The organism is Devosia pacifica, assembly GCF_014652635.1.
GTDB lineage: Bacteria > Pseudomonadota > Alphaproteobacteria > Rhizobiales > Devosiaceae > Devosia > Devosia pacifica.
The window spans coordinates 1-55,164 of record NZ_BMZE01000002.1; the positions used below are offsets into that span (position 1 = coordinate 1).

59 protein-coding genes, 1 tRNA gene and 1 pseudogene are annotated in these 55,164 nt (G+C 60.3%); 25 read left to right on the forward strand and 36 right to left on the reverse strand.

What is annotated here, in order from left to right; all coding sequences use genetic code 11:
* A partial coding sequence (locus tag IE127_RS07075; protein WP_189424757.1) for a hypothetical protein occupies positions 1–222 on the reverse strand: 222 nt, incomplete at its 3' end.
* Positions 215–694: a hypothetical protein gene (locus tag IE127_RS07080; protein ID WP_189424759.1), complete on the reverse strand. Its 480-nt coding sequence runs from the start codon at positions 692–694 to the stop codon at positions 215–217. The genes IE127_RS07075 and IE127_RS07080, both read right to left, overlap by 8 nt.
* Positions 695–1,192: 498 nt before the next feature.
* On the opposite strand from IE127_RS07080, the gene IE127_RS07085 reads away from it, so the two are divergent.
* On the forward strand, positions 1,193–2,026 hold the full coding sequence (locus IE127_RS07085; RefSeq protein WP_189424761.1) for a recombinase family protein: 834 nt from the start codon (positions 1,193–1,195) through the stop codon (positions 2,024–2,026).
* Positions 1,987–2,823 carry a recombinase zinc ribbon domain-containing protein gene (locus tag IE127_RS07090; RefSeq protein ID WP_189424763.1) on the forward strand — a complete coding sequence of 279 codons (837 nt, stop codon included), beginning with the start codon at positions 1,987–1,989 and terminating at the stop codon, positions 2,821–2,823. The genes IE127_RS07085 and IE127_RS07090 overlap by 40 nt, the downstream gene beginning before the upstream one ends.
* Before the next feature lie 29 nt (positions 2,824–2,852).
* Here the strand turns inward: IE127_RS07090 and IE127_RS07095 are convergent, their stop codons facing one another.
* From IE127_RS07095 to IE127_RS07125, 7 genes are all read right to left on the reverse strand, one after another.
* Complete coding sequence (locus tag IE127_RS07095) at positions 2,853–3,722, reverse strand: phage exclusion protein Lit family protein (protein WP_189424765.1); 870 nt, start codon at positions 3,720–3,722, stop codon at positions 2,853–2,855.
* A 40-nt stretch (positions 3,723–3,762) separates the two neighbouring features.
* The gene (locus IE127_RS07100; protein ID WP_244640020.1) at positions 3,763–4,899 is read right to left on the reverse strand and encodes a DUF3644 domain-containing protein; all 1,137 of its coding nucleotides are present in this window, start codon (positions 4,897–4,899) and stop codon (positions 3,763–3,765) included.
* Positions 4,900–4,955: 56 nt separating this feature from the next.
* On the reverse strand, positions 4,956–5,273 hold the full coding sequence (locus tag IE127_RS07105) for a type II toxin-antitoxin system HicB family antitoxin (RefSeq protein ID WP_189424769.1): 318 nt from the start codon (positions 5,271–5,273) through the stop codon (positions 4,956–4,958).
* 23 nt (positions 5,274–5,296) lie between these two features.
* Positions 5,297–6,721: a relaxase/mobilization nuclease domain-containing protein gene (locus IE127_RS07110; protein WP_189424771.1), complete on the reverse strand. Its 1,425-nt coding sequence runs from the start codon at positions 6,719–6,721 to the stop codon at positions 5,297–5,299.
* Positions 6,718–7,071 carry a plasmid mobilization protein gene (locus IE127_RS07115; RefSeq protein ID WP_189424772.1) on the reverse strand — a complete coding sequence of 118 codons (354 nt, stop codon included), beginning with the start codon at positions 7,069–7,071 and terminating at the stop codon, positions 6,718–6,720. The genes IE127_RS07110 and IE127_RS07115 overlap by 4 nt, the downstream gene beginning before the upstream one ends.
* Positions 7,072–7,384: 313 nt before the next feature.
* Positions 7,385–7,750: an ankyrin repeat domain-containing protein gene (locus IE127_RS07120; protein ID WP_189424774.1), complete on the reverse strand. Its 366-nt coding sequence runs from the start codon at positions 7,748–7,750 to the stop codon at positions 7,385–7,387.
* Positions 7,747–8,517: a hypothetical protein gene (locus IE127_RS07125; protein WP_189424776.1), complete on the reverse strand. Its 771-nt coding sequence runs from the start codon at positions 8,515–8,517 to the stop codon at positions 7,747–7,749. Before IE127_RS07125 ends, IE127_RS07120 begins: the two co-directional genes overlap by 4 nt.
* Positions 8,518–8,613: 96 nt before the next feature.
* Here IE127_RS07125 and IE127_RS07130 point away from each other — a divergent pair, with 96 nt between their 5' ends.
* Positions 8,614–10,239 (forward strand): type IV secretory system conjugative DNA transfer family protein, encoded by a 1,626-nt coding sequence (locus tag IE127_RS07130; protein WP_189424778.1) that lies wholly within the window; start codon positions 8,614–8,616, stop codon positions 10,237–10,239.
* A gap of 11 nt (positions 10,240–10,250) precedes the next feature.
* On the opposite strand, the gene IE127_RS07135 is transcribed toward IE127_RS07130, so the two are convergent.
* A complete protein-coding gene (locus IE127_RS07135) occupies positions 10,251–10,505 on the reverse strand; it encodes a hypothetical protein (protein ID WP_189424780.1) in 255 nt (84 codons plus the stop codon).
* A gap of 113 nt (positions 10,506–10,618) precedes the next feature.
* On the opposite strand from IE127_RS07135, the gene IE127_RS07140 reads away from it, so the two are divergent.
* Positions 10,619–12,166, forward strand: coding sequence for a LamG domain-containing protein (locus IE127_RS07140; RefSeq protein WP_189424782.1), 1,548 nt, complete (start codon positions 10,619–10,621; stop codon positions 12,164–12,166).
* A gap of 23 nt (positions 12,167–12,189) precedes the next feature.
* Here IE127_RS07140 and IE127_RS07145 read toward each other — a convergent pair whose 3' ends face one another.
* Together IE127_RS07145 and IE127_RS07150 are read right to left on the reverse strand one after the other, a co-directional pair.
* Positions 12,190–12,555: a hypothetical protein gene (locus IE127_RS07145; RefSeq protein WP_189424783.1), complete on the reverse strand. Its 366-nt coding sequence runs from the start codon at positions 12,553–12,555 to the stop codon at positions 12,190–12,192.
* Between the two features lie 49 nt (positions 12,556–12,604).
* Positions 12,605–12,811, reverse strand: a complete 207-nt coding sequence (locus tag IE127_RS07150) for a hypothetical protein (protein ID WP_189424785.1) — start codon at positions 12,809–12,811, stop codon at positions 12,605–12,607.
* A 500-nt stretch (positions 12,812–13,311) separates the two neighbouring features.
* On the opposite strand from IE127_RS07150, the gene IE127_RS07155 reads away from it, so the two are divergent.
* Positions 13,312–13,659: a hypothetical protein gene (locus IE127_RS07155; RefSeq protein ID WP_189424787.1), complete on the forward strand. Its 348-nt coding sequence runs from the start codon at positions 13,312–13,314 to the stop codon at positions 13,657–13,659.
* 68 nt (positions 13,660–13,727) lie between these two features.
* On the opposite strand, the gene IE127_RS07160 is transcribed toward IE127_RS07155, so the two are convergent.
* The 4 genes from IE127_RS07160 to IE127_RS07175 form a co-directional block, all read right to left on the reverse strand.
* A complete protein-coding gene (locus IE127_RS07160) occupies positions 13,728–14,093 on the reverse strand; it encodes a phosphoglycerate kinase (protein ID WP_189424789.1) in 366 nt (121 codons plus the stop codon).
* 226 nt (positions 14,094–14,319) lie between these two features.
* A complete protein-coding gene (locus IE127_RS07165) occupies positions 14,320–15,228 on the reverse strand; it encodes a pPIWI-associating nuclease domain-containing protein (protein WP_189424791.1) in 909 nt (302 codons plus the stop codon).
* Between the two features lie 12 nt (positions 15,229–15,240).
* On the reverse strand, positions 15,241–16,179 hold the full coding sequence (locus IE127_RS07170) for a hypothetical protein (RefSeq protein ID WP_189424793.1): 939 nt from the start codon (positions 16,177–16,179) through the stop codon (positions 15,241–15,243).
* Between the two features lie 17 nt (positions 16,180–16,196).
* A complete protein-coding gene (locus IE127_RS07175; protein ID WP_189424795.1) occupies positions 16,197–16,421 on the reverse strand; it encodes a DUF2188 domain-containing protein in 225 nt (74 codons plus the stop codon).
* A gap of 100 nt (positions 16,422–16,521) precedes the next feature.
* On the opposite strand from IE127_RS07175, the gene IE127_RS07180 reads away from it, so the two are divergent.
* Both IE127_RS07180 and IE127_RS07185 read left to right on the forward strand, forming a co-directional pair.
* On the forward strand, positions 16,522–17,604 hold the full coding sequence (locus IE127_RS07180) for a helix-turn-helix domain-containing protein (RefSeq protein WP_189424796.1): 1,083 nt from the start codon (positions 16,522–16,524) through the stop codon (positions 17,602–17,604).
* Positions 17,601–18,116 (forward strand): PIN domain-containing protein, encoded by a 516-nt coding sequence (locus IE127_RS07185; protein WP_189424798.1) that lies wholly within the window; start codon positions 17,601–17,603, stop codon positions 18,114–18,116. The genes IE127_RS07180 and IE127_RS07185 overlap by 4 nt, the downstream gene beginning before the upstream one ends.
* Before the next feature lie 31 nt (positions 18,117–18,147).
* On the opposite strand, the gene IE127_RS07190 is transcribed toward IE127_RS07185, so the two are convergent.
* The 5 genes from IE127_RS07190 to IE127_RS07210 all read right to left on the reverse strand — a co-directional run bounded on the left by IE127_RS07190 (position 18,148) and on the right by IE127_RS07210 (position 24,703).
* Positions 18,148–20,739, reverse strand: a complete 2,592-nt coding sequence (locus IE127_RS07190; protein ID WP_189424799.1) for a DEAD/DEAH box helicase — start codon at positions 20,737–20,739, stop codon at positions 18,148–18,150.
* A 3-nt stretch (positions 20,740–20,742) separates the two neighbouring features.
* Entirely contained in the window at positions 20,743–22,878 is a 2,136-nt protein-coding gene (locus IE127_RS07195; protein ID WP_189424800.1) for a site-specific DNA-methyltransferase, read from the reverse strand.
* 151 nt (positions 22,879–23,029) lie between these two features.
* The gene (locus tag IE127_RS07200; RefSeq protein ID WP_189424801.1) at positions 23,030–23,347 is read right to left on the reverse strand and encodes a HigA family addiction module antitoxin; all 318 of its coding nucleotides are present in this window, start codon (positions 23,345–23,347) and stop codon (positions 23,030–23,032) included.
* A gap of 17 nt (positions 23,348–23,364) precedes the next feature.
* Entirely contained in the window at positions 23,365–23,649 is a 285-nt protein-coding gene (locus IE127_RS07205) for a type II toxin-antitoxin system RelE/ParE family toxin (RefSeq protein WP_026381710.1), read from the reverse strand.
* A 136-nt stretch (positions 23,650–23,785) separates the two neighbouring features.
* On the reverse strand, positions 23,786–24,703 hold the full coding sequence (locus tag IE127_RS07210) for an ArdC family protein (protein ID WP_189426042.1): 918 nt from the start codon (positions 24,701–24,703) through the stop codon (positions 23,786–23,788).
* A 563-nt stretch (positions 24,704–25,266) separates the two neighbouring features.
* On the opposite strand from IE127_RS07210, the gene IE127_RS07215 reads away from it, so the two are divergent.
* Positions 25,267–25,452, forward strand: coding sequence for a hypothetical protein (locus tag IE127_RS07215; RefSeq protein ID WP_189424802.1), 186 nt, complete (start codon positions 25,267–25,269; stop codon positions 25,450–25,452).
* Here the strand turns inward: IE127_RS07215 and IE127_RS07220 are convergent.
* Positions 25,449–25,811, reverse strand: coding sequence for a stability/partitioning determinant (locus tag IE127_RS07220; RefSeq protein WP_189424803.1), 363 nt, complete (start codon positions 25,809–25,811; stop codon positions 25,449–25,451). The genes IE127_RS07215 and IE127_RS07220 overlap by 4 nt on opposite strands.
* Position 25,812: 1 nt before the next feature.
* Positions 25,813–26,499 (reverse strand): AAA family ATPase, encoded by a 687-nt coding sequence (locus tag IE127_RS07225; RefSeq protein WP_189424804.1) that lies wholly within the window; start codon positions 26,497–26,499, stop codon positions 25,813–25,815.
* A gap of 522 nt (positions 26,500–27,021) precedes the next feature.
* Here IE127_RS07225 and IE127_RS07230 point away from each other — a divergent pair.
* Positions 27,022–27,723 (forward strand): helix-turn-helix domain-containing protein, encoded by a 702-nt coding sequence (locus tag IE127_RS07230; protein WP_189424805.1) that lies wholly within the window; start codon positions 27,022–27,024, stop codon positions 27,721–27,723.
* Between the two features lie 137 nt (positions 27,724–27,860).
* Here IE127_RS07230 and IE127_RS07235 read toward each other — a convergent pair whose 3' ends face one another.
* The gene (locus IE127_RS07235) at positions 27,861–28,505 is read right to left on the reverse strand and encodes a DNA methyltransferase (protein WP_189424807.1); all 645 of its coding nucleotides are present in this window, start codon (positions 28,503–28,505) and stop codon (positions 27,861–27,863) included.
* A gap of 292 nt (positions 28,506–28,797) precedes the next feature.
* On the opposite strand from IE127_RS07235, the gene IE127_RS07240 reads away from it, so the two are divergent.
* A complete protein-coding gene (locus IE127_RS07240; protein WP_189424809.1) occupies positions 28,798–29,055 on the forward strand; it encodes a hypothetical protein in 258 nt (85 codons plus the stop codon).
* Positions 29,056–29,060: 5 nt separating this feature from the next.
* Entirely contained in the window at positions 29,061–30,716 is a 1,656-nt protein-coding gene (locus IE127_RS07245) for a recombinase family protein (RefSeq protein ID WP_189424811.1), read from the forward strand.
* On the opposite strand, the gene IE127_RS07250 is transcribed toward IE127_RS07245, so the two are convergent.
* Positions 30,687–30,763, reverse strand: a tRNA-Arg gene (locus IE127_RS07250). The genes IE127_RS07245 and IE127_RS07250 overlap by 30 nt on opposite strands.
* Before the next feature lie 150 nt (positions 30,764–30,913).
* On the opposite strand from IE127_RS07250, the gene IE127_RS07255 reads away from it, so the two are divergent.
* Together IE127_RS07255 and IE127_RS07260 are read left to right on the forward strand one after the other, a co-directional pair.
* Positions 30,914–31,102, forward strand: coding sequence for a hypothetical protein (locus IE127_RS07255; protein WP_189424813.1), 189 nt, complete (start codon positions 30,914–30,916; stop codon positions 31,100–31,102).
* Between the two features lie 298 nt (positions 31,103–31,400).
* Positions 31,401–31,742: pseudogene (locus IE127_RS07260) on the forward strand (transglycosylase SLT domain-containing protein); the annotation flags it as partial.
* Here the strand turns inward: IE127_RS07260 and IE127_RS07265 are convergent.
* Together IE127_RS07265 and IE127_RS07270 are read right to left on the reverse strand one after the other, a co-directional pair.
* Positions 31,739–33,613: a PAS domain-containing protein gene (locus IE127_RS07265; protein ID WP_308430302.1), complete on the reverse strand. Its 1,875-nt coding sequence runs from the start codon at positions 33,611–33,613 to the stop codon at positions 31,739–31,741. The pseudogene IE127_RS07260 and the gene IE127_RS07265 overlap by 4 nt on opposite strands.
* Positions 33,614–33,709: 96 nt before the next feature.
* Positions 33,710–34,093 (reverse strand): response regulator, encoded by a 384-nt coding sequence (locus IE127_RS07270; protein ID WP_189424819.1) that lies wholly within the window; start codon positions 34,091–34,093, stop codon positions 33,710–33,712.
* 196 nt (positions 34,094–34,289) lie between these two features.
* On the opposite strand from IE127_RS07270, the gene polA reads away from it, so the two are divergent.
* Together polA and IE127_RS07280 are read left to right on the forward strand one after the other, a co-directional pair.
* Positions 34,290–37,208, forward strand: a complete 2,919-nt coding sequence (polA, locus tag IE127_RS07275) for a DNA polymerase I (protein WP_189424821.1) — start codon at positions 34,290–34,292, stop codon at positions 37,206–37,208.
* Between the two features lie 25 nt (positions 37,209–37,233).
* Positions 37,234–37,725 (forward strand): cytochrome b, encoded by a 492-nt coding sequence (locus IE127_RS07280; RefSeq protein ID WP_189424823.1) that lies wholly within the window; start codon positions 37,234–37,236, stop codon positions 37,723–37,725.
* A gap of 25 nt (positions 37,726–37,750) precedes the next feature.
* Here IE127_RS07280 and IE127_RS07285 read toward each other — a convergent pair whose 3' ends face one another.
* Positions 37,751–38,065, reverse strand: a complete 315-nt coding sequence (locus IE127_RS07285; protein WP_189424825.1) for an HU family DNA-binding protein — start codon at positions 38,063–38,065, stop codon at positions 37,751–37,753.
* Positions 38,066–38,300: 235 nt separating this feature from the next.
* Between IE127_RS07285 and rirA the strand changes: the two genes are divergently transcribed.
* From rirA to IE127_RS07300, 3 genes are all read left to right on the forward strand, one after another.
* The gene (rirA, locus tag IE127_RS07290; RefSeq protein ID WP_189424827.1) at positions 38,301–38,759 is read left to right on the forward strand and encodes an iron-responsive transcriptional regulator RirA; all 459 of its coding nucleotides are present in this window, start codon (positions 38,301–38,303) and stop codon (positions 38,757–38,759) included.
* A 262-nt stretch (positions 38,760–39,021) separates the two neighbouring features.
* The gene (locus IE127_RS07295) at positions 39,022–40,842 is read left to right on the forward strand and encodes an ABC-F family ATP-binding cassette domain-containing protein (protein ID WP_189424829.1); all 1,821 of its coding nucleotides are present in this window, start codon (positions 39,022–39,024) and stop codon (positions 40,840–40,842) included.
* A 396-nt stretch (positions 40,843–41,238) separates the two neighbouring features.
* Positions 41,239–41,451, forward strand: coding sequence for a hypothetical protein (locus tag IE127_RS07300; protein ID WP_189424831.1), 213 nt, complete (start codon positions 41,239–41,241; stop codon positions 41,449–41,451).
* A gap of 31 nt (positions 41,452–41,482) precedes the next feature.
* On the opposite strand, the gene IE127_RS07305 is transcribed toward IE127_RS07300, so the two are convergent.
* Genes IE127_RS07305 through IE127_RS07325 form a run of 5 tightly spaced genes read right to left on the reverse strand, consistent with a single transcriptional unit; the run spans position 41,483 to position 44,270 of the window.
* Entirely contained in the window at positions 41,483–41,689 is a 207-nt protein-coding gene (locus IE127_RS07305) for a hypothetical protein (RefSeq protein WP_189424833.1), read from the reverse strand.
* Positions 41,676–41,822: a hypothetical protein gene (locus tag IE127_RS07310; protein ID WP_189424835.1), complete on the reverse strand. Its 147-nt coding sequence runs from the start codon at positions 41,820–41,822 to the stop codon at positions 41,676–41,678. The genes IE127_RS07305 and IE127_RS07310 overlap by 14 nt, the downstream gene beginning before the upstream one ends.
* A 53-nt stretch (positions 41,823–41,875) precedes the next feature.
* Entirely contained in the window at positions 41,876–42,448 is a 573-nt protein-coding gene (phnN, locus tag IE127_RS07315) for a phosphonate metabolism protein/1,5-bisphosphokinase (PRPP-forming) PhnN (protein ID WP_189424837.1), read from the reverse strand.
* Positions 42,448–43,578, reverse strand: coding sequence for an alpha-D-ribose 1-methylphosphonate 5-triphosphate diphosphatase (locus IE127_RS07320; RefSeq protein WP_189424839.1), 1,131 nt, complete (start codon positions 43,576–43,578; stop codon positions 42,448–42,450). Before IE127_RS07320 ends, phnN begins: the two co-directional genes overlap by 1 nt.
* On the reverse strand, positions 43,575–44,270 hold the full coding sequence (locus IE127_RS07325; protein WP_189424840.1) for a DUF1045 domain-containing protein: 696 nt from the start codon (positions 44,268–44,270) through the stop codon (positions 43,575–43,577). The genes IE127_RS07320 and IE127_RS07325 overlap by 4 nt, the downstream gene beginning before the upstream one ends.
* 161 nt (positions 44,271–44,431) lie before the next feature.
* Here IE127_RS07325 and IE127_RS07330 point away from each other — a divergent pair, with 161 nt between their 5' ends.
* Complete coding sequence (locus tag IE127_RS07330; RefSeq protein WP_189424842.1) at positions 44,432–45,685, forward strand: glycerate kinase type-2 family protein; 1,254 nt, start codon at positions 44,432–44,434, stop codon at positions 45,683–45,685.
* Positions 45,686–45,763: 78 nt separating this feature from the next.
* Positions 45,764–46,702, forward strand: a complete 939-nt coding sequence (locus IE127_RS07335; protein ID WP_189424844.1) for a Gfo/Idh/MocA family protein — start codon at positions 45,764–45,766, stop codon at positions 46,700–46,702.
* 4 nt (positions 46,703–46,706) lie between these two features.
* Here IE127_RS07335 and IE127_RS07340 read toward each other — a convergent pair whose 3' ends face one another.
* Entirely contained in the window at positions 46,707–47,633 is a 927-nt protein-coding gene (locus tag IE127_RS07340; protein WP_189424846.1) for an aldo/keto reductase, read from the reverse strand.
* Positions 47,634–47,985: 352 nt separating this feature from the next.
* Between IE127_RS07340 and IE127_RS07345 the strand changes: the two genes are divergently transcribed.
* The 5 genes from IE127_RS07345 to IE127_RS07365 all read left to right on the forward strand — a co-directional run bounded on the left by IE127_RS07345 (position 47,986) and on the right by IE127_RS07365 (position 53,290).
* Positions 47,986–49,581 (forward strand): ABC transporter substrate-binding protein, encoded by a 1,596-nt coding sequence (locus IE127_RS07345; protein ID WP_189424848.1) that lies wholly within the window; start codon positions 47,986–47,988, stop codon positions 49,579–49,581.
* 95 nt (positions 49,582–49,676) lie between these two features.
* A complete protein-coding gene (locus IE127_RS07350) occupies positions 49,677–50,684 on the forward strand; it encodes an ABC transporter permease subunit (RefSeq protein ID WP_189424850.1) in 1,008 nt (335 codons plus the stop codon).
* A gap of 9 nt (positions 50,685–50,693) precedes the next feature.
* Positions 50,694–51,614, forward strand: a complete 921-nt coding sequence (locus tag IE127_RS07355) for an ABC transporter permease subunit (protein WP_189424852.1) — start codon at positions 50,694–50,696, stop codon at positions 51,612–51,614.
* A gap of 3 nt (positions 51,615–51,617) precedes the next feature.
* Positions 51,618–52,457 (forward strand): ABC transporter ATP-binding protein, encoded by an 840-nt coding sequence (locus IE127_RS07360; protein WP_189424853.1) that lies wholly within the window; start codon positions 51,618–51,620, stop codon positions 52,455–52,457.
* A complete protein-coding gene (locus tag IE127_RS07365) occupies positions 52,454–53,290 on the forward strand; it encodes an ABC transporter ATP-binding protein (RefSeq protein WP_189424855.1) in 837 nt (278 codons plus the stop codon). The genes IE127_RS07360 and IE127_RS07365 overlap by 4 nt, the downstream gene beginning before the upstream one ends.
* A 4-nt stretch (positions 53,291–53,294) precedes the next feature.
* Here the strand turns inward: IE127_RS07365 and IE127_RS07370 are convergent, their stop codons facing one another.
* Complete coding sequence (locus IE127_RS07370; RefSeq protein WP_189424857.1) at positions 53,295–53,972, reverse strand: SDR family oxidoreductase; 678 nt, start codon at positions 53,970–53,972, stop codon at positions 53,295–53,297.
* 67 nt (positions 53,973–54,039) lie between these two features.
* Complete coding sequence (locus IE127_RS07375) at positions 54,040–55,032, reverse strand: NAD(P)-dependent alcohol dehydrogenase (protein WP_189424859.1); 993 nt, start codon at positions 55,030–55,032, stop codon at positions 54,040–54,042.
* Positions 55,033–55,164: the final 132 nt, after the last annotated feature.

Here is a 55,164-nt window from a genome sequence, read left to right on the forward strand (position 1 = left end):
CTGGGATGTCGATATCGCCCAACAGCGGCCATCACCAGACGGGGTGGGCTTCCCGCTTACGTTCGAAAGCTGTTGTTGACGATCGATTTCGAAAAGCGACAGGTCAGCACCCAGCTCCTGAGCAATGATACCCAGCGTTGAAACCAGGGAGGTCTTCCGAACGCCGCCCTTTTCGCTTGCGACAATGATGTTTTTGAAGTGGAAGCCGTCGGCCTCAGCCATTTTCGATTCTCCTGATATTTTCGTGCGTCGAAAGCGCCTTTCGTGCCGCGCGGAGAATTGAAGATTGCCGCACATTCGACCCCCCGGCTAAATCGCCAGGCATGATTTTTCCCGGCGCAAGCTTGGTAGGTGCGGCGTTTGCTACAGTTGCTGGCGAGGCCGATGCGCTTGACATCTCTCGCAGCGCCGGTCCCTGGACAGAAGAGACCAATGTTTTTCGGGCTTCTCGGCCGACCATGCCGCGCAAACTATCAGCATTGATTTTTGATCGACCACATTCGTTGAGCGCCAGGTTCAGACGCTCGGCGATTTGCTGCCACGATGCGCCGTCGGCCCGCGCTGCTACCACACCATCCATCACGCTTCGGACCGCGTGCGATAGCCGCCTCGGACCAAAGTCTCCACGCAATGCCTCAGCAAATTTCTGAACTAAGCGATCGGAACTATTCATCGCGGGACCGTGCACGGCCATGCGGGTGGAGACCTCCCTGCTAAATCGCGTCGGCGAATTCGACCCCAGGCGGCTTATGAAGAATTAACGGAGGAGTTCGACGCGCGGTCAGCTTCCATATTCGCGGCATGAGAGCATACCGGCAATCATATGAAGGTCAGAACGCCAATCGCGCTTCCGGCAATTCCGGTCGCTCGAGCGCCCCTCGGCCACGTGCGCCTAAGGTGGAATGGTCACGGGAGATCGTCAGCCAGCTTATTTCAGAGGAAGTGTTGGCGATCGAAGGCCATCTCCGCGCGGAGCTAGATGTTTTCTGGTCTTCCGGCACCCTTTGTTTCCCCGCGACCGGTGCAGGCGAAGAGTGCCGGAAGCGACCGCAGGGCTCCGAGCCTAGTGTGTGCTGATAGACAATTGAAGAAAAGGTGAAAGAAGCAAAAATGGGCTTTTGCGCTGGAAATTGGCTCCAACGGCCACACATCTACTATTCTCGCCGCTGTACCTGGGTCAAGGAGTTCTATCGTGCGTGTGGCAGCATATATACGTGTTTCGACGCGCCGCCAGGCCGAAGCAGGGTTGTCGCTAGAGGATCAGCTGAGCGCAATCGAGCTGAAGGTTGCGACCCTGAACGGCGCGATTGTCGAAACCTTTATTGAGCGTGGCAATACCGGCACCAATGACCGTCGACCGCAATTTCAGCGAATGCTCGCGCTGGCGTTGAGCGACGACCGCCCGTTCGACGCAGTCATCGTTTACGCCACCAGCAGATTTGCGCGGGACTTGCTTATCTCCGAGACAAACATTCGCGATCTCGAGCGCCGGGGTGTTCAATATTTGTCGGCGACACAGGACGTCAAAGAGCGACTAACTCGCGGCGTGCTGGCACTCATCGACGAAGAATATTCAATTCAAAACTCGAAAAAAGTTGGTGCGATGATGTTCGCCAATGCGCGACAAGGTTATTGGAATGGTGGGCCACCGCCATACGGCTTCCGCGCGATAGTCAAGGAACGGCGCGGTAAGAAGGAAAAGAAGATCCTTGCCATCGACGACTACGAAGCGAGCGTCATCAGAAAGATTTTTGACCTATGCCTCAACGGGGATGGACAACGTGGTCCGATGGGCGTGAAATCAATCACCGACTTCTTAAATGAACAGGGAACAAAAACGCGGAAAGGCAACGACTGGCACCTCGCAACCGTCCACAATCAGCTCACCTCCACCTACGCTGCTGGCTTTTATATGCGCACCCGCGGCACCAAATCGATGACACGATCTGAGCACGAGAGAAAGTCCGGGTGGAGTGCCCCCGAATCGTGGATGAAGCAATCTATGGAGCCGTGCAAGCTAAGCTGAAGCGCAACAACCCGCTCAACACGGCACCACGCATTGCCTCCGCAGACCACCTTTTGACGGGCATTGCCGTTTGCAGCTGCTGTGGCGGGGCGCTGACCATCACAACCGGAAAATCAGGCAAATACAAATATTATTCCTGTCGCACTCACCTGAGCAGGGGCAAGAGCAAATGCCCTCGGCCAACACGGATTCCGGCCGGTGAATTGGATAGAGTGGTGACGGAGGCACTGATTGAAAAGGTCGTAAAGGCAGAGCACCTCGCTTCCTTGCTGGGTGCGCTTGCGGAGCGTCGGACTGCGGCAAATGTGGAAATCACCAATGACATTTTGAAGCTTGAGCAGCGCGCGTCGGAAGAACGGCGTGCGCTGGATAACATCTTCGATCTGGTCGAAAAGGGAATTGCTTCGGCTGACGACCCTGATTTTGCCCGACGTTTCGAAGCGATCAAGAGCCGAAAAAGTGTCGCTGATGAGGCGGTGAAACGCGCCCGCGCCAGCATCACCGCCCCCGTTGCGATCACGCCCGAGATGGTTGTCCGCTTTTCCGAGATCATGCGCGCCGGCCTGACCTCCGGCAGCAAGAAATTCCGGCGCGCCTATGTTTCTGCTCTGATCGACCGCGTCACCATGGCGGGCGACAAAGTCGTCATCCGCGGCAGGGCATCAAGCGCGCTGGAACTCGCGGCGGCAAACTGTAATTTTGAAGAAGAAGAAGAAGAAGTGCCCAGACGTATTCAAGAATGGCGCGCCGGAGAGGATGAAACTGGGAACGGCTATGTCATTGCGGGCGCTATATAAATCTCCGGTGGGCTATTGCTATCACAGGCTCATCTCGCAGGAAACAGGGCTTCCAGCCGACTGCTAACCCAGTCGAAAACCTCCTTTGAGGTATCGAATTGCGGGGCCGGCGTGGTGGGATCGAGCAGGGCCTTTAGGACATATCCGGCGTTCTCAAGACCTACGCTTCGGCTTCCCGTCTGGAACAAGTCCGCAGCCTCGCGGAATCGCAAGATGGCTGCGGGATGGTCATTTCCGGCGCCTATCGTTTGCTCAAAAAAGAATAGCCAGGTCAGGGCGACCACGATCGTTAGTACGCGAAATTCGCGCTGGAGGCCGTTTCCCGCCCCGTCAAGAATCCATCGCGTGGCGAAGGCGTCGGCCCGATACTCCTGCTTTACGAGAAGGTCCTTGGGAAGAAATTTCACATCACCGTGGTGAACGTGGGCAATTTCATGGAGCATGATCCAGCTAAGGGCGCCAAAGAAAACATTGTTCACTCGACCTTCTGGCGTATCAAACTCTGGGGTAATTGGCGGTGGTGGAAGGTCGTCTGGCCAATCCCGATCTGCCCGGAAAAGCGCCTTGGCATAGGCAATATAGTCGGGAACCTTTCGGGCCGCACACTCGTCCGCAATATTGATCTCGGCCTCCCCGGCTTGTCTTGGCGCTCTTTGCGCTCGCGAACTGATGTCTGCAACATGAAAGGCCGCGTAAGCGATGCACCACAGGCTCGCGAGCCCCGCGTACGAAAGGTAGATCGCTTTGTCGGCAGGCACTGCATAGAAATTCGCCGCTGTTTCGCTTGGACGCAGGTCCCATTTCCCGGATCCAAAAATATCCTCCGCAAGTTCTCCACCTCGTTCGGGCGCAATGTTGAACGGCGTTCGAGCTGCATACCGAAAGAAAGGGTCAGTCACTTGCTTCGTAGATGGCATAGGTAATTCAATCTAGTTCTGGTCAGGGGCGGGTCCAGCCTTCGGCCAACTTCTCCAGCACCTTGTCGAACCAATGCTCGTACCAGTACCAGGTGCCGGCAATCATGACGCCGAAGCCCTTGCCTGGTGTCCGGGCGTCCAGTTGCCGTGCTAGGAGGGTGTGGTCGTGCATATTGAAGGCGGGATATCCGGCAGCCTTGACCTTCGCGACGATCTCTGACGGTCGAAATTTCGGACGCTCAACCTCTTTCAGGAGGACGCGTTCGACGGCTTCCGCTTCTGGTGAGCCTGGCTTGATGAACTCAACAGCAAAATCGGATTTTGATGCTTTGCCTGATACCTTCGGCACAAACGCGACCCGGTAACGGAACTTCGGGTCGCTCTGCTCGTCTTCCGTCAGAGCATCCTGAAAACTATCCATCGCCGTAGCGATGTGTGGCGGCAATTCCGCTCCGACCAATCCGGCGCGTTGTGCGCCGTCGAAGGTGACAAACTGGAGCGCGATCGGCAGCCTTTTTTCCAGCGCAAATTCTTTGCCGAAAAGCTGCTTGATCGCATCGTTGAAATTGATGCAGCAGGCTTGGAGCTTTGCGCTTAGTGCGTCATCTATGCGGTTGGTTGAGCGATGCTCAATCTCATGGCGGATTTCGGTGAGAAAGTTCAGATTGTTGATGACGCCTTTATCGAGCGGGCATTTTCCGTGAGCAAGGCACTGTCCCAGCTCCCAGTACTTATCGGCGCCGCTCGGTGTTTTCTGAACTGCGCCACCCTTCTTGTAGCGGTAATCGACACCTTCTCGCTTGTAGTAGGCATGCAGCAGGTAGGTCCACGCGATGATGGACGTGACAATGAACAGTTCGGCGCGGAAGTGCAGTCCGGCGCTATTGAACGTATGGACCGCCGCGATCATCGCCTCGCGGGCTTTGACCAGCAGTTCGTCCCCTTGCAGATGAAGGCCGGTCGTGGGATCAATATTCGGCCACGCTTCCAGAAAGGCATCCAGTTCGGCGTCGGATGCTGCCTTTATGGCTTTGTGCTTCGTCCCGTCCCGAATTTCCGATATTCGGGCATGGTTGATAGAACGGGTCGGGCGGGAAAAGTACGCCTGTATGTCTTGCGGCACATATTTCTTCGCAAGCATCGCCTTGACGAGCGCCACTTCCCACTTCTCAAGAGTATTTCCCGGTCGTCGCGCCAAGCCCCCTCCGCCTGAATCTACCGTCTAAACGAATTTCGATTCGTTAGACTTGGCTCGGTTTCAGGAGCAACGTCAATCTCTATGACATAGTCTTCCACGACCGGCTCCTCGATATGAGCTAGCACGGCCTTGCGGCTGCGCGGTTCCGGCAGGCTGCGGCCATCCGTTCCCATGCCGTCGAGATAGGTTTCGATCGCGTCCGGCAAGTTGGCTTTGGCTTCCTCGGCGGTGTCGCCGAGGGTGAACATAGCGCCAAGGTCCGGAACTGTGGCGAGGTACGGCGCGTCCGGCTCCTTCATGATGACGGCGACATAGCGCCGGGTTTCCTTGTCCATTCTCGAACCTCCCTTTCTGTGCGTTACCGAGACCGGCCCCTGCCGCGATCGTGGGACGGGTTCTGGCTCTTCCGCCGCCCTTCGGCCAGAAGTTCCTGCACCCGCGCACGCTTTTCCTCGCGGCTATCCCGCGTAATATCGGTCGCGGTATCCCTGATTTCGTCCTCACGCTGCCGGACTTGTGTTTCGCGCACAAGATCGTCGGCGCGGGCCTGCCGGACAAGGTCGCGGATCAGGCCACGCCGCTCGCGCGCATCGATCATGTCGAGCGCCCTGGCGCGACGATCGATCGACCGTTGTTCGCGCGCATGGCGGCGTTCCAGCGCGTCGTTCTCGATCCGATGCCGCTCGGCGGCATTGATCGCCGGATTGCGGCGTAACGGCAGGATGACGGAGCGCAGGGCCGGCACGCGCTCGAAGAGCGCGAAAACCTTGCCGGCGACCTTGTTGAACAGCTTGCCCTGCTCTGCCTTGTGGGTGGCGTGCAGGGACAGCTTTTCAGCGCGCTGGATCACCTCCAGCGCCTGCCGCCTGGCGTCGATAACCTTGCGCCGCCGCGCCTCCTGCTTCGCGGCAAGATTGGCGGCGGACTTCGCGCCACGGGCGCGCGCCTTTTCACGCAGCCGTTCGGCCAGCGCCTTGTCATGCTCGGCCTGCTGCGCGCGGGCCTGCTCGACATCGGGCAGGTTCACCGGTGGCAGGCCCGCCAACCGCGCCTTCAGCTCGCGCGTTTTGACGCCGTCAATCTGACGGGCGAGGGCATGCACATGGCCGGCGCGGTCAACGACGACATAGGCGCGGCGCTCGCCCTGGGCGAGGACATAACCGGCGCGCTCCAGCCCGACGCGGAAGGATTCCGCATTGTCGGATGTCTGGTAGAGCGCGGTGATGGCAGACCGGCGGGCTTCCGGCGTGATGCCGCTGGCCTCCGCCATGGCCTTTTCGGCGAAGCTGATTTCGGGCGTCTTCTCGAAGCGCGCGTCGCCACGGTCTTCTTCGAGGCCGGGGGGAAGGGTAAGGCCATAAGCATGGGCCAGCTCGCGGGCGCAAGTGCGCAACTTCATGTGGTCATGGCTGATCGGGATAGCCTTCATGTTGTCGATGTCGATGCGCGACCAGACGACATGACAATGCTCGCGCCCGTCTTTTACGTGAAAGACGATGGCGCGCGGCTGCCCGTTCAGCCCGAGCTTATCCTCGATATGATCGATGGCCGCCATGTACTGCGCCCGCGAAAGCGGGGCGGACGGATTGATCGACAGGCTGTAGAGCGGCTTCACGCACCGCGTGCCCGCCGCCACAGCCTCGTATTCGGCCAAGGCGCCGTGGAGATCATCCGCCACCGTCCCGCGCACGGATGCGAGTTCGATACGCTCATTGTCGTATTCATTCGAGAGGTGCGTGGCGAGGTCGCGTCCGCCTGCGCGCTGGCTGCCTTTGAGGATCATGGCTCTCTCCCCAGGGCCTCGAAGCAGACGGTGCGCATCTCGGCAATATCGCGGAGCGCGGCGGCAACGGTCGGCTCTGCCGGATCGAGTTGTCCCGCCTCGGCGGCGGCGCGCAGAGTCTGCGCGATCCGCCCAAGATTGCCGAGAAGACGGGCAGCCGTTTCATGGTTGACCGTAGGCCGGCGGATGGCACGGCCAGGCGATCGGTTCAACGCTGCGGCACGCAGGTAGGAAGCCACGGGGACACCCGCGCGATCGGCTATCTGCCGGATCGCCTCGGCTTCCTGATCGTTGAACCGCGCCGTCAACGTCGTTTGACGCTGACGGGTATCGCTGCCGCTACTTGTCATCGCCGGCCCCTTCCGCGCATCCAAGGACGCGCTTCCCTTGGTCGTGGTGCAGCGTCGAAACGCTGCGATCGGTCCCGAACAGGCTCGATGCCGGGCGGGACCGACAAGCTGGGGGATGCAACGGGGGGCGGCTTTTGAGCCCCCCTTGCCAAGATGGCGCGGAGACTCCGCGCACATCTTGCAACCCATGCTAATGTTAAGATTAATTATCCCAGAACAAGATTAGGGACTTCTTAAGGAACATGTCAGGGCATGCTCAATCCGGGAATTTGAATGAGTTTACAACAATATAAGGCCGTTGGTCAAATTCTGGTCACTCTGATGACTGGGCCATTTCTTCGGCTTCGGCGATGTAATCGGAGAGGTCTTCGTCCACCCGACAACGCGCGGCGATGACGGTTGGCCAGCGTCCGTTTCCATCGGGCTGAATCGCGGCGCGCCAGTCCTCGATCAGCATGCGGGCGAGGGACAGGTTGTTCGTGCCCACGGCTATGTGCAGTGCAGCAAGGCCGGTGGCCCGATCCTGCGCGTTTACGTCGGCGCCGTCCTCCAGCGCCGCGATCACCGCATCGCGGTCGGCGGCATAGGCCGCTTTCAGCAGGGCGTGATCGAGCCTGTCCGCTGCCTCACTGTCGTCGGGGCGGGTTTTGGGGGCGCGTCGTGGTGCCGCGCCGCTCATGTTTCCCCCTCCGGCCCGACGCGATCGAAGATCACGCGGGCGGAGCTGAAGGCGGCCGCGTTGACCGGACGGTCCTCAATGGGGGTTGCGGTTTCATGGCCGTAGCCGGTCAGGCGCGGCCCGTCGAAAGCGTCCAGCCAGTAAAGGCGCGGTGCGCCGGTGAGGCTGTTGCGCAACGCCAGCAGCAAGGCTCCCGGCGGATGAAGCAGGACGCCTTCGTAAGATCGGCGCACATGGTCGCCGGGGTCCGGCGATACCGTGCGGCTCCAGTTGCTGATCGTCTCTGCCGCGCGGGCGTAGGGCTGCGCCGGGACGGCCTCGACGGTCAAGGCGGAGAACGGTACCCATGAATCCTGTCCCATCCGCAGGCCGGTGACCGCTTCCTCGGCTCGACCCTCAAACGTGCCGATCATGTCGGGGGCCAGTGCCTGCCAGTTACGGACGCTGGCCGTCGCGCCCCAGAAGCCGATCAGCGCTTCGCCGAAACTGTCCAGCGGATCGTCATCGGCGAGGTCTGCTGCGAAGCGCTGACAGAACCTGACCATGATATCGTTGGAGCGATGGGTATCGGCGAGGAACCGTTGCAGCGTCTTCAGCGGCAAGCGGTCGAGGGTCAGGTCGTTGGCCTCGGCAATGAGCTTTTGCAGCGTCGGGACGCCGATACGATTTTCTTCCATGTAGCGCAGCAGGCATCGGCGAATGCGATTGCGATCAGCCTGATCGAACCGCGTCTGCTCCGTCGCTATCGCTGCCTGCGTGCCCGTCATTGCTCCGTTTCAGTCTGACCAGCTCGTGCCCAATACGCGTGCGCGATCCGTGCGGCACGCTCATTCCCATAATGCACAAATTGACGGAGCGGTCACATGGCGAATACCGGGCAGCGCAAATCGAGCATTCCGGCATGGCTCGCGGGTGCGGCGTTGTTCTGGGCGGCATCAGTCTCGCCGGAAGGTCCGGGGCAGTTGCTGTTCGGCGGGACCGGCGCGATCGTGCTGTATGGCGCGACGCGGATCATGCGCCAGAACCGGGACGAGGCGCGCAAGATCGCGGCCGCAAATACGCCGAGCGGTGTCTATGGTCAGGCGCGCTTTGCCAGCCGAAAAGATGTCGCCAAGGCCGGACTGTACGATCAGGACGGGCTATTCCTCGGCGTTCATGACCGCAAGCTGATCTTTCACAACGGCAAGGCGCACCTCCTGACCGTCGCGCCCGCACGAACGGGCAAGGGGGTGTCGGTCGTGACGCCCAACCTCTTGCACTGGCAGGGCAGCGTGTTCGTCACCGACCCCAAGGGTGAGCTGGCCGGGATGACGGCCTGGCACCGGCATGAGACGTTCGGGCAGAAGGTCTGCATCCTCAATCCGTGGGGATTGCACGGCCTGCCGCAGCACCGGTTCAATCCGCTGGCGGTTCTGGTGGCGCTTTATGAAGATGACAACCAGCGGCGCGGCCTGACCGGCGCGGTGCGCGATCTTGCGCTCCAGCTCGTCCCGGAGCCGGAGACCGATGCGAAGAACCGGTTTTTCCGGGAGGGGGCGCGCAAGCTGCTGCGTGCGCTGATGCTCTATCTCGCCACGCGCGAAGACCCGGCCACCAACACACTGCCAGAGCTGTGGCGCATCCTGCAATCCACCGCGCGGATGGACGATGCGCTGACCGATATGGCAGGCTCGGACGCGCTTGGTGGCGTCGTCGCCGACCTGGCCGAAGACCTTGCGCGGCTGAAGGCGAGCAACCCGGAGCAGTTCGGCGATTTTCGGGAAGGGGCGGTGCAGGCGGTCGATATATTCGAGCCGTCAGGCTGGCTTGCCGATTGCGTCAGCGGATCGGATTTCGATTTCGCGGAGTTGAAGAGCGGCGCGACCAGCATCTATCTCGTCATCCCGCAGGATGAAATTCAGACCAACGGCGCATGGCTGGGGCTGCTGGCGCGGCAGGCGATCGATGCGGTGGCGCGGCAGGGCGGCAATAATCAGGTGCTGTTCCTGCTGGATGAGGCGTCGAACATGGGCCGTATCCATAACCTGACCGAGAGCCTGACCGCCCTGCCGGGGTTGGGCGTGCGGGTATGGATGATCGTGCAGGAGCTGGCCGAGCTGCGCCGCGTCTATGGGCGCGAGGCCACCGCAACGATCCTGTCGCAGTCCGAGGTGGTGCAGTATTTCGCGGTGCAGAACCACGAGCTGGCGAAGGAACTTTCGGCGGCGCTCGGCAACCGTACGGTCGTCACCAATAGCTATAATCTCGGCCGGTCTATGGACGACGCCGCCGGAGAAAGTTTCAGCGAGACGGGGCGGCCACTGCTTTCCCCCGATGAGATACGGCAGCTTCCCCGCGATGCGCAAATCCTGTTCGTGCAGAACAACCCGCCGATCATGGCGCGGCGCGTGCCGTTCTGGGAGGTCATCCCCTGGCAGGACTGGGTGAACACCAATCCGGTTGAGGGCGATCCGCCGACGCCGTGGCCGAAATACCGTGTGAAATACTGAACCGGCAGCAATCAGACGCCGTGCTCGTCCGCCGCGCTTTCATAGGCTTCGATCAGGTCGATTTCATCCAGCGGCGTTTTCTCCGGCACGATCAGCACCCGCCCGGTAATCGCAATTCCGGGCGGAATGAACATGACCAGGCCGCCCTTCACCGACGGCAGGGCCGTGCCGACCCTGTGCGGTTTGTTCCGCGTCTTGCCGCGATAGGTGAAGGATTCAAATATAATAACGTCGTATCGCTTCTTTTCTGCTGATTCAATGCGCATCTATTTCCCCATGACTTTTGGCGATATTCTATTGTACAATAGAAACTTTATTAATGCGCATAATGGGGATGTATTTGAGACGCGCCGTATCGTTATTGTTAGGGTTGGGCTTGATGTCCCTGTCGGCGGTGCCGGCATGGGCTGACTGCGACGTCGTACCGAACGGCACGACGATCCTTGCCCCCGAAACCCGACCGGCCGGGACAATCATCTACAATAGCGATCACAGGATGCTTCAATATTGCGATGGCTCGGGCTGGATTGCGATGCACGGGGCCGGAACGGGCAGCGGCGGTTGCAGCAGTCCCACGCGCGATGAGGGGACGATCTTCTATAATACTGACCACCGGGTATTGCAGGGATGTGCGGGCAATGCGTGGCAGGCGATGGGTCCAATGATGGTACCGCCTGCGGCTGGCCTTGTTCATCATTGGAAACTCGATGATGCCGGTGCCGGGCCATTTGTGGACGAGGTGGGAGGCGTTGACTGTGTGGTATCCGGCGGACCGGCTGCCTCAGTTCCAGGCCGCGACGGCACCGCCATCCATTCGGCAGGGAATAATGACGTGGAATGCGGTGTGCTGCCTGCCGCCGAAGGCGTCGCCCGCGTGACGGTCGCGGGTTGGATCAAGAAGGACAGTGCCGGGAGCACCGTCTATCTTGGGAATCACGGTGACAATACAGACGGTTTTCATATTTCGCCCAACGGCGACGGCGAGGTTTATTTCGCGGTCGCGGCACCGGGCGGCTCGCCTCCCGGCTGGTGGGAGGCGGCAGGCTATTCACTCGATGATGCCCAGTGGCATCACTACGTACTGGTCTTTGATGGCACTCAAAGTTCCAATGAGATGCGCCTGAAAGGCTATGTCGATGGCCAGCAAGTGGACTTGGACTTTGTTGGCACCATTCCTTCCTCTACACCGGGCGGGAACCAAACGTGGTACCTGTTGAGGTCGGTCTTCGCCGACTACACGGTCGATGATGTTCGTGTATATGACAGGCCGCTTGGCAGCGCGGAAGTCGAAAGGCTTTACTTGACCACCGGGGGTAATTCCGGCGAAGGCTGCACCGCACCGCAAGGAAACGAGGGCGCGCTTTTCTACAATACGCGATGCGGCGTCATGCAATATTGCGACGGGGCAAGCTGGATCGGGATCGGCAAAGCGCTGGATGGCCCGACTTGCTGCCCGAATGTCGGCGATCAATGTAGCGACGGCACCTATTATGCCGGGGCCATCGGCGGCACGGATGTTTATGTCAGCGCCGCCGCGCATGAAACCACCACGACATGGAACAACGGCACGGCGAACTACACCTCGACCGGCTTCACCAGCACCACGGACGGGCCGGGCAATACGGCGGGGCTGGTGGCGCTGGCCGATGCCGGCGCGCCGTACGAGGCGGCGATGTATTGCGACGGGCTGTCGGCTCATGGTTACGATGACTGGTATTTGCCGGCGATAGCCGAGCTCGACCTGATTTGGAATGCAGGTAATCCCACAGGCAACGTTGCCGAGCAATCTGGCTATAATTATTGGTCTTCATCAGAGTCCAACGCACAAAATGCGATGATGTTCGGCTTTAGCAATGGCGTGGCTGACGATGACTTGAAAGATGATCCCATGGAATGGGGGCGACTAATCAGGTGCGTCCGTCGTTGAGGTGGCGCGCCGGAGGATGGCGGTTAGAACAGCGCAAGCTGCGCATCCGCCGGGTCTTCGATGCCGTAGACGAGGCGCGCCATGGCAACGGTGGTGCGCCCTACGAAGGTCGGCATCATCGTGACATGGTTGTGGGTTTTCCACGATATCCAGATTTTCAGGCCCGCGCCCTGATAGGTGAGGGAGAGGCGGTCCGGGCCGCCGGAGCCGCCGAATATGCCCAGTTCGAAGGAGAGTGCCTCGGCCAGTTCGGCGTCGGTCATGCCGCGCGCGGCGCGTTCGGCCCATCGTTGTTCGGCGCGGGCGAAGCCGCCGGTGGCGCGGATGAAACCTTCGCGCTTGTCGGCTTCGGTGAGGGGGCGGTCGGCCTGACCGGCTGTCGTGTCCATGGCGTGATCCTCCATCTGGATGTCCGTTTGCGGGGAAGTGAGGGGGCGCTTACGCGCCCGCCTCCTGCTTGGGTTTCGGTTCGCGGAGGACGATGCGGCCAGTGAAGGCGACGGGAACCATTTCCAGTTGGAGGGTGAGCCCCTTGGCGTCTTCGTGATCCCAGGCGGCGCCGATGCGGGTCCAGTTGCCGTCTTCGCCCTCGGTGACGTGGTAGGCGATCAGGTTCGGCATCTTGCGGTTCGTTTTCTCGGTCATTTTTCAGTTCCTTTCGTTCAAAGTTGCTTCGATGCGAAAGGCCGGGCGGGCGTCATCAGCCGCCGCCGTCAAGACCAACACGGGAGCGCAGCGAATGGAGCGGGCAGCGTCATTGACGGCAAGGCGACGGCCGCCAGAACCGAGCATCAAATGAAGCAACGGGCGAAAGGGACAGGCAAAGGATGACCGGGGAACCGCAGGAGCGGGCCGGGTTGATCTGCCGCCGTCCGGGCAGATGGGATGGACATGCGCGCGCCGCGCCAGCGGGCACGAAATTCCGGTGCGATAATAATCATTACGGAAAATAGAGGGCCGATCTGCCAGCCGGATCAATAACTTGGCCAACCCGTGACCAGGAAATCGAAGCGGCGGAAGCGTATCTATGTCCTGTCAGACCGTGACCGGGGCGCCATCGCAGTGTGCTGGGCCGCACGCCGGGCCGCAGCGGGCAACCGATCGGGCTCTGGCGCCGGGAAACCGATACGCAGAGGAAGAAAGCTATGAAAGAGCGCACTGTGCGACTGGAATTTGCCGCCCTCGAAGATCGCCACGGAATCATTGATGGATTGACACTGGCGCGCGCAATGATCGCGGAGGCTCACAAGCTCCTTGTACCTTATGCCGGTCCCGACGCGCCGTGCGGCGAGATTTTCGAGATTTTGATGGGACAAGCGTTCACCGACAATCTCGCGGACGGGATGCCTTCGATCGTCATGCCGGCAGAGCACGGCTTGCCAGATTATGAAAAACGGAGGCGCGCGCATCTCGATGATGCACGAGATCGGGTGGCGGCACTGCTGGCGGAGGGGCGCGAAGCGCAAAGGCGCTATTGGAATGGAGAACGATGAGCGACAGCACCCTGCCATTTCAAAGATCGGGCCGGTGATCCGTCACCGGCCCGATTTGTGTCTGGGTGTCACCACCATGATGTGTAATAGACAGCCAGACCATCCGCGATCGCCTCGCGGGCGTTCGCGATGAAGTGCAGATCGTCATCGGTCTCGGAGCCATCGCTGACGCCGAAGAAGAAGCCGATTGTCGCCGGAAGGTTGCCTGCGCGGATGTCAGCCTCAAGGCGGTCAAGGTCTTCAGCCGTGAGAAGGAGATTGACGCAGTTGAAGGAGCTGTCCCGGCCGCCCTTCTCGCGATAGAGGCATTCCATCCAGCCATGAAGGTTCGGATGTTTGCGCCAGTAGTGCAACTCGCCGTAATTTTCGACCGTGAAATCCACCGGCGTTGACGGCGCGTCGTGCAGGTAGTGTGCGTACATATCAAGTCCCATTTTTCTTTCCTTTCGTTCGTTGTTGACTGTCCCGAAGGACGCGGAACGAAAGGCCGGGCGGCATCGGCTGCCGCCGTCATGGGCAACACGGCCCGCCTGCGGCGGGGTGGTGCGGGCAGCCCCTTGACGGCAAAGCGCCGTCCGGCAGGACCGCGAGAATTTCAGAGGGACGGGCAACCGAAAGGGAAGAAGGTGGGACGATCGGCGCGTACTGCGATCTCTCAGGCTACGCCGCTATGCGCGTTACGAAAATGATCGCATCTTCGACCCGGCGCTTCATGTTCAGCAGAACCGACAGGCCCAGGGCGCCGGCCTTGCCATGGGTGCCCTTGTTGAACAGGCCAAACAGCTCGATCACGTTCTCAATGTCTTCGTCAACGAATTCGACCAGTTCCGCACTGGCGAGATTCTTGGCCCGCAACAGGTGATAAATCCGGGCGCGCCGTGTCGGACGGCCGTTATTGTCTTTCTGGCAATCGGGCGCCGCCGCTAATACGGCATCGTCGGGGGCGCGGGCGTGCAGAATCTGAGTGAAAATCTCGCGCACACTCGTACAGAAATGGCGTGCTGCATCGGGATTTCGAGGATTCAGGGCAAACAGTGCTCCGTGCCATCTGTCGTGTAAGTCAGCGGAAATCTGGGCGAGTTGATCGCCAATTGTCGTGTTCTGAAGGTCTTCTTCATCGCCCTCCTCCTCGACAGGCTCGCCAGCGAGAGCATTGGCCAGTGCAAGATTGTTGGCGTTTTCCTGTTGCGGCAATTCCAGACCAAGATGAAAGCCGGGATCGCCGTCGTCATACGGGTTCTGCCGCTCCAGGCGCGTGTATGTTTCATTCAGCCTGACCGCGGAGCTCCGCACGATCGTGAAGGTGCTCGTGTGGGTCGTTGTGGGCCTGCTCTGCAATTGTCGCAGTGCGTTGTTAATCTTCTGGCGGTTCTTCTCGACGCGCGCGTTGTATGCCCGGACCTCACGGTTATAGGCGTCAATAGCGGCTTTTCGTTTTTGCTGATGCCGCCGCACATCCTGTTCCAGCCGACGTAACGCCTGCTTCTGCTGGTTCTGCGCCTGACGGAGACGGCTCTCCGCCTGGCGCAGCTTGCTTCTGAATTGGGACGGTGAAATTCGACGAGCCATGCGGACCCTCCCTTATGCAGCGGCTGCCGGCCGCAACACATCGTACAGGCGCGAACGCCAGCCCTTGGCGTGGATCAGCCGGTCGCGGTGGAACCGGTTGCTCAGAACTTCAGCTTTCGTGAGCTGCGACACACGCTCCCAGTCTTCGCCGAAAACGTAGAGGGCGTTGTCGCGCTGAATGCTCTCCATCACGACGATGCCGAGGGTCTTGAAGCGATAGGCTACGTAGTCGGAAAACCCGCCGGAGCCCACGTAAATCTCGTCTGGGCCATAGGACTTAATGGTTTCCTGGCGGTCCATGAGTATACGAAAATCGGCATCAGAACGCCGACGCAGAGCGGCTTTCAGATGTTCTTCAAGGCGCGCCCACGGATATTCGCCCGGCGGCAGCATATGCCAATTCACCCTCTTGACCGGTGCATCGGCGATTCTTGCCAGATCGGCGGTGTGGGTTTCACAGGAGCCGAATAACTCCAGCATTAGGTTGACGACATGTTTGCCGTGAGCTTCGGACGCGGCATTATTATCGACTGCCGGGGAAGTGACGAAGCGATCGCCATCACGCTCGGCTACCGACAGTTCGATGGACGGCGGCGCTGCCAGTTCCCGTGGATAGCAGTCGCGAAAGATGTCGCGTTCTTCTTCCATTTCCTTCGTCTGGTCACGTCCCGCCCATTGGGTCCAGCGCCAACGCACCGTGCGGATATAGCGAGATTCCTTGGGCTGATCGCGCAAGATGCGCCACGCCCCTTCTGCGTTGTACCTGGAAACGGGGCCGATGATGGCAGGCAACACGGTGGTTCCGTTGTCGCTAAGCGCCGGGAACCCAGCCCGGGAAAGCAAATGCTCACGATCTGGCGTGATGCGCGCGATCACGCGATACGGCTCTCCTGCCGGGAGATCGGCCAGATACTGTTGCAGGTTGTGGATGCGCTTTTTCTCGATCCGCATTGCGATCGTCCTTTCTGTTACCCTTTGGGCGGATAGGGATCAGACCCGTAGGTGTTACGTTCCCTGATCTGGCCGTTGCGACCGTGGATAAGCATTTCACTGCCGTGGCTCTTGGCGGTCTCCTTGGCCGCTGCGATGGCCTTGGCCTGGGTGGGGTGGACAGATGTTGCCTTTTGATTCCCGGCGCCTTTGACGGCCCAACCGGCTTCGTGAGGAACAACATGCTGATTCTTATGCGACATTTTGGTTCTCCAGCGCAGTTTGAACTTGACTATCGTCAACCTTGTATTTACAATTTAGTAGAACATATGAAAAACGTCAACCCCCGCCAAGGAGGCCGCGATGCTAGGTGAAAGGCTGAGAATTGCTCGGAAAAAGGCGGGCTATTCCCTGCGCGGCCTTGCCGAAGTCATGAATCCTCCGGTGAGCGCGCAAGCGATCAGCAAATACGAAGCGAACGAAATGATGCCCAGCTCGGGCGTTCTACTCGGTCTTGGCCAGGCGCTCGGTGTGTCGCTGGATTTTCTGATGTCCTCAAACGTGGAAGAGCTTCAGGGGATCGAATTCCGCAAACATTCCGGCACCTCCGCGCGCGATCGGGCACGCGTCGAAGCGATCGTGACCGAGGAGCTGGAGCGCTATCTGGCGATTGAGGACATTCTGGAGCTGGCCCCCGCAGGCGATCCGTTTGCCGACATACGGTGTGACGGCGTTTCCAGCTATGACGAGGCGGAAGCGCTTGCCGATAAACTGCGCAAGCAGTGGCGGTTGGGTCTAGACCCCATCCCGAGCATGATTGGCTTGCTGGAAGAGTGCGGCGTGAAGGTTATTGTCGCGGCCTTCCCGGACAATGTTTCGGGATTGACCTGCACTGTGAAACGTAGTGGCGATCGACCCGACACTGAAGCCATCGTGATTTCCGAGAAGATCAATGTGGAGCGCAAGCGCTTCACCCTTGCCCATGAATTGGCGCACCGTGTTATTCGCGGCGTGAAGGGCAAGGACATTAAACTCGAAACCGCGATGAACCGCTTCGCGGGCGCATTTCTCGTGCCGGCAGCCCACCTGCGGCGTGAAGTCGGGAACCACCGGCGGGGGATCGCCTATCACGAGATTATCCAGCTCAAGCGCTTTTATGGTGTGTCGGCTGCCGCGCTGCTAGTGCGGCTTGGCAATGCCGGGATATTGCCGGATAACGCGGTCACTTACGCTTTCCGCACCTTTGCAAGGCGCTGGCGCACTGACGAGCCGGAACCAATTCAGGATGATGTAGGGCTGGGTGCTTTTGAGCATCCCGAGCGCTTCCAAAGCCTTGTGTATCGGGCGCTGGCTGAGGAGCTGATTTCGCCGGCGCGAGCTGCACAGCTTCTCAAGCGGCCGCTAGCAGCTATTGAGGAAGGTATCCGGGGGCCGCGTGGCGCGTGACCAGTATCATCGTCAATGATGCGTCCTGTCTGATCGACCTAAAGAAGGGGCGGCTCCTGCATGCCCTAATCGCTCTTCCCTATCGGTTCATTGTGCCGTTGCCGATCCGCCAGTCCGAGCTCCTGGATTTCACGCCGCAGGAGTGGCGGATGTTAGAAGACGGCGGTTGGCAGACCTTTGACCTTCCGCCAGATGTGATGACCAAGGCATTCACAATCGGCGCCCAGTATGGACGATTGTCGCCCAACGATTGTTTTTGCCTCGCAACAACGATGGCGCATGACGAAGCTACCCTGCTGACGGGCGACAATCTGTTGCGCCGGGCGGCGCAAGAACACGCCGTAGCGGTGCATGGTGTACTTTGGATTATCGACCTGCTGGCCGATAGCAGAAGTTGCGAAGCGGACCTGCTTATCGAGGCTCTCGAATGCTGGCGCGACGATCGGACGGTTTTCCTACCCCCCGACGAAATCGACCGCCGGTTACGTTCATTGCGAAAGCGGCTTAGGTAATCGACTTTCCGGCCGGTCTTGAACAGCGCGTTCAAGAGTAATCGCTCGCCGCATCACTCTCGTACACTTCCTTGACGGTGGTGGCGGACCTTACCACGGCGCGTGCAGCCGCCTCCGTCAGATCGATGACACGTTCCTTCCCCGCCACTTCAGCATATACCTCGATGCGTCGGTACAGACCGGCGTTTTCTTCCGCATACGCTGCCAATCCCCTTAGCTTCGGAAGCGCGTCGCCGAACTGAATTCCGTGTGGATCAATAATGTCGGCCGCTATCGTCCCGTCCGGGAGGCGGGCAAAGACGATGAAGTCCGGTCGGAGGATTTTTTGCTCGCCGCCATCGTCATAGGTCACGCCAAGCGAGTCTTGGCTGGCGCGAGCGGGATTGCGATACCAACCAATGGTACCTTCGCGCTTAAGTTCGTCAGTCACGACTCTAGTTTCCCACGAGTTGAAGTCGCCGGGGAATGTGCCATCCGAATCGCAGAGAAGGTGCTTCTCGAAGCGCGGCAGAGGTTCTTCGGTACCATCGGCCTTCCGCGCTGTGGTCATCTGGAGCCAGGTATGTGGCCGCGCCAGATCGACCGGCAGGGGATCGGCGCTCATCGTTTGGATTTCGCGATACACCTCCTGCCGCTCGTCCGATAGGCTCTTTATCGATACCCTATACTGCGTAAGCCATTGGTTGGCCAGCTTTTCGGCTGCGACGTCCAAGTCGTCCTTGATGCCTGACACAAGACCCATAGCGGCTATGACGGTGTGCGCCTCGATTAGCGCGTCCTCGGGGTCTTCATCTTCGGGCGCCTTGCTGGCCAAGTGCTCGCTGTATGTGGTGGCGAGATCGGGACTGACGACACGAGCGGCGCGTTTATAAGCGTCTTCGACCACGGCATAGTCTGCGGCCTCAACGAAATCGTCGAAAGTCATGCCTTTGGTCTCAACGTCGGCTTTCACGGTCTTTCCTTCGACCGTCATCACGGATGCGCGCGCCTTCTTGATCTCGTCGGCGTAGCGGACCTGTGCCCCATCGAGCACCTTGTGCATCTCTGCATGGGCCTTTTTACCTGCATCAGCCAATAGACTGTCAGCCGCCAACTCGTGAGCCAGCGCTGTGAGGCGCTTGACCGGACGGGTCTGCCGCTTAGGGAGCGTCAGCGATGGCAGGGACAGCAGCTTTTCCCACACGTCCTCGGGGATAGCCGGATTGGGCTTCATCTCGCGCGGATTGATGAGGATGCGGCGACCGGGCAGTTCCTCGCCGCCCTCGGCTCCAGTCATCAGCGACGTGACGACCGCCTCCACCGACTTCTTATTGAAGTGCGGCAGCAGGCAGTCCACGGCATTCAGACGTTCGTTGCCGGGAATGCGCCGTGCAAGGGGCGTACGCACCATACGCCCGAGTAGCTGCGTGATATGCGTCTTGTCCGAGGCGGCACGAAAGGAAACCATGACCTCCGCGCGCGGGCAGTCCCAGCCGGTGCTGATGGCATCCTTCGCCACCAGGATACGCACCCAGTCAGACTCCTGAACGCGCTCTGGGGGGATGTAAGGGACCGCGTAGCGTCCGAACTTTTCGCTCTTGTGTTCGCCAAAGACGTTTGCGACGCAATCGTGCGGCAGTTCGGGCCACTGCTCGAAGATCGTGTCCAGCCATTTGCCAATCTCGTTGTGATCTGGCGAATTTGGAACCTGAAGCACCATTAGCGGGTGGACGGTATCCGCGTCGTCTTGCTGGTTGGCGTAATCCTCCCATGCTTCCGAAATCTCTCGCAGCTTGTCGGTACCACGCCGCAGAAGAACGGTCTGGAAATTCCCGTCCTCGTCGGGCACGTCGAGATTGATCGTATCCTTGAGAAGTCCCGATTCTTGAACCTTCCGGGCGTCAACGATCACTGGGGACAGGGTGTCGCGACCCTGCATCCCGGCCACAGCGTCATTGAACCGTTGCACAGTCGCTGAGATACCCCAAACGATGGGAACACCTGGCGTGCCGCCGGAGCCGTTAATCAATTGCCTGACGATGGTTGGCTTGCTGTCACCGTTAGCCCTGCCGCCTTCCTTCATACCTCGGTGGGCCTCGTCGAGGACGAGATACAGCGTTAGATCAGGGTCTTCGATGGTGTTGCGGATCGTGTCCCAAATCGTGTGGGAGCGCATGTCGGGCATGATGCGCTGGCCATCCGCCGTCTCCAACGCCGGATCATCGGCATCGTGGCCACGCACCAGAAGGCTGTTCTTGGAGAGCTTCTGCGTGTTGAGGAAATAGACTTTGCCCGGCTGAAACTTCTCACCACCGAACGTGTTGCCTACTGTTACCAAATCGGAGACCGTGAGCTTGTCCGACGCCTCTTGAAGCCGCCAGCGGGACTGCTCATTCAGGGACGGATCGTCGCTGAACCAGATGACCACAGCACCGGGGTCAGGTTCAAATTCGTGATCGTCATTGCCGAAGAACAGGGCCTCAAAGACGGCTGCCGCCATGACGGTCTTGCCGGCGCCGGTCGTCGCGGTCAGCGAGAAAGCGTGCTTGTCACCATCTTCGTGCCAGCGCTTTCGGGCCTTCTTCAGGCGGTCGAGGACGTCCTTAACGGCTTCGTCCTGATAATCCTTCAGGGTGAACTTCATGACCTACCGCCCCATCGAAAATCTAAAGTTGGTCAGGTACGACTCGTAAAGCCGCACGGGTTCGACGGCATCGGGCAGGTGACGCGCCACCGCCTGAAAGCGTCGCTCATCGTCCGTCACGATGTACGCGATCCGAATGGTGCCCTTGGACGCGACCGCTTTGCAGAACGCGGTCGTTGTGTCCAGATCGGTCAGTAGCCCGTAGGTGTCGGCCACGGCCCATCCACTTGCCGGGATGGCGTCGATCCTTTTGCCCTCACTGCCAGCACGCATCCAGAGCAACGGTGCTATCCGAGCAAAAGCGCGATTGTGGCTAACAGCGACCGGCGTTTCGTAGGTCAGCGTGAAAAACTCGGCGTTCTCCTCAAAACCTTCGGCCATCGGAAATTCATCGGTGAATTTGTAGTCGCCCTCGATGTCCTCGCCCTCGGGGGTCTTGCCGGTGATCGCCGCCGCGATGCGGGGCTTGGTGATGTAGTCGCAGATGCCGAGTTTCTCCCATTCCGCATCACCGGCTCGCAGGCCCGCCTTGCGCAACGCCGCCTGTTCGTCGGCTGCAACCTCGTTGTTGGTAACCGAGATGCACTGCCGCCGCCCGCCATCCTGCCGGTTGAGCCGCATGACGGCGTGGGCAGTGGTGCCAGAGCCGCTGAAGAAGTCCAAGACTTTGGCACTCCTTCTACTCGACACGAAGAATCTCAAAACATCTTCAACCGCATAAAGGCTTTTCGGGAACGGAAAGCGCCTTTGGGGGATCAGCTTTATGAGCAACCGGCTTCCGTACTGCGTCGCATCGTGCGACGGTATTGACCATTGTGTCGAAGGAATTGCGAGAACGTTCTCGTTCGAGGTTTCATTCTCGGAAAGGATCAATGATCCGTCCGGTCCAATCCCCAAGGCCTCATACTCACCACTTTGAACTTTTTTCCACTCGCCCGGCTTCAAGTAATAGACCGTAAATCCTTTTTCGTGATCTCCGCCTATCTTAACTCGGCCTTCTGCGTGATAGCTTCGCAATGTTTCGGGGGCCACCTGCCAGCGCCCTTCTGAGCCATCTTTTCGGATCGGGAGGACTGGTACACTGCCTGAAGGCCCAGGATCAGGGACAGAGACCCCTGTCGCAAGAGGCTCGCCAATATCGACAATCGCCTTGCTTTCTGGATCAACGTAGATCGCATAGAATCCGCCCGGAGAATCCTTCCTCTGAGCCGCAGTACCCGAACGACGGAGCAAGTCCCAACGTGCTCGCCCGGTATGCGTACGGCCTTTGGAACTGACCCAGTCTCTGCTCAAGGGAAGACGCTCGGGGGCAATCTCACCGATCATCACTACAAAGATATACTCATCAATACGAGCGAAAGAGCCGCTTCGCGCTTGCGCCGCCGGATTGATGGACGTCGAAATCATTTGGATGCGCGCATCAGGAAATACTTGCTCAAGAAGAAGCCCTAAGCGAAGACACTCTTTTTCGTCTATAGTAATAATAAGAGCCGACGCTTCGCTGTTTAGTAGCTCGCGTGAAACTTTAAGGCGCCTCTCCATGAAGGCAAGCCACTTTGAATGGCGATACAAGTCATCATCGCCGACATAATTGTTATTGTATTTCCAATCCCGAGCGCCAGTATTATAAGGTGGGTCGATATATATAACATCGATCATTCCACGATGTGTGTAGGTCAGCGCTTCAAGGGCATGGAAATTTTCACCGTTGATGACTGTATGGAACGGCTTGTCACCGCCTCGCTCTACCCGTCCCGTGCTGATTAGGCCAGGATAGATGTAATCACGGAATTCCGCGACGACGACCAAATCCTCTACGGTGACCGATGTGGTCTCCGGTTCAGCGACGCCCAGCATTTCTAACCGCGCCAGCCTCGCACCCTTCTCGCGCGCGAAGCCGACAACCTTCCAAAGCCGCTGATCGCCTTTTCCGGTTGAACCGCGCGGCGGCAGCACACGCACCTTGTCACCCTTCCGCACAGGCCGGCCCGGAAGTTCCACGCTCTCGGGGCGGTGGCGCTCGAAATTGAGGCCGAATGACCGGCGTTCGGACAGCACCTTGAATTCGCGCTCCAGCTCACGGCCAAGCTCGGCGTCCTTGGCTTTTGCCTGTGCGATCAAGTCGGTTAAACGCGACAAGTATTGCCCCCTTTTTTGTCATTCCGTCGCCAATACAACGGCGCTTCTTACGTTTGTTCAGGTGTATCTGCCCCCGGAATCCGAGCCTAAGCATTTCGGATCGAAGCCGCACCCTCAAATATCTGCTTGTGCAGGACTATCCACACGCAGTCTAGCCAAGGCGCGGCTGGCTGCCGCCGGATGCGTGCGCGGCCCTTGTCGGCAGGTGCCGGATAGCGTCACCGGTTTCCTGGTCAGCGATAGCCAGCTCGTGCTGGGCTTGCAGGTTGAGCCAGAACTGCGGGTCGGTACCGAACCAGTGACCAAACCGCAGCGCCGTATCGCCGGTAATCGCGCGCTTGCCGGCGATGATCTGCGAGACACGGTTTGGCGGCACGTCGATCTGGCGCGCGAACTCGGTCGGCGTAATGCCGGCGGCGTCCAGCTCGTCCTTGAGGACTTCGCCGGGGTGAACAGCTCTCATAAACATGGCCTGATCTCCTTTCCTCAGTGATAGTCCACGATTTCAACATTGCTCGGTCCGGGTTCGCCGGCCGGCCACTCGAAGCAGATGCGCCATTGCTGATTGATGCGAATGGAATACTGCCCGGCACGATCGCCTTTCAGGGCCTCCAGCCGGTTGCCCGGCAGAGCGCGGAGCGTGTCGAGCGACGGGGCAGCATTGAGGACCGATAGCCTGCGCGCGGCCTGGGCTTCAAAACCCTGAAAGGCTTTGACGAACTCCCCTGCCGCAAACAGCTCCGTCTTTTTGTCCCGATAGCTCTGAATCATGCTTCCTTGAGCATACACCAAATTGACGTTGTACGTCAAACGTCAATTTCCGCCCGCTTGCCTGCAAGCGACCCGGCGTCCGCCCCAGGCGGACGCCGAATTTTACCCCCCTCCCCTTGGCGGCAAGGGCCGCCTCTCACGCGGCGGCCTCCTGCTCTTCCGGTTCGATCGCTGCGGCTTGGGGCTGCAAGCCGATCAGGTAATCGGCGGCGCGCTGCGCATGGGCTGCGGCGGTGAAGATCGCCCGCTTGTCATCTTTCAGCACCTTCAGCCATGAGGCGATATAGCTGGCGTGATCCGCGCGCGGCTCCGGGGTCAAGCCCAGATCGGCCGACAGGAAGGCCGCGCCCAGCTCGGCGACCAGTTCCTCTTTCGCATAGCCTTCATCGCCCCATGTCTTGCGGCCAAAGCTGCGATCCAGCCGGGTCGGGTGGCGCGTCCAGTGGGTCAGCTCGTGCGCGAGGGTCGCATAGTAGCTTTCGGCATCGCGGAAGGCTTCAAAGGGCGGCATCTGCACGCGGTCCTCGCCGATGGCGTAATAGGCCTGATTGCCGCCATGGCGAATATCGGCACGGGTTGCGGCAAAGAACGTCTCCGCCTTCTCGATCCGCGCCACGGGATCAAGGGCCGGCTCCTGCATGGCGTAGAAATGCGCCGGCAGCCCGTCCACCTGCTCGGCGTTGAAAACCGTATAGGCTTTCATGAACGGGATGTTGCGCTCGACATCCTCGCCAGTGTCGGCGTCCTGCTCGGTTCTGGTGATGGTATTGGCATAGACGACGGGACTCCCCTTCTCGCCCTTCCGCACCTGCCCGCCCAGCTCCTGCGCCTGCTTGTAGGTCAGCCATAGCGGCGCGGCGAAGCCCTTTTCCACGGCGGACGCCCAGAGCATCAGGATATTAATTCCACGATAGGCAACGCCATTGGCGCGCAGCGGACGGGTAATGCGCCCGACGGCATGTTCGGCGTTCCACGGCTTGAGCCATGGCCGCACGCCGTTCTCCAGCTCCGCCACGATCTGATCGGTCACACGTTGATAAATATCGGTTTTCATTTGCCTTTCTCCTTTGAAAGCGGGTTGCGCATGCAACCCGACTAGCCGGAGCGGCAATGAGCGGGGTGGCGGCTGTCAGGGCCGCCGCCGGGGAAAGGGGGATCACCCGGCCTGCACAAACGCAGTGCGGAAGGCTGGGGAACGCCCCGGCGGCGTCCGCAGCGTCAGCGGAGGATGAAAGCCTTGACTGCCAAACGGGGCCGCAGGCCCCTCTTCCAAACGCAATGATGCGGGCAACGCCCGCACCGCCGGCCGAAGGCGGGCAAGCCCGCCCGGCCCCTCTTCTCTTTCGCGCAAGGGATAGTGACCGCATGGCCGAAACCCGACGCTTCGGGGTTCGGGGCGCCGCGGCGCCTATAGCCCGATCCGGCTTGCCGGATGCGCCCGCATCTCAAACTTCAGGGGAACTTCAGACCTGACGACGGGGCACAGCCCGTCCCCTTCTCTTCCACCAGCGTCTTCGACCGCCAGTCATAGCGATCCATTCCGGTGCCGATTGTGTGTGGGGGTAAGCACGGAATGGCTCTGATGACCGGGGCCTCGTCAACAAGGAGGAGACGAAGATGAACAAGCTGATGACCATCGCCGAACTGCAATCCCGCACTGAAGCCGAACTGCGTGCCCTCTTCCGGCAGGCGACACTGGCCCTGGCGCGCACCGCCACCGGTACACCGGAGCGCCGGAACAACCTGGCCACGCTGGAAAACATATCCCGCGCGATAGCAGTGGGACCGGGTCGGGGGCGTTAGCCCCCGCCCTTTGGCGGGTATTCGCGCTCAAGGAGCGCCACGGCATATTCAAGTGTCTCGCCCAGACCCCAGCCCTGGCTGTCGGCGATCGCACAATAGGCTTCGATCGTCTCGGGACGGGCTTTCAAGTTGAACTGCGCATTGCGGCCCGTGCGCCGCCGCCGCGGCGGCTCAGAAGGCTTCGCCGCAGGCGCAGGAACCTTTGGCTCGCGGCTGCGGAAGCCTGATACTTCTGCGGCCTTGGTCGACTCTGCGGCGGGCAGCCTGTCATTCACAGAGGGAGAGGTCGGCAACCAATCGGCGGGGTCAAACTCGTCAAGAGCGTCGGCAAAGCCCAAGTCGGCGCGTTGCTTGTCCATATCAGGCCACCTTTGCGGCTAGGCCGCCAGCTTTGAGCTTCGCAATCACTTCCCCGGCAAAGGCGCGAGCATTGTCCCGCGCCTTCTCTACATTCGACACCTGATCGGTCGAAAGGTCCGTCAGCAAGCCGCCAAAATCGAACAGGTCGCGGAATGCGGCGCGCTCAACGATCGATGTATCCAGTACCTCGATACCGGCTTTGTCGAGCTGGTCGCGGACATTGCGCAAAGCGCGCGACGCGATCGCGGCGCTGGTGCGTGTCAGCAGGATGGCGTGGGATATGGAACGGCGCGCCATGCGCTCCTGGTTGCGGATGAGCCGGATGGTCTTGGCGGCGCCCTTGGCATCCATTGATGCGCCCTGCGTCGGAATCAGAACCAGGTCCGACATGCCGATGGCATTGGCCACCATAAGGCTCGCCGTACCCTCCAGATCGACAATGACAAATTGCGCGGTACGTGCGGCCTTGTCGATATGGTCGACGATCGAGTCTTCAGTGACATCACCGATGATCTCGACATTGTCCGGCTTGCCCGGCAGCTTGGCCCACTGGGAAATCCAGCGCTCGGGATCGGCATCGATGATGGCGACCCGCGCCCCCTTGGCGGCAAGCTCGCCGGCAAGCAACAGGGCCGATGTGGTTTTTCCGGCGCCGCCTTTGGGATTGGCAAAAGAAATAACAGGCATGAATGCCTCACAGGGAAAGGTGTTTAGCAATACTTCCCTGTAAAAATACCAGATAGCTACCCAATAACAAAAAGCTATTTGAAACATATCCGATAGCTACTGGATAACTATCGAATAGCTACTGGCTAGCTACTTGATAGCTAGCCAGTAGCTACCAATACAACGCGCTAAGTTACAAGAGCCCAAACGATTCGGCGCCTTTCCGTCCCTACACTTCATAGATAGAACCGGTGAGGCCGCGCAAACAGGGCGCTGTCATAATAGACTTGCCATGAAGTGGCACATTGCCGACAATTCAGGTCGGTCTTTCGTCAGGCCGCCAAAGTTATTTTCATAATAATGAGGAAATACATGCTATAAAAAAGAGAAACCCGCCAGAGGCGGGTCGCACTAAAAACTTGGTATTTGTGATCTGAACAATCCAAATATCTCAGAATACGATGATCACCGCAAGTCTTTTTTGCGATGATTTTGTGCGTCCTGATTTTTGGCGGCTTCTCTGCAATTGAGAGGAGGAGAATCGTGACTGCGCAATCTGCCGAACAACAGCGCGCTCTGATTGAGGCGCACAAGAAGCTGAAAAGCCGAATAGTCGAAGGGCGTCCGCCAAGGCCGGCACCGGTCCAACCTGTCGATCAGGAGCGGCGGCGCCGCTCACTGCAAACCTGCCATCGCTATGCCGCGCCACGGATGGAGCATCGTGCAGCGCCGATGGATACCGGCGCCTATGTGCCTGAGCTGTCGGCGCTCCTGGAGAACGATCCCAATCTTTGCGATGGTGCGCGACGCTGCGCCCGCAAGCTCGCGGAAATCACTTATCGCAGGAACCGGGAAGAGCGGTCACTGGTCGTGACGGTGACCTACCTGGCGCGTGCGCTCGGCCGCTGCCGGCGGACGGTGCAGCGCTATCTGCGCCAGTTGGAGAGCGAGGGCTATATTGCAGTTCATGTGGTCGCCGGCGCGCGCTCGCGCCTGTGTGTCGGATTGGTTGTGCATCTGTGCGACCGGCTGATCGCCCGCCACCATCGGGAGAAATGGCCCGACAGCGCCCGGAAGCCAGGGGCGACAGTGGAGTCACAGAAATATAGCTTCAGAGGTTATACTAAGGGTCTGTGCCCACAGATCCCGGTCGGGCAATGGGCCATGCGCTGCATGGACGGCGTCTTCCGCTCTTTTATGAAAACAAACCCGCTCGCTGGAATGCCGCCGATCGCCCTTACCTGACCGCCACCCTTGGCAACACCAATGGCGATTCCGGCCCGTATGCGGGGCGGAGAGTGCGGTATTGCTTTTCAGGGGAGGGTTTTGGCCGGGCCAGCACCAAACGGCATCACGGACGATCCTTGGCATAGGCCGGTGGCTCACGCCGCCATGCGGTTGCCTGCCATGTGGAAATACCCATGATCCAGCTCGATGCCGATAAAGGCGCGACCGGATGCGCGCGCGGCGGCGAGGGTCGAACCGGAACCGCAGAACGGGTCCAGCACAATGCCGCAAGGCGGGCAGAACGCCTCGATCAGAGGTTTCAGGATCGCGGTGGGTTTTTGCGTCGGGTGCAGGTGGTTGCCGGTATAGACCCAGTCGATCACATCCGCGGGGGGATTGGCCGGCAATGCCGGGCGGCCTTTGGCCAGAACATAGGCGGATTCGTGCATGTAGCTGACGAAGCGCGCCTTCGAAGCATAGCGCTTGCGGAAGACGAGGTGCCCGACGATGCGGAAGCCGGCGGCGCGCCAGGCTGTGATGAAACGGTCTGTCTGGGTCCAGCCATAGAAGCTGACGCAGAGGCTGTCGTTCCTGAGAACCCGATACATCTGCGCGGCGGCCGGCGCCAGCCACTCGGCGTTGTCGTCGTTGATCAGGCGGCGGCCTGTGCGGTCCTGATAGCGGACGAGGTAAGGCGGATCGGTGAGGATGAAATCCACCGATCGGGCAGGCATGTTGCCCATGATGTCTATGCAGTCACCCTGCACGATTTTGTTGCGAAGCGGTATGGCCTGTTTCATGTCAAAACTCCTGTCGTTTATGCGTTTTCGAGACGCTGGACAGGGCAGGCGCGCGAGGACGCCGCCGCACCGGAGGGAAACGGCTTACACGGGAGGCCAGGGGCCGAATGGAGCGGGCGCGCCGTTGCGGTGGTGGCCGTGCCTGCCATAAGCGGATTGGTCGGAAAGCGCGATCGGAGGAGGAGGGAACACGGCTATACCGCTTCGCGCCCGCCGGCTGTGCCGGCGGCTGCGTGCAGTGTGACCAGTTTGTGGGCAATCTTTCTGGACGGTGGTTCCGCATGGTCGCACCATGCGCACCGATCTTCACAGTGCTGGACCTCCGCCGCCGGATGAAACCGGCCGCCGCGTTGTCGATGATTTGCCGGAAGACATGCCGGTGACAGATGCCGAGCTGGATGTCATCGAAGCGTTTCTCGGCGGGCAGTTGCGCGCGATCCTGAACGGCTGCCCAGACGACAGCAGCAGTGCGCCGAATACCGGCTTAACGACTTGTCATAATCACGCTAAGCTAAGTCATCCCGCCGCCAAGACTGTCAGCCGAAAGTGACCGCGATGGCCCGCCCTGACCACGCCGCCTCACCGGATTCGCAAAATTCGCCGCACCGTGCAGCGCTCTACATGCGCGTATCGACCGGCAGACAGGCGGAAAGCGATCTATCGATCCCGGACCAGAGGCGGCAACTGGCGGCCTTCTGCGCAGCGCGGGGCTGGGAAGTGGCCGCGGAGTTCGTTGATGCCGGCCTGTCCGGCACGGACGACAACCGGCCGCAGCTCCAGCGTCTATTAGACATGGCCACGGCTGGAGATGCGCCGTTCGATGCCGTTGTCGTGCACAGTTTCAGCCGCTTCGCCCGTGACCACTTTGCGCTGGAATACCATGTACGGCGGTTCCGCAAGCACGGCATTCGCCTTGTCAGCATCACGCAAGACCTCGGCGATGATCCGATGAGCGTCATGGTCCGGCAGGTCTTTGCGCTGTTTGACGAGTACCAGTCCAAGGAAAACGGCAAGCACGTCCTCCGCGCCATGCAGGAGAACGCGCGGCAGGGGTTTTGGAACGGCGCGGCGGCGCCCTATGGCTATGCGATCGTTGCCGCCGAACAGCGGGGTGCGAAGACCAAGAAGAAGCTCGCGATCGATCCGGTCGAATCCGAAGTTGTGCGGCTTATCTTCAAGCTCTTCAGGGAAGGGGACGGCACGTCCGGACCGATGGGCGTTAAAGCGGCAGCGACATGGCTCAACGACCACGGCTATCGGACGCGGCGCGGGGCGCGTTGGGGGATAGGCCCGCTGCACAAGCTCATTACCAGCACCACCTACAAGGGCGAGCATCGCTTCAACCGCAAGGTATGGAAGACGCGAGAGGAAAAGCCGGTGGCGGAGCAAATTGTCGTGCCGGTCGATCCGATTATCGATGCAAAGACGTTCGACGCTGTCCAGGCGCAGCTCAAGGCCCGCAATCCCAAATCCACCGCACCGCGTACCGTCACCGGGCCGATCCTGCTGACGGGGCTTGCGACCTGTGCGAGCTGTGGCGGGGGCATGACGCTGCGCACCGGCAAATCGGGGCGCTATCGCTACTATGCCTGCGCTACTTGTGCGCAGAAGGGCAAATCGGCCTGCAAGGGGCGCGCGATCCCCATGGACAAGCTCGATACGGCGGTTACGGAGCGACTGGCCGACCACCTGCTGACACCGGAACGGGTCGAGGCGCTGCTGGCGGGCCTGCTGGAACGGCAGACAGCGCGCGATGCCGATCATGGCCGACGTCTGACGATGCTAAGGGGAAAGCTGACGGATGCCGAAGACCGGCTCAAGCGGCTCTATCAGGCGATCGAGAACGGAGTCGCCGATCCGGCCGACCCCACGCTTAAGGACCGTATTGAGACGATCAGGACCGAACGGGACATTGCACAGGTAGCCTTCGACCGCGCGGTCGCCGAACTACGGCCCGAGGCGCGTATCACAGCGGACAAGATCGCGGCATTTGTCGAAGTCATGCGCACCAATGTCACCGATGGCCCGATTCCCTTCCGCCGCGCGTGGCTGCGCGCCATGATTGACAATGTCGAAGTGGATGACGACGAAATCCGCATTCACGGCCGGCGGACCATTCTTGAGCGCCTGGTGATGGGGGAAGGGGCCGCTCCGGCTGGAGTGCCCAGTTTTGTTCGGAAGTGGCGCACCCGACAGGATTCGAACCTGTGACCTCTGCCTTCGGAGGGCAGCGCTCTATCCAGCTGAGCTACGGGTGCAAAATAGACCTTTGCTAGGCGCGCACCGTACTCAAAGCGAGGTCGCGGTGCAACGGGTTATCGAGAGAGATTCATGCTCTCGCATGCCGGATCTTCAACGACGCCAACAGCGTTGTTGGTGATCTGAAAGAATAAGAGGCAGCAAGCGGAATGGCGAACGACTATCGGACCGAAATCGATACCTTGCTGGATCAGGTGGCCGACCGGCCCGAGGACATGCACGAATTGCATGCCATGATTCGCGAGCGCCTGAATCAGATGCGTGCGACAGGCATGCCCTTGCCCGAGGATCTGGTGGCGCTGGAAGCGGAACTCGACCGTGCAGAGCGCGAAGCCTGAAGCCAGCTTGTGGCGGTTTGCTGCTTGCCTTATCGACGCCCTATTGTCACCATAATGGCTTCGACGATTTTCGTTTCTGCTTGGGAGGCCGCTTATGCGCGTCAATCGCCTCGGCTTCGGTATTTTAATGGTCTCAGGGAGCATCCTGCTTTGCGGATGCTCAATTGGCGCTATCACGCCCAAGGCCTCGACAGCAGTCGCAGCACTCACGGCAAAGCCCTCGGCGGCAGTTCCTGAGTCGTCTTCAGTTCCTCTGGCTTCGGCAGTCAGCGCATATGCAGACAGTTCGAGCGGCGGGCTCGATGGCCTGATCAGACACTATTCTGATCATTACGAGGTCCCGGAGTCTCTGGTCCGGCGCGTCATCGTTCGCGAGAGTAATTACAATCCCAAGGCGCGTAACGGAGCCCATTGGGGGCTCATGCAGATCCGACACGATACAGCTGTGAGCATGGGTTATCGTGGCGAAGCATCGGGGCTGCTCGATGCGGAAACCAATCTGCGTTATGCTGTGAAGTACCTTGCCGGTGCCTATATGGTCGCGCAGGGCAATCAGGACAGGGCCGTCCGGTTTTATGCGTCGGGCTATTACTATGATGCCAAACGCATGGGCCTGCTGGAGGCCACCGGCCTTCGCTAGCCAGGGTGGGCTGGCGATGGCATGTCGTCAACCGGGTTCAGCTTGATCGTACAGACTACGCCCGTCTCGGCATATTCGAGATCAACGCTTTGTCCCTCAGTGCGATTCAGCCCCCGCTCGATAAGGCGCGAGCCGAATCCAACCCTTTGCGGAGGCTGCACGGCGGGGCCGCCACTCTCAAGCCATGTCAGCACAACCTTGCCATCGGATTGATGTTTCCAAGCCACCGCAACCCGGCCGTCAGGGGCACTCAGCGCACCGTACTTCACGGCATTGGTCGCCAGTTCGTGCAGCATGAGACCCAGTCCTAGCACCGCCTCCGCACTCACGCGCACCGGATCTCCGGATATCTCGAGCCGGCCGAATGTATCGCTGTGCAAGGCAAGGGCCTTTTTGACCACGTCCTCAAGGTCCGCACTCTTCGCACTCGTCTGCCCGAGCGAATCCTGCGCCTGCCCGAGCGCCGCCAGCCGGTCATTAATGGTCACGCGGGCGCTGGCCATATCGGTTGCGCCGCGCAGCGTCTGGCTGACGATGGCCTGCACCATGGTGAGCATGTTCTTGACCCGGTGCGCGCTCTCTCCGGCGATAATCTCGAGCCGTTCCTCGAACGCCTTGCGTTCCGTCAGGTCATGCGCCGCACCGAAGACACGTACGGCCCGTCCGGAATCGTCTACATGAACGCGTGCCTGTCTGCCGATCCAGCGGACGCCGGAGTTCGTCAAAACTCGGTACTCGGCCTTTTGCGGGCCCTCAACAAGCTGATCGCGGTTCTGGGAAGCGAGCCGAGGCCGATCCTCCGGATGCACCAGCTGCTCAAAGTGTTCCACCGCCATAGGCTCTATGCGCGGCTCGACTCCATAGAGGCGCCAGAATTGCGGCGACCCATATAGAAGATCTTTTTCAAGGTCCCATTCGAACGTTCCGACGCCACCGGCTTCCTGAGCCAGTTGCAGCATTTCGCTCTGGCGGGTCAGTGCCTGCTCGGCCAGCTTCTGCTCGGTAATGTCGTGCCCCTGCACGAACACGCCGGTCACCGCACCATCAGCATCACGAAGCGGGGCGTAGATGAAGTCGAGATAGGCCTGCTCCAGCTCGCCATCGGCGTGTTTGGCAAGGGCAATTTGCACGCCGCGCCCGATATAGGGTTCTCCGGTCTGCCTCACCTGCTCGAGCAACGCCTCGAACCCCTGATCCACAACCTCGGGCAGGGCCTCTGCGAGCCGTCGACCGATCAATGGACGATCCGCGCCAACCAGCCTCATATAGGCGTCATTCGTCATCTCGAATATGTGTTCTGGGCCGCGCAGTACCGCCATGAAGCTTGGTGCCTGGACGAACAGACTACGCAGCCGGTCGGCCTCGACAGCGAGCGCAAGGTTTTCGTTTTGCACCGCGCGAGCACGGCCGAGAAGTCCCGCCTGAGCCGCTGACTGGCGCGCATCATATTCTGCGCGCAACTCCTGCAGTTCTGTAATATCGACGGTGTGTTGCAAGATACCGAAAAAGTGCCCGTCCGTATCGAACAAGGGCGTGTGCGTCGCGCTCCAGTAACGCATCTTCGCAGGCTCGTCAGGAAGAGAGGTATCGTAGGGTATCAGCGCGATCTGGTCAGGGCGCTGAGACTCGAGCACCTTATCGAACGAGGCCTTGAGAAGCTTGTAACTAGGACTGTCTGTAGGGCTCGGGAATGCCTCGAACATGGGCCTTCCGACAACGTCCTCGCGGCTCGGGCGGCCGACAACATTGAGATACGCGTCGTTGCACCCGATGATCACAAGCCGAGTGTCAAGGATGACATACGGATTGGGCGAGGCGTTGAACAGCCCGGCGAGATCGACCCCTTCAGGATTCAGTGCGCGAAACAGGATGACCTCCGAAACCGGACACTAGCCGGGGACGCCATGGCGGCGCAAAATCACCGAAAATTCTAGAGCAAAGAGGTCGCGGCGTAAATCGCCGTCAGTCTAGCCTTTCGGCTGATCCAGCACACGCGCGATGACTTCAACCAACCGCCGTTCGTCGAACGGTTTTTCGAGGCGCGGGAATGCGTCATCGGGGTCTTCAGACAACTCTGAATACCCTGTCGCCAGCAGAATCGCGACATGCGGCTGCATCTCGCGCGCCTTGTGCGCCAGCTCTATTCCGGTCATTCCCGGCATTGAATAGTCGGTGATCACGGCGTTGACCTGCTCTTTGGCCAATATTTCCAACGCCTGCTGGCCGGAGTAAGCCTCAAGTACGCGGTGGCCGAGACTTTCAAGCATGTCCACGGTATTCATTGCAATCAGCGCATCGTCATCCACCACCAAAATAGTGGCTTCCACCGAGCGCTCGGTCGTGTTCAACACCCGTCTTATCTCCGGTCAGGCAAGGCCGCGCACCCGCTAGCAAGGCCAAAGTCGAATTCTGCTCGTGTGCCCCACACACACAATTTCGTTATGCATAACAATCAGACGAGGCGAAATTGTGCCAGCCCAAAATGCGTGCATGACACCATAGTGATGATTTATGGTCCGCAGGTGTCAGCCAAGGGAATCGTACTTCATGCATCTGCTGCTCGTCGACGGATCGGCATACATTTTCCGCGCCTATCATGCCCTGCCGCCGCTGACGCGCAAATCCGACGGGCTGCCGGTGGGATGCGTTTCCGGTTTCTGCAACATGCTGTTCAAGCTCACCGAGGATCTCAAGGGCGACGACGCACCGACGCATATGGCGGTGATCTTCGACTTTTCCGGCGAGACTTTCCGCAATGAGCTCTACCCCGACTACAAGGCGCATCGCCCGCCGGCACCCGAAGACCTTGTGCCGCAGTTTCCGCTGACACGCGCGGCAACGAAGGCGTTCGGCATCCCCTCGATCGAACTCGAGGGTTGGGAGGCCGACGATATCATCGCCACCTATGCCTGCCGCGTCGCCCGTGACGGCGGTCGGGTCACCATCGTCTCCTCGGACAAGGATCTGATGCAGCTGATCGACCCTGAGGAGCGCGTCCGCATGCTCGACACGGTCCCGCGCCCCGGGCAGCCGCCTATGCGTTGGATCGGACTTGAGGAGGTTCGCAAGAAGTTCGGGGTGACGCCGGACAAGGTGATCGACGTTCAGGCTCTGTGCGGCGACAGCGTCGACAACGTCCCCGGCGTGCCCGGAATTGGCGTGAAGACCGCCGCGGAGTTGATCAACACCTATGGCGATCTCGAAACCTTGTTGGCTCGCGCTGAAGAGATCAAGCAGCCGGCACGGCGGCAAAAGCTCATCGACAATGCCGAGCTGGCACGCGTTTCCAAGCAGTTGGTCACGCTCAATCAGGATGTGCCCCTACCGCTAGAAGTCGACGCTCTGGCGCGCCAGCCAATACCACCCGCCAGCCTGTTCCCGTTCCTCAAGGCCATGGAGTTTCAGACCATCGTTCGCCGTCTTGGGGGGCTGCTCGATGCCGATCCCGATGCGTTCGAGGCCGATCCCGCATATGCGGCGGCACCGGCAAATGCGGTCGGATTTGATAATGCAGCGAGGACGGAAGCACGCGCGGCCCGGTTCGAAGCGCAAGGACGCGACGAGGCGCCGGCGGTCCTGCATGCCGCATCAGTTCATCAGCGTATCAAAGCCATTCCGTTCAACACGGATGCCTACACTGTCATCGCGGAGCGCGCCGATCTCGAAAAATGGATCGAAGCGGCGCGCACCGAAGGGCGAGTGGCCATAGATACCGAAACCAGTGGGCTCGATAATCAGAGTGCCGACCTTGTGGGGTTGTCGCTTTGCGTCCGCCCTGGTGAAGCCGCGTACCTGCCGCTCGGGCACCTCGATGGCGACAGCGATATGTTCGGCGGCGGGCTTGCCGAGGGCCAGATGGACATGCGCCAGGCGATCGAACTGGTGCAGCCGCTATTGGCCGATCCCTCCATTCTCAAGATCTTTCACAACTACAAATTCGATGCCGGCGTGCTGATGCGCTACGGGCTCCCGGTCAACGGCTATGACGACGCTTTATTGCTCTCCTATGCCCTCGATGGCCCGCAATTCAACACAATGACGGAGCTGTCGACGCACTGGCTCGAGCATGCCGGCATTCCGATCAAGGACCTCATCGGCAGTGGGCGCAATCAGCTCACCTTTGCCCAGGTGCCGATCGCCGACGCCACGCGCTATGCGGCGGAGGATGCCGACACCACCATGCGCCTTTGGCACGTGCTCAAGGCACGGCTAGTGCCGGAAAACGCAGTGACGATCTATGAGACTCTCGAGCGTCCGCTGGCGCCAGTGCTCGCGCGCATGGAGGCGCGCGGTATCTCCGTTGACCGGCAGATCCTTGCCCGATTGTCCGGCGAATTCGCGCAGCGTGCGGCGGCACTCGAAGCGGAAGCCCATGAACTGGCGGGCGAGCGCTTCAATCTCGGCTCGCCCAAGCAGCTGGGCGAGATTTTGTTCGGCAAGCTCGGGTTTTCGGGCGGCACCAAGACCAAGTCCGGACAATGGTCGACAGGTGCCGGACTTCTCGAGGAACTTGCCGCCCGAGAGAGCGCGCCCCTGCCCAAGGTGATCGTCGACTGGCGGGGCCTGACGAAGCTGAAAGGCACCTATACCGACGCCCTGCCCGAATACATCAACGCCCGGACCAACCGCGTTCACACCTCCTATAACCAGTCTTCCGTGCTGACCGGGCGACTGTCCTCGAACGAGCCGAACCTGCAGAACATCCCGATCCGCTCGGAAGACGGCCGCAAGATTCGCTCGGCGTTCGTCTCGGAGCCCGGCAAGCTTCTGATCTCCGCCGACTATTCGCAGATCGAATTGCGCATCCTTGCTCATATCGCCGACATCCAGGCGCTCAAGGACGCGTTTGAAGAGGGCCTCGACATCCATGCCATGACCGCCTCGGAGATGTTCCATGTGCCGCTTGAAGGCATGCCATCAGATGTCAGGCGGCGCGCCAAGGCGATCAATTTCGGGATCATCTACGGTATTTCGGCTTTTGGCCTATCCAATCAGCTCGGCATCCCGCGCTCGGAAGCGGGGGACTACATCAAGACCTATTTCGAGCGCTTCCCGGGCATTCGCGATTACATGGAACATCAAAAGCAAGCCGTGAAAGCCCAAGGTTTCGTGCAAACCGTATTTGGCCGCCGCATCCAGTTCCCAAATGCCAACTCGCGCAATCCGGCCGAACGCAGCTTCGTCGAGCGCGCCTCGATCAACGCGCCGATTCAAGGGTCTGCCGCCGACATTATCAGGCGGGCGATGATCCGTATGGAACCGGCGCTTGAGCAGGCCGGGCTTGCGGCGGACATGTTGCTGCAGGTTCATGACGAGCTGATATTTGAGGTCGCCGAGGACGCGGCGGACACCGTCATCCCGCTGATCCGGCAGGTGATGGAGAACGCGGCAGATCCCGCAGTCCGCCTCAGCGTGCCGTTACAGGTGGAGGCTCACGCGGCACGCAACTGGGATGAGGCGCACTAGAGCGCCGAGTAAGGGACTAAAATCAATGGCAGCCATCAACAAGCCATCCGGTTATAGCGTAACGCAAGTCGCGCTCCACTGGACAATCGCAGCACTTGTGCTGCTCCAGTTGTTCTATCATGAGCCAATGGAGATCGCATTCGAGACGCGGATGACAGGCGAAACGGGCGGCGATCCACGTCTTCATATCATTGTTGGCCTGGCGATCCTGGCTTTGGCCCTATGGCGTCTGGTCTTGAGGTTGCGGCACGGTGTTCCCCCGAAACCGGCTGAAGAGCCCGCCATTCTGGCGGCGCTCGCCAATGGCGTGCACGCGATTTTCTACATTCTGCTGTTCGCAATGCCTTTGAGCGGCCTGGCGGCCTGGTTTGGTGGAGCCGAGGCCGCTGCAAACGCTCATTCCGTCATGCGCCTGCTGTTCCTGGCGCTGATCGGCCTGCATGTGCTTGGCGCTCTCGGCCAGCACTTCGTGTTCAAGACCAATGTCTTAAAACGCATGCTGAAGCCACAGACCTGAATGCAGTGATCAGATTCTGCGCGTCCTAGTCTTCGAACTCGTCGTCAGGACAGCCATTGGGCTCCAGGCCGTCGAGGCGGTCGCGCAACTTGGCACTCGGCGTGAACACCACGACGCGCCGGGCCTGAACCGGGTGCACCTCGCCAGTGCGGGGATTGCGACCTACGCGTGCTCCGCGCGCCCGCACTTCCAGAGTGCCAAACCCCGTCATCTTGACGTTATCACCTTGAGAGAGAGTCTCGCCCATCAGTTCTATCATGCGCGTCGCGATCTCTTCCGTGACGGCTTGCGGCTGCCCGGTGCGTGCGGCGGAACGCCGGTGAATTTGTGCACGCGTCAATGTGTTGCTCATTACCCGCCGCAGCCCTCTTATTAGAACAGTACTCGCTATCGGGCACTATATGCCTACGGCCAATTAACTTCCAATAGAGAAGTTAAGCAGATAGCCGCCTTTCCGCTCACAGCCGCGTTATTTAACCTGATGCGTTGCATCATGATATTTGACATTCTTTAGAATGGTTATAAGGTATGAACCATATTTCGACGGCTGATGCAGATGCCGGGAAAGGCCCATTGTGAGACTGACGCGACAATCCAATTATGCCATCCGCACCCTGGTCTATTGCGCGGTCAATCAGCCGGAGTTGAGCCGGGTAGCCGATATTGCCAAGGCCTATGGGATTTCCGAACTGTTCCTGTTCAAGCTGATAAAGCCGTTGGTCGAGAACGGCCTTCTTGAAACCGTGCGTGGCCGGCATGGTGGAATACGGCTGGGTAAGCCGGCTGAATCGATCACGCTTCTGGATACGGTGCGTCTTACCGAAGAGAGCTTTGCCCTCGCCGAGTGTTTCGAGGACGGCGCCGATTGCCCGTTGGTTGGCGAGTGCGACCTCAACTCGGCTTTGCGTGAAGCGCTGGGAGCATTCTTTTCGGTACTCGAGGGCTACACGATTGCGGATCTTGCGCACAAGCGCAGGTCGTTGCGCGAGCGGCTGGGCCTCGCATTAAGCGAACAACCGGCAGCTGTCCATTAAATATGATATTGACAGTCATGTTTACGCATGGCTAGATGCAGCCATCACATGAGCGTTCTCATGTGCATGTGTTGCGTCGCTACGGCGACCGACCAGAGGACGGGGCTTGCTGCTACCGTCTCCCCGGGCCGGTCAGGGTCCTCAACGCCCTGACCGGCTTTCTGCTGCCCCTTCGATGGCTAAGCTCTGGCGCTATCGGGCGCAGGGAACTATGTGCATTGCCAGCTGTGCACATCTCCAAACACACGAATCGGATTTCGGCATGCCCGCACCCTTGCTGACATTGCAGGACATTGGCCTCACATTCGGCGGCACCGCGCTGCTGGAAGGCGCCGAAATGATCGTCGGTCGCGGTGAGCGCATTGCTCTTGTCGGACGCAATGGCTCGGGAAAGTCGACTTTGCTGCGCATCGCGTCGGGGCAAGTGAACCAGGATTCCGGACGGCGGTTTGTCGAACCGAGCGCAACGCTGCGCTATCTCCCGCAGGAGCCGGACCTGTCGGGTCACGAGACGGTCCTTTCATTTGTGGAAGCCGGACTTGCGCCGGGCGACGATCAGTTTCGCGCCCAATACCTTTTGGATTCGCTCGGCCTTGCCGCTGACCTGTCTCCGGGCACCCTCTCCGGCGGAGAGGCCCGGCGCGCTGCGCTTGCAAGGGCCCTCGCACCGCAGCCCGATATTCTGCTGCTCGATGAGCCGACGAACCATCTCGATCTACCAGCCATCGAGTGGCTGCAGGCGGAGTTGTCGTCGCTGCGCTCCGCCATGGTCCTGATCAGCCACGACAGGCGGTTCCTGTCCGATTTGACCCGGCACACGATCTGGCTCGACCGTGGCATGACCCGTCGTCTCGACAAGGGCTTTTCAGCCTTCGAGGCATGGCGCGATGAAGTGCTGGAGCAAGAAGAGGTCGAGCGCCACAAGCTGGATCGCCAGATCGCGCGGGAAGAGCATTGGCTGCGTTACGGTGTGACGGCACGGCGCAAGCGCAATGTGGGGCGTCTTGATCGCCTCGCGGGACTGCGCCAGCAAAAACGAGAGGCGCGCGGGCAAACCGGGAATGTCACGATGCAGGTGTCCGAAGCCCGGCGCTCCGGTGCGCTTGTCGTTGAGGCTGAATCGATCTCCAAGAGCTTTGGCGAGCGCCCGATCGTCAAAGATCTCTCTATCCGCGTCATGCGCAACGACCGGCTTGGCATTGTGGGCGCCAACGGCGCCGGCAAGACGACGCTGATCAAGCTGTTGACCGGGCAAACGGAGCCCGATGCCGGTACAATCACCCAGGGCGCCAATGTCGAACTGGCGCTGCTCGATCAGGGGCGGGCGCGGCTTGACCCCGCGAGTTCGCTCAAGGACGCGTTGACGGGTGGATCCGGTGATAGTGTTATCATCAATGGCAGCAGCCGGCACGTCGTCGGCTACATGAAGGATTTCCTGTTCACCCCGGAACAGGCCAACACGCCGGTTGGGCGCATGTCCGGCGGGGAACGCGCACGCGTGTCACTGGCTCGCGCGCTGGCATTGCCCTCGAATGTCCTCGTGCTCGACGAGCCGACCAACGATCTCGATCTCGAAACGCTCGATCTGCTCGAGGAGATGGTGGCGGATTATCCTGGCACGGTGATCGTCGTCAGCCACGACCGCGACTTTCTCGATCGCGTGGCCAGTTCCGTGCTGTTCGCCGAAGGCGATGGCCGGTGGACAGAATATGCGGGCGGCTATTCCGATATGGTCAGCCAGCGCGGCGCGGGCGTTGCGGCTCGTGAACCGGATCGAAAAGCCGCCGGCACCGCACGCCAGGACAAGCCCGCGTCCGGACAAACCAGCCCGCCTCCGGCGTCTCGCAAAAAGCTCAGCTTCAAGGACAAGCACGCTCTTGAGACGCTGCCGCAAGAGATTGAAAAGCTGGACAAGACTATCGCCAAGCTCAATGCGGAGCTTGCAGATCCGCAGCTCTACTCGAAAAACGGCGTTCGCTTTGCCGCTGCGACGCAAGAGCTCGGCGACGCCGAGTCGAAAAAGGCCGAGGCGGAAGATCGTTGGTTGGAGCTTGAAATGCTCCGCGAGGAACTCGAAGGCTGACCAGCCGTCCCAGGCAGATAGCCCGGTTCCTTCGTAGTGGTGAACTATTTTTCTTTATCTGCAAGCATATTCGGTCGAAAAGCGACTGGCTTCATTGCCCAAATCGCCATACATTCCGGGTCGCTGGTCTCAGCGATGTTCGTACAACCCGTCAGGAGAGGTAGGCAGATGAACACATCATCCATGCTTTCGACCGTAGTCGGGATTATGACTGTACGAGCCATTTCCATGCCGGGTCATAAACGCTGGCAAGGAACCTGTTGGTCGAAACGAGTGTGACGCTGGCGCGTTACCCCGTACCCAAAAACTTTTTCCCGACAGTTTCCGCTCCACACCAGTCCAGGCTCGCAAGATGCGACGCCGGAGGTTGGCGCGACGCGTTTATTGAGAATACCCATGCAAGAGAGAAATGTTGACGAGAGCGCAAGCGACAGGCCCATCGTCATTGAAGTGCGCGGAGAGCCCGTTGGCGTCATCGTCAACGGCGATGCAGGCTTCAGATTCCTGGCGGTGCGTTTACCTGCCTTCGCCATCGACGGTGAGACGTTCGAAAGCATTGAGGCGGCGCAACGCGCCGCCGCAGAGGCCGTCTTTCACGCCGAAACATGAAACGAGCTTGTGCTGGCGCGCCTAATCGGCGCTAGCCATCGTTGCTGGAATCAAGATTGTCCGGCTGTATCCCCTCGGAAAACCCGCCTTTGTGGGTCTCATCGAGGGCGCGGTCTATGGCGTCAGCAATGCTATCCACGTCGACGCGGGCCGCGCCTTCCTGGGACTGACGCTCCAGCTCCTGACCGATAATACCGGCGATCATATCGCGGCGAACCTTATTGCTAGCTGTTGCCATCTATCGAAACTCCCTGCTCATCCACGCGCACTTCCAAGCCGGGCTGGTTGTGTTCCTGATACAAATAGATGCCGAGTATGACGACCACGACGACCAGCACCCCAACAACGATATAAAGCGCGTTCCGCGACATAACTGCTCCTGACGCATTTGTGTCATGCTGCAACGCGGCGGAAAAGCCTTGGTTCACTTTTGCTCGATTTGCGCCGCTATTGTGCGCAGCGCCAGGACAAAACTTGCGACGCCATTTGCGATGCTCCCCGAATTGTCGAGCATGATTGGACGTGCCGCGTCCGGCAACGGCACCACATCACGGGCAAGGCGGGCGGCGATCTGATCACGCGGCTCTCGCCCCCGCGCGGCGAGCCGCTCCGCGCGCAATCCGATTTCAGCGTTTATTTGCACCACGCGACAGCGCGGAAACTTCTCGAGCGCCGGCGCGACGCTGTGGCGCGAAACATTGGCAACGACGACGCGCCCCAGCACGACATCGGTAGCAGCGCTTAGTGGCAAGGCATACCGCAGCCCGTGCGCCTGCCAGCTGAGCGCGAATTGCCCGCGCGCCTCGGCCGCCTCGAAATCGGCGCGGCCCATGCTGTCGTGATCTTCTGCCTCGACATCGGCTTCACGCGTCACGATGCGGCGTACGAAGACGTATCGCTCGTCCTGTCGAAATGCCTTTTGCGCACCGGCAATCAGCGTATCCTTGCCGACACCGGACGGACCGACCACCAGCACCATCGCGCCTGTTCGCTGCATCAGCAGATCCGCTCGCCGCCTCGCCAGACGGCGCGGACCACAGGCGCTCCATCGATGAGGCTGACGCGGACAAGGTCGGCGCGCTTGCCGGGCGCAATGGCGCCGCGATCATCGAGGCCCGCTGCCTCGGCAGGCGTAAGGGTGACCATCGCGAGCGCAGCGTGGAGCGGCAGGTCGGGCAGTTTCTGTGGCAGCTGGAACGCCGCCTGCATCAATGCGAAGGGGACATAATCTGAGCTCAGGACATCCAGCAGTCCCGCGGCCGCCAGATCAAGCGCCGAGATGTTACCCGAGTGCGAACGTCCGCGCACAACGTTGGGGGCGCCCATTAGCACCGCCAACCCCGCGGAATGCGCTGCTGCGGCGGCTTCGAGCGTTGTTGGAAACTCGGTGATGTCGATGCTATCGGCCACGGCCTGCTCGACATGCTCGAGGGTCGTATCGTCGTGGCTGGCGAGCGGCAGCTGCAACTGCCTGGCGGCGCTGACGAGGGCTGCGCGGTTGTCGGCCGAATATCGCCGTTGCTCTTCAAGCCGCGCCTCGACATAGGCGTCTAGTTCCTCGGGCGTGCGGTTCTTGGCATAGAACCGACGGAACGCCTCGACGGATCGGAACTGCCGCTGGCCAGGTGTGTGATCCATTAGCGAGGCGAGCTGGGTGCTTTCGTGGTCGGCATAGGCCTCAAAGTGTTCAACGACATCCGAACTCGGCAGTTCGCAGCGCAGATGAACAAAGTGTTCGGCACGCAGCCGGCCGTCCTCGCGTCCTCGCCTGATCGCCGTCAGCATGCGCTCTATGTGCACGTGCATCTCCGGAAGATCGGGGTCAGACCCAAGGCGCACTGCGTCGAAAACTGTCGTGATACCCGACGCCGCGATCTGCGCATCATGCGACTGCAATGCCGCCATGGGCTCCCAGAAGACGCCAGGTCGAGGCCGGTAGTGGTTCTCCAGCTGGTCTGTGTGTAGCTCGACGAGACCGGCGATTATGTAATCGCCCTCGCAGTCAATGCCGACGCTCCCGGAGCCAGCCTCGTCGACCGCGTTGATGACTTCATCACTGGCTGTCAGGCTGCCGAAGATCGTCCGGTCCGGCAGCACGATGTTGGCGTTGCGCAGCGCGAGGGTCACTGTGCCGAGCCTGTCAGTGCGAAGTCGCGCGCGCGACGAAACTCCTGGGCAGGCTTTGGCTCGACGAACACCGAGATCGACCCCAGCGTCAGATCGTCCAGCACCGGCGCGAACCAGGCCTCCGCAACCTCCCGGATTTCAGGCAGGGCCTCGGCGTCCAGTTGATCTGTCAGCGTCATGTGAAAGAAGAACTGCTCGGCAACGTACGGATAGCCATACCGATCGAGGAGTTCGCGCTGGCGCTCATCCAGTGGATTGGCAAGCCGACGGCCAAGTTCGCGTTCAGTCAAGGGCGCGCGTAGGGGCTCTACCGCTTCAACGCAGGCTTGGGCAAAGTTTTCGAGTTCCGCTGGCGCCTCTACCGGCACAAGGGCGAGGAACCCGTCGAACTCCGCAATCTTCATCGGGCCAAGATGCAGCGGCCGATATGCGCTGGCGATATCAGAGGTTACGGCGTCGAATTCGTCCCGCCCGAAGCCGGGTTTGAGACTGACCGGCGAGCGCAACGTGGCATGGAATCCGTAGCGGTTGGGTGATCCGGTAAAGTTCAGCAATCGGTCACGCTCCATCCCGGCGACCGGCCCCTCGAAGGTTTCACCGGTCTCGGCATCGCGTCCAAGCCATTGCGACGCGCGCTCCCACAGCGCGCCGGTAGCCGGCGGCGCGTAATAAATTGCGTAGCGTTCAGCCAAGCTACACCCCCGAATCCCGGATCTGCTTATATCTAGAGTCAGGGCGCATAACACGCTGGCTTGTCAACGTCTTGACGCAACGAATGTCAGCGGCCACTGGACTCTATGCGTTGTGCGCACCATTGTGCGCCGCGCCGTGCCAAAACCATCAATGAGAGATCATGGACCGCCAACTGCTTGAAGCCTTGTTCCGGCAAGCCGTCGCCGCTGCGCAACCAGAACTGGCCGTCAAGAACCACCTTCCTGAAAAGCCGCGTGGGCGCACGATCGTTGTTGGGGCCGGCAAGGCATCTGCACAAATGGCCCGAGCTCTCGAGAGCGCCTGGGACGGACCGCTATCGGGTCTGGTGGTCACGCGCTACGGCTATGGCTGCGCATGCGAGCGCATCGAGATTGTCGAGGCCAGTCATCCGGTGCCGGACGCAGCTGGGCTTGAAGCGGCGCGGCGGATCAGATCGCTGGTCAGCGGGCTGACAGAGGACGATCTGGTCATTGCTTTGGTCTCGGGTGGCGGCTCGGCGCTCTTGCCGGCCCCTGCCGCCGGCCTCACGCTTGAGGACGAACAGGCGATCAACTCGGCGCTCTTGGCTTCGGGTGCCCCGATCGATGTCATGAACATCATCCGCAACGCGTTTTCGACAATCAAGGGCGGGCGGCTGGCGCTCGCTGCAGCACCGGCGCGCGTTGCGACGCTTGTGGTGTCAGATGTCCCCGGCGACGATGCTGCCGTGGTCGCCTCGGGTCCCACGATTGCAATGGCTGGAAGCCGACAGAAGGTGCGCGATCTCGTGCACCTCTATGATCTTGACCTGCCCGCCCCGGCCCGCGCGCTTCTCGCTGGCGAAGACAATCCATCCCCCCATCCCGATGATGCGGCGTTTACCGACAATACGGTCTCGATCATCGCATCGGCGGCGCGCTCCCTCGAGGCAGCGGCTGCAGGCGCTGAAGAGCACGATATCGCTGCTGCGATCCTGTCCGATTCTGTCGAGGGGGAAGCGCGCGAAGTCGCACAGGTTCACGCCGCGATCGCTCGCGAGATTGCAGCCCGTAACCGCCCGTTCCGGCGCCCGGTGCTGTTGCTTTCAGGCGGCGAAACGACGGTTACCGTACGCGGCAAGGGACGCGGCGGACGCAATGCGGAGTTCCTGCTCGGCCTCGCTCTCGCAATCGATGGCGTCGAGGGCATCAGCGCGATTGCGGGCGATACCGATGGCATAGACGGCTCGGAAACCAATGCCGGGGCCTTTGCCGATTGGAGTTCGGCCAAACGTATGCGCGAAGCCGGGCTTGATCCGCAGGCATTGCTGGCGAGGAATGATGCTTTCAGCGCCTTCGAGGCCGTGGGCGACCTGCTGATGACCGGCCCCACCGGCACCAACGTCAACGACTTTCGCGCAATTCTGGTGCGGTAGAGCAAAATCTTGGGGCCGCCGCTTCACAGCGTAGTACCCGGTGCTCTATCAAGCGCCGAGCAGTTTGGGAGGAAGACCTTGGCAAAAAGAAAGATCGCCGTCATCGGTGTCGGCAAGATCGCGGTGGATCAGCACCTGCCGGTAATCGACAAGAGCGAGGATTTCGAGGTTGCAGCCACCGTTTCGGGGCGCGGCGTGCAGCATCGGGACCTGCCGGTTTTCAAGACACCCGCGGAGCTCTATGCCGCGATGCCGGAGGTGCAACTGGTCTCCATCTGCACCCCTCCGGGCGTGCGCCATGCCTATGTCCGTGAAGCGATTGATGCGGGCAAGGACGTGATGCTGGAAAAGCCGCCAACGCCGACGATTTCCGAGCTGGATGACCTCGTCAATTACGCCAGTCAGAAAGGGCGCTTGCTCTTCCAGACCTGGCATTCGCGCTATAACGCCGCCGTCGACAAGGCTCGCGACATCCTTGCCGAGGAAGGGGTCAAATCCGTCCGCATCGACTGGCGGGAAAGCGTACGCAAATGGCACCCCGGACAGGACTGGGTATGGGAACCCGGCGGGTTCGGCGTTTGCGACCCCGGCATCAACGCGCTGTCGATCTTCACCAAGATCATGCCGTTTCCGGTCTTTGTGGAAAGCGCGCGCCTGAGTTTTCCCGAGAACCGGCAGACACCGGTGGACGTCGAAATCGTCTTCAAATCTGGTCAGATTCACCAGCCCGAGATGACCGCTGGCTTCAACTGGCTGGAGGAAAGCGGCGAGATCTGGACCATTGCCATCGACACGGTGAAGGGTTCGCGGCTCAAGCTCGAAAAGGGTGGCACTGTGCTGCGGGTGGACGACGAAATCGTACTCGAGGCCCCATCTGAAGAATACGAACGCATATACGAACGCTTTGCCAGCCTGCTTGACGCCGGTGAGAGCGAAGTCGACGATGCGCCGCTCAGGCTCACCGCCGACATGTTCCTGCTGGGCGCGCGGGTCAACACGGCCCCATTCGAGTGGTAAGCTCTTAGCGCCCCGCTTCGGTCAGCCGGGACAATTCGTCTTGGCTGAGTTGCAGGCGGACGCCTTTTGCCAGCGATTCCAGCTGTTCAAGGCTGGTCGCCGAGGCAATGGGCGCCGCGACACCCGGCTGCGCGATTAGCCATGCCAGCGACACCTCTGCCGGCGTGGCATCGTGAGCTTGAGAAACCTCGTCGAGGGCAGACAGAACCCTGTTGCCCTTGTCGTTCATGTACTTTTCCATGCGCTGGCCACGCGGGCTTTTGTCAAAATCTGCGGACGAGCGATATTTGCCTGTCAGGAAACCAGCCGCGAGGCTGAAATACGTGAGAATGCCGACTTCCTGCTCGACGGCGAGATCCTGTAACGCACCTTCATAGCGCTCTCTGTCATAAAGATTGTACTCGGGCTGCTCTGTCTCGTAACGCGGCAGCGATTTGACGACCGACAGTTCCTGCGCCTCGCGAATTTGCTCGGCCGAGAAGTTGGAGGAGCCGATGACCCGGACTTTTCCTGCCCGTATCAGCTTGTCATAGGCCTCAAGCGTTTCTTCCTGCGGCGTGTCCGGATCCGGACGATGGCTTTGGTAGAGATCCACGTAATCCGTTTGCAACCGCTTCAACGAAGCTTCGATGGAATCGTGGATGTGCTGCGCGCCAAGGCCCTTTTCCTCGGGCGACATTTCAGCGCCGACCTTGGTGAATATGTGGACCTTTTCGCGATTGCCGCGCGCCTTCAGCCAATTGCCGATCAGCGTTTCCGACTTGCCTTTACCGTAGACATCCGCAGTATCGATAGCGGTGAACCCATGGTCCAGATAGGCATCGAGAATCCGGAAGCCGGTTTCTTCATCGACTGTCCAGCCGAAGACATTGCCACCAAAAACCAATGGTTCAATGACGAGTTCGGAGCGACCGAGTGGGCGGCGATTCATGTGCTCTCTCCTAGAAAATTGTGGGTGATAAACGCCTGGCGGCGCTTTCCGTTCGCTGGTCAAGATGACATCCGGGCGGGCAACGCCAGATCAGCCCGCTAGGCCGAGCCTGTGTTTTCCACAGTGGAATTTTCAATGCCGATCGTCTGAAGGGAGGTTTAGCGGCTCCAGAGGTCCTGCACAAACGCGTCCTCAAGGTCTGATCCAGTGCTTCCCGAGCATTGCCACGTCAGCATTGTTGACCGATTGGTCAAAAACTTTCGTTGCACAGGAAGGGAAAAACGGCTTTTCTGTGCGCCAAGCTGCGGGCGGGAACGACCTGCGGTGCACAATATTTCGGGAGACAAACCATATGACATTCAAGAAAAGCCTGCTCATGGCCACTGCGGCCCTGGCACTGACTGCCGGTGCAGCGCAGGCGAAGACACTGGTCTATTGCTCGGAAGGTTCTCCTGAGGGGTTCGATCCGGCTCCCTACACCTCCGGCACAACGTTTGATGCCTCCTCGCGCGCCATCTATAATCGCCTCGTCCAGTTCACCCCCGGCACCACGCAGACCGAGCCCGGTCTGGCCGAAAGTTGGGAAGTATCCGAGGACGGCACCGAATACACCTTCCATTTGCGCGAAGGCGTGCAGTTCCACAGCACCGATTATTTCACGCCGACGCGCGATTTCAACGCCGACGACGTGCTGTTCAGCTTCGAGCGCCAGTGGCAGGAAGATCATCCCTGGCACAGCTACTCAACCGGCATCACCTGGGAATACTTCAACTCGATGTCGATGGGCGATCTGATCGAGAGCATCGAGAAGGTCGACGACTATACGGTCAAGTTCACCCTGACCCGCCCGGAAGCTCCGTTCATCGCCAATATGGGCATGGACTTCGCTTCGATCCTGTCGGCCGAATATGCCGCCCAGCTTGAAGAGTCCGGCAATCTGGATGCCCTCAACCAGCAGCCGATCGGCACCGGCCCCTTCCAGTTCGTCGCCTATCAGCAGGATGCCAATATCCGCTATGCCGCGAACCAGGATTACTGGGAAGACGTTCCGGCCATCGACGATCTGATCTTTGCGATCACCGTTGATCCGGCCGTGCGCGCACAGCGCCTGCAGGCTGGTGAATGCCAGATCATGCCGTATCCGAACCCTGCCGATCTCGAAATGCTTCAGTCCGACGAGAACATCAACGTGATGGAGCAGGAAGGGCTGAACGTCGGCTATTTGGCCTACAACACTCAGCAGGAGCCTTTCGATCAGCCTGAGGTGCGCAAGGCCCTCAACATGGCGATCGACAAGGAAGCCATCATCGAGGCGGTCTTCCAGGGCTCCGGCTCGATCGCCAAGAACCCGATCCCGCCGAGCATGTGGGGCTATAACGACGATATCGAAGATGATCCGTACGATCCGGAAGCCGCGCGTCAGATGCTCGAAGACGCTGGCGTCACCGATCTTTCGATGAGCGTATGGGCTATGCCGGTCTCGCGCCCATACAACCCTGACGCACGCCGCATGGCCGAACTGATCCAGGCTGACTTTGCCGAAGTTGGTGTCGACGTCGAGATCGTCTCGATGGAGTGGGCCGAATATCTCGCCCAATCCACCGCGCTTGATCGTGACGGCGCCGTGCTCCTGGGCTGGACTGGTGACAACGGCGATCCGGACAACTTCCTCGCCGTGCTGCTAGGTTGCGACGCCGTCGGCAATGCCAACCGCGCGCAGTGGTGCAACGAGGATTTCGAAGCGCTGATCCAGGAAGCCAAGACCATCAACGACCAGGACGAGCGTGCTGCGCTTTACGAAGAAGCTCAGGTGATCTTCAAGGAGGAAGCGCCATGGGCAACCATCGCTCACTCGGTGGTCTTCATGCCGATGCTCAACTCGGTCGAAGGCTATGTGATGGATCCGAAGGGTGGTCACTCCTTCGAAGACGTCGACATCGCTGAGTAACCTGATGTAATCCGGCGGCACCGGGGCAGTCCGCTCCGGTGCCGTCTTTCGTTGTGCGGCGCCTAGGGCGCCCCAACGCACAAAATGAGGACTGAATGGTCCGTTTTCTTTTCCACCGGCTTCTGCTCATCCTGCCGACCTTCATCGGCATCACCATCGTGGCCTTTGCCTTCGTGCGCGTCCTGCCAGGCGACCCGGTTCTTCTGATTGCCGGCGAGCGCGGCGTCACGCCCGAACGTTATCAGGACCTGATGCAGCAGTTCGGATATGATCGTCCGATCTGGGTGCAGTATTTCGATTACCTCGCCGGAATATTTCAGGGCGATTTCGGCACCTCGATTTCGACGAAGCGCCCGGTAATCCAGGACTTCCTGACGCTGTTTCCGGCGACGATCGAACTTTCACTTTGCGCCATCACCTTTGCAGTGGCGCTGGGCGTGCCGATGGGCATCATCGCGGCGGTCAAGCGCGGCACCTGGTTCGATCAGACGCTGATGGGCACGGCGCTCGTTGGCTATTCGATGCCGATCTTCTGGCTCGGCCTGCTGCTGATCATTCTGTTTTCCGGCATTCTCGGGTGGACGCCGGTCTCGGGGCGCATCTCGCTGATGTACTATTTCCCGGCCGTAACCGGCTTCATGACGATCGACTCGCTGCTGTCCGGGCAGGAGGGGGCCTTTACCTCGGCGCTGTCGCATCTCATCCTGCCCACGATCACGCTCGGCACGATCCCGCTCGCTGTCGTCGCGCGCCAGACGCGTTCCGCGATGCTCGAGGTTCTAGGCGAAGACTATGTGCGCACGGCCCGTGCCAAGGGCATGCCGACGCGTCGGGTCATCGGGCTGCACGCGCTGCGCAATGCGCTGATCCCCGTGATCACCACAATCGGCCTGCAGATCGGCGTGATGATGGCCGGTGCCATTCTCACCGAGACGATCTTTTCGTGGCCAGGTGTCGGCAAATGGATGATCGATGCGATCGGACGTCGCGACTATCCGGTGGTCCAGGCGGGCCTGTTGCTCATCGCGCTCGTGGTGATGACGGTCAATCTCATTGTCGATGTGCTCTACGGGTTGATCAACCCGCGCATCCGGCACCAATAGGAGGGCGACATGACAGACCCCGCCGCCCCCAATCCACGCGTTAACGCAGACCATCCGCCCGTCGGCCGTGGCGAGCGCTTCCGCGAGTTCTGGTACTATTTCTCGGTCAATCGTGGCGCAGTCATCGGCGTCTTCGTGTTCTCTCTGCTGGTGCTTGTTGCGATTTTCGCGCCGTGGATCGCGCCGCACTCACCGACCCAGCAGTTTCGCGATGCGCTTCTCGTTCCGCCTCCTTGGATTGAGGGCGGGCGGGCCGAGTTCCTCTTTGGTACCGACGCCGTCGGCCGCGATATTCTCTCACGTCTTATTCACGGCGCGCGGTACTCGCTGCTGATCGGCGCTATCGTTGTCACGCTGTCGCTTTCGACGGGCATCATGTTTGGCCTCCTTGCCGGCTACGCCCGCGGTTGGGTCGATACCGTCCTGATGCGGCTGATGGATTTGATCCTTGCGTTTCCGTCCCTGCTCTTGGCGCTGGTATTGGTGGCGATCCTTGGCCCGGGCCTCGTCAACACGATGATTGCCATCGCGCTCGTCCTTCAGCCCCATTTCACCCGCCTGACACGATCGGCCGTACTGGCCGAGGTCAACCGCGAGTACGTCACCTCGGCGCGCGTCGCAGGGGCTGGTCATATGCGGCTGATGTTCCGCACCATTCTGCCCAATTGCCTTGCACCTCTGATCGTTCAGGCGACGCTGTCGTTCTCGACTGCTATTCTCGACGCGGCAGCGCTCGGCTTTCTTGGTCTCGGCGCGCAACCGCCGACGCCGGAATGGGGCACGATGCTCGCCGAGGCGCGCCAGTTCATTCTGCGCGCATGGTGGGTGGTCACGTTCCCGGGCCTCGCGATCCTCATCACCGTGCTATCGATCAATCTCGTCGGCGACGGGCTGCGCGACGCGCTTGATCCCAAGCTGAAGCGGAGCTGAGCCATGCCGCTACTCGAAATCCGCAATCTTTCGGTTGCGTTCGATACGTCCGCGGGCCTGTTCCACGCTGTCGACGGCATCGACATCAGTGTAGAATCCCGCGAAGTCCTTGCCATTGTCGGCGAAAGCGGCTCCGGCAAGTCCGTCGCCATGCTTGCGACCATGGGGCTCTTGCCGGAAACCGCCACGGTCAAGGCCGATGTCATGCGCTTTGAGGGACGCGACATGCTTGCCATGTCGCCGCAGGAGCGCGGCAAGATCATCGGCAAGGATATCTCGATGATCTTCCAGGAGCCGGTGGCAAGCCTCAATCCCTGCTTCACCGTCGGCTTCCAGATTGAAGAGGTGCTGCGGCGCCATCTCGGGCTGCGCGGCCGAGATGCGCATAAACGTGCGATTGAGCTGTTGGAACTCGTCGGCATTCCAGATCCGGTTTCACGCCTCAAGTCGTTTCCGCACCAGATGTCGGGCGGACAGTGCCAGCGGGTGATGATTGCAATTGCGATCGCGTGCAAGCCGAAGCTGCTGATTGCCGATGAACCGACCACGGCTCTCGATGTGACAATCCAGAAGCAGATCCTTGATCTGCTGGTGAGCCTGCAAATCGAGCACGGCATGGGACTGATCCTGATCACGCACGACATGGGCGTGGTGGCGGAGACGGCCGATCGCGTGATCGTCCAGTACAAGGGCCACAAGATGGAAGAGGCAGATGTCCTCAGCCTCTTTGAAAACCCGCAATCACGCTACACCAAGGCGCTGCTGTCGGCGCTTCCCGAGAACGCGGTCGGCGACCGGCTGCCGACCGTTGCAGATTACGATTTCGAGGCGGAAATACGATGAGCGAGGTCCTGCGCGTCGAAAACCTGGTCCGCGATTACCATGTTGCCGGTGGTCTGTTTCGTAAGCCGAAGACCGTGCATGCGGTTAAGGGCGTCAATTTCTCGCTCGACAAGGGCCGCACGCTGGCCATTGTCGGTGAAAGCGGCTGCGGCAAGTCTACGCTCGCCCGGATGATCACGCTGATCGATACGCCGACCGCCGGCCAGATCATGATCGATGGCAAGCGGGCCGAGACAGGCAAGAGCCTGACGCGTGAGATGCGTCAGAAGGTGCAGATTGTCTTCCAGAACCCATACGGCTCATTGAACCCGCGGCAGAAGATTGGCGACGTGCTGATGGAGCCGTTGCTGCTCAACACCGACATGCCGGTCAAGGAACGGCGTGACCGGGCGATGGCGATGCTCAAGAAAGTCGGGCTGTCGAGCGAGCACTTTAACCGATACCCGCACATGTTCTCCGGCGGCCAGCGCCAGCGTGTCGCGATCGCGCGCGCGCTGATGCTCAACCCCTCCTTCCTTGTGCTCGACGAGCCGGTCTCCGCACTCGATCTTTCGGTGCAGGCGCAGATCCTCAATCTTCTGGCGGATTTGCAGGACGAGTTCGAACTTACCTATGTCTTCATCAGCCACGATCTCTCGGTCGTGCGGTACATCGCCGATGAGGTGTTGGTGATGTATTTCGGTGAAGTGGTCGAGTACGGCTCACGCGATGCCGTGTTCGGCGATCCGCAGCACGAATACACCAAGACCTTGTTTGCCGCGACGCCACGGGCGGATGTCGAGAGCATCAGGGCGCGTCTGGCACGCAAGCAGCAACTCGCGGCAAATTCGTGAGCCTTCACTCGGCATAGATCATCTTCTTCGTCATGCCGCCATCGAGCACCATGACCTGACCGCTCATGAACCCGGCGCCTGTCAGATAGAGCACTGCCTCGGCGACATCGTGGGGGCGCCCGACCCGGCCAACCGGATGCTGATCATGATCGATCGCCCGCAGGTCGGTCTCGTCGGTGATCCATCCCGGCGCGATAGCATTGACACGAATGCGAGGGCCGAGGCTGATTGCCAGCGCGTGCGTGAGCGCCACCAGCCCACCCTTCGAGGCGGCATAGGCCTCGGTATTCGACTCGGACATGAACGCGCGGCTCGAGGCCATGTTGACGATACTGGACCCTTCTGTCATCAGCGGAACGGCTGCCCGCGTCATCAGAAACGCACCGGTCAGGTGACTGTCGGTAACGCGTCGCCAGTCGGCCAGCGACAGCTCGGCAATCGAGCCTGCATCCGGGCCGGCAATTCCTGCATTATTGACCAGCAGATCGAGGGTATCCCAACCCAGTGCGGCGAAAGCCTTGGCGACCGCGGCCTCATCGCTGACATCGCATTGAATGTGCACTCCCCCTTCGCGGCCCTCTTTGGTGTCGAAAGAAGCCACCTGCCAGCCCTCCTCATCGAGAAGCCGACAGATTGCAGTACCGATGAGGCCGGCTCCGCCTGTGATGATTGCGCGCTTCATCCTGTGCCGCTCCCCGACCGTTGATTGCTCGCAAGCTCAACCAGACGCGCCGCGCATCGTTCCGACATCATTCTCGTGCGTAGGCTTCTCCGCTCACATCGATGATGCAAGCGCCTGTCTTGTCACCATCTTCGACATAGCGATGCGCCTCTGGCAGCGCCTCGAGCGAGAAGCTGCGGTCGATCACGACGCGCAGCGCGCCATCGGCAATTTGGTGCTTCAGGAAATCAAGATCCTCGACCTCGTCCCCGGCCAGTTCGAACATCGCTCTAATGCGCTTTCGCCGGTTCTCCATCATCGCAGCCAGCATCTGCGCGGTCTTGGGATTGCCCAGCACGTAGCGCCCACCATGGTTGAGGACTGCGACACTCTGGGAGAAAGGGCCGAGGCCCACGATATCGATGATGGCATCATATCGCCCCGGCCCGCGCCAATAGTCCTGCGCCTGATAATCGATAACGTGATCGGCTCCCAGCGAGCGCAGCATGGCATGCTTTCGTGCCTTATCCACGGCCACCACTTGCGCGCCAGCGGCCTTTGCCAACTGCACGGCGAACATGCCGATGGCGCCACCTGCCCCGTTGATGAGGATCGTCTCGCCCGGCTGCAGCTGACATTTGCGCACGAAGTGCAATCCGTTCAGCCCGCCTGTCGGTATGGAAGCCGCTTCGGCATAGCTCATTCCCTCCGGAATTGCTGTCAGGCTCGCAGCTTCAGGCAACCGCGCAAACTCGGCATAGGCTCCCATGCTGAACCCGGTAGAGCCAAATACACGGTCACCCGGCTTGAACCGCTTCACATCGGCTCCGACAGAGTCGATAACGCCTGCAATCTCCATCCCGAGCACGGGTTGGCGTGGTTTCAGAATACCGAAGGCGAGCCTCGCCGGCAGCCAGATCCAGTCGGCCAGCTTGAAAGCGCGGACCTCGCAATCACCCAGTGTGACCGTTGCCGCGTGAACGCGCAGAACAACATCGCCCGCACGCGGCGTCGGTTTATCGACCTCCCGCAGTTCAAGAACCTCTGGAGGCCCATAGCTTGTGCAGTGCATTGCCTTCATTGCAGTTCCCCCAAAATATTCTGTCCCCGCATCAGCGAGCAAGAAAGCGAGGGCCGTGTCAACGGCGCAACCCGACGTTCAGCCGCCATTCAGCCACATCTGGTTAGCACTGTTGACACTGAGAGGATGCAT

Excerpts from the sequence above, each read along its gene's own strand:
- IE127_RS07205 (WP_026381710.1), bottom strand. The coding sequence starts at position 23,649 with ATGATTCAGAGCTATCGGGACAAAAAGACGGAGCTGTTTGCGGCAGGG.
- phnN (WP_189424837.1), bottom strand. The coding sequence starts at position 42,448 with ATGCAGCGAACAGGCGCGATGGTGCTGGTGGTCGGTCCGTCCGGTGTC.
- IE127_RS07370 (WP_189424857.1), bottom strand. The coding sequence starts at position 53,972 with ATGAAGCGCGCAATCATCACAGGCGGAGCCGGCCTCATCGGTACTGCA.
- IE127_RS07305 (WP_189424833.1), bottom strand. The coding sequence starts at position 41,689 with ATGGCAACAGCTAGCAATAAGGTTCGCCGCGATATGATCGCCGGTATT.
- IE127_RS07215 (WP_189424802.1), top strand. The coding sequence starts at position 25,267 with ATGAACAAGCTGATGACCATCGCCGAACTGCAATCCCGCACTGAAGCC.
- IE127_RS07135 (WP_189424780.1), bottom strand. The coding sequence starts at position 10,505 with ATGCGCATTGAATCAGCAGAAAAGAAGCGATACGACGTTATTATATTT.
- IE127_RS07110 (WP_189424771.1), bottom strand. The coding sequence starts at position 6,721 with ATGATCCTCAAAGGCAGCCAGCGCGCAGGCGGACGCGACCTCGCCACG.
- IE127_RS07345 (WP_189424848.1), top strand. The coding sequence starts at position 47,986 with ATGACATTCAAGAAAAGCCTGCTCATGGCCACTGCGGCCCTGGCACTG.
- polA (WP_189424821.1), top strand. The coding sequence starts at position 34,290 with ATGCATCTGCTGCTCGTCGACGGATCGGCATACATTTTCCGCGCCTAT.
- IE127_RS07295 (WP_189424829.1), top strand. The coding sequence starts at position 39,022 with ATGCCCGCACCCTTGCTGACATTGCAGGACATTGGCCTCACATTCGGC.
- IE127_RS07165 (WP_189424791.1), bottom strand. The coding sequence starts at position 15,228 with ATGGCTCGTCGAATTTCACCGTCCCAATTCAGAAGCAAGCTGCGCCAG.
- IE127_RS07255 (WP_189424813.1), top strand. The coding sequence starts at position 30,914 with ATGGCGAACGACTATCGGACCGAAATCGATACCTTGCTGGATCAGGTG.
- IE127_RS07225 (WP_189424804.1), bottom strand. The coding sequence starts at position 26,499 with ATGCCTGTTATTTCTTTTGCCAATCCCAAAGGCGGCGCCGGAAAAACC.
- IE127_RS07360 (WP_189424853.1), top strand. The coding sequence starts at position 51,618 with ATGCCGCTACTCGAAATCCGCAATCTTTCGGTTGCGTTCGATACGTCC.
- IE127_RS07300 (WP_189424831.1), top strand. The coding sequence starts at position 41,239 with ATGCAAGAGAGAAATGTTGACGAGAGCGCAAGCGACAGGCCCATCGTC.
- IE127_RS07120 (WP_189424774.1), bottom strand. The coding sequence starts at position 7,750 with ATGAGCGGCGCGGCACCACGACGCGCCCCCAAAACCCGCCCCGACGAC.
- IE127_RS07340 (WP_189424846.1), bottom strand. The coding sequence starts at position 47,633 with ATGAATCGCCGCCCACTCGGTCGCTCCGAACTCGTCATTGAACCATTG.
- IE127_RS07365 (WP_189424855.1), top strand. The coding sequence starts at position 52,454 with ATGAGCGAGGTCCTGCGCGTCGAAAACCTGGTCCGCGATTACCATGTT.
- IE127_RS07180 (WP_189424796.1), top strand. The coding sequence starts at position 16,522 with ATGCTAGGTGAAAGGCTGAGAATTGCTCGGAAAAAGGCGGGCTATTCC.
- IE127_RS07160 (WP_189424789.1), bottom strand. The coding sequence starts at position 14,093 with ATGGGACTTGATATGTACGCACACTACCTGCACGACGCGCCGTCAACG.
- IE127_RS07130 (WP_189424778.1), top strand. The coding sequence starts at position 8,614 with ATGGCGAATACCGGGCAGCGCAAATCGAGCATTCCGGCATGGCTCGCG.
- IE127_RS07190 (WP_189424799.1), bottom strand. The coding sequence starts at position 20,739 with ATGAAGTTCACCCTGAAGGATTATCAGGACGAAGCCGTTAAGGACGTC.
- IE127_RS07105 (WP_189424769.1), bottom strand. The coding sequence starts at position 5,273 with ATGGACAAGGAAACCCGGCGCTATGTCGCCGTCATCATGAAGGAGCCG.
- IE127_RS07245 (WP_189424811.1), top strand. The coding sequence starts at position 29,061 with ATGGCCCGCCCTGACCACGCCGCCTCACCGGATTCGCAAAATTCGCCG.
- IE127_RS07080 (WP_189424759.1), bottom strand. The coding sequence starts at position 694 with ATGGCCGTGCACGGTCCCGCGATGAATAGTTCCGATCGCTTAGTTCAG.
- IE127_RS07240 (WP_189424809.1), top strand. The coding sequence starts at position 28,798 with ATGCGCACCGATCTTCACAGTGCTGGACCTCCGCCGCCGGATGAAACC.
- IE127_RS07115 (WP_189424772.1), bottom strand. The coding sequence starts at position 7,071 with ATGACAAGTAGCGGCAGCGATACCCGTCAGCGTCAAACGACGTTGACG.
- IE127_RS07210 (WP_189426042.1), bottom strand. The coding sequence starts at position 24,703 with ATGAAAACCGATATTTATCAACGTGTGACCGATCAGATCGTGGCGGAG.
- IE127_RS07155 (WP_189424787.1), top strand. The coding sequence starts at position 13,312 with ATGAAAGAGCGCACTGTGCGACTGGAATTTGCCGCCCTCGAAGATCGC.
- IE127_RS07150 (WP_189424785.1), bottom strand. The coding sequence starts at position 12,811 with ATGACCGAGAAAACGAACCGCAAGATGCCGAACCTGATCGCCTACCAC.
- IE127_RS07235 (WP_189424807.1), bottom strand. The coding sequence starts at position 28,505 with ATGAAACAGGCCATACCGCTTCGCAACAAAATCGTGCAGGGTGACTGC.
- IE127_RS07350 (WP_189424850.1), top strand. The coding sequence starts at position 49,677 with ATGGTCCGTTTTCTTTTCCACCGGCTTCTGCTCATCCTGCCGACCTTC.
- IE127_RS07220 (WP_189424803.1), bottom strand. The coding sequence starts at position 25,811 with ATGGACAAGCAACGCGCCGACTTGGGCTTTGCCGACGCTCTTGACGAG.
- IE127_RS07140 (WP_189424782.1), top strand. The coding sequence starts at position 10,619 with ATGTCCCTGTCGGCGGTGCCGGCATGGGCTGACTGCGACGTCGTACCG.
- IE127_RS07280 (WP_189424823.1), top strand. The coding sequence starts at position 37,234 with ATGGCAGCCATCAACAAGCCATCCGGTTATAGCGTAACGCAAGTCGCG.
- IE127_RS07310 (WP_189424835.1), bottom strand. The coding sequence starts at position 41,822 with ATGTCGCGGAACGCGCTTTATATCGTTGTTGGGGTGCTGGTCGTCGTG.
- IE127_RS07375 (WP_189424859.1), bottom strand. The coding sequence starts at position 55,032 with ATGAAGGCAATGCACTGCACAAGCTATGGGCCTCCAGAGGTTCTTGAA.
- IE127_RS07175 (WP_189424795.1), bottom strand. The coding sequence starts at position 16,421 with ATGTCGCATAAGAATCAGCATGTTGTTCCTCACGAAGCCGGTTGGGCC.
- IE127_RS07170 (WP_189424793.1), bottom strand. The coding sequence starts at position 16,179 with ATGCGGATCGAGAAAAAGCGCATCCACAACCTGCAACAGTATCTGGCC.
- IE127_RS07355 (WP_189424852.1), top strand. The coding sequence starts at position 50,694 with ATGACAGACCCCGCCGCCCCCAATCCACGCGTTAACGCAGACCATCCG.
- IE127_RS07200 (WP_189424801.1), bottom strand. The coding sequence starts at position 23,347 with ATGTTTATGAGAGCTGTTCACCCCGGCGAAGTCCTCAAGGACGAGCTG.
- IE127_RS07125 (WP_189424776.1), bottom strand. The coding sequence starts at position 8,517 with ATGACGGGCACGCAGGCAGCGATAGCGACGGAGCAGACGCGGTTCGAT.
- IE127_RS07330 (WP_189424842.1), top strand. The coding sequence starts at position 44,432 with ATGGACCGCCAACTGCTTGAAGCCTTGTTCCGGCAAGCCGTCGCCGCT.
- IE127_RS07145 (WP_189424783.1), bottom strand. The coding sequence starts at position 12,555 with ATGGACACGACAGCCGGTCAGGCCGACCGCCCCCTCACCGAAGCCGAC.